The sequence below is a fragment of the Geobacter sp. genome, assembly GCA_009684525.1.
In the GTDB taxonomy this organism is placed as follows: Bacteria; Desulfobacterota; Desulfuromonadia; order Geobacterales; family DSM-12255; genus Geoanaerobacter.
In genome coordinates, this window is record WKKR01000003.1 from 1 (window position 1) to 57,671 (window position 57,671).

At 58.3% G+C, this 57,671-nt stretch carries 49 protein-coding genes and 2 tRNA genes (1 of these 51 running past the window's edge); 30 read left to right on the forward strand and 21 right to left on the reverse strand.

The features are described 5' to 3' along the window. Nucleotides 1-259 precede the first annotated feature (259 nt). Nucleotides 260-1,984, reverse strand: coding sequence for a hypothetical protein (locus GJT30_11000; GenBank protein ID MSM40135.1), 1,725 nt, complete (start codon nucleotides 1,982-1,984; stop codon nucleotides 260-262). Further along, complete coding sequence (locus GJT30_11005; protein ID MSM40136.1) at nucleotides 1,959-2,237, reverse strand: hypothetical protein; 279 nt, start codon at nucleotides 2,235-2,237, stop codon at nucleotides 1,959-1,961. Before GJT30_11005 ends, GJT30_11000 begins: the two co-directional genes overlap by 26 nt. A 374-nt stretch (nucleotides 2,238-2,611) precedes the next feature. Here GJT30_11005 and GJT30_11010 point away from each other — a divergent pair, with 374 nt between their 5' ends. Continuing rightward, nucleotides 2,612-3,532: a TIGR01212 family radical SAM protein gene (locus tag GJT30_11010; protein MSM40137.1), complete on the forward strand. Its 921-nt coding sequence runs from the start codon at nucleotides 2,612-2,614 to the stop codon at nucleotides 3,530-3,532. Here the strand turns inward: GJT30_11010 and GJT30_11015 are convergent. The 4 genes from GJT30_11015 to GJT30_11030 all read right to left on the reverse strand — a co-directional run bounded on the left by GJT30_11015 (nucleotide 3,515) and on the right by GJT30_11030 (nucleotide 10,377). After that, entirely contained in the window at nucleotides 3,515-4,756 is a 1,242-nt protein-coding gene (locus GJT30_11015) for a BamA/TamA family outer membrane protein (protein MSM40138.1), read from the reverse strand. The genes GJT30_11010 and GJT30_11015 overlap by 18 nt on opposite strands. A gap of 144 nt (nucleotides 4,757-4,900) precedes the next feature. After that, the gene (gene glgP, locus GJT30_11020) at nucleotides 4,901-7,465 is read right to left on the reverse strand and encodes an alpha-glucan family phosphorylase (protein MSM40139.1); all 2,565 of its coding nucleotides are present in this window, start codon (nucleotides 7,463-7,465) and stop codon (nucleotides 4,901-4,903) included. Between the two features lie 87 nt (nucleotides 7,466-7,552). Beyond that, a complete protein-coding gene (locus GJT30_11025) occupies nucleotides 7,553-8,923 on the reverse strand; it encodes a response regulator (protein ID MSM40140.1) in 1,371 nt (456 codons plus the stop codon). Next, nucleotides 8,920-10,377, reverse strand: coding sequence for a HAMP domain-containing protein (locus GJT30_11030; GenBank protein ID MSM40141.1), 1,458 nt, complete (start codon nucleotides 10,375-10,377; stop codon nucleotides 8,920-8,922). Before GJT30_11030 ends, GJT30_11025 begins: the two co-directional genes overlap by 4 nt. Nucleotides 10,378-10,566: 189 nt before the next feature. Here GJT30_11030 and hypA point away from each other — a divergent pair, with 189 nt between their 5' ends. From hypA to hypE, 6 genes are all read left to right on the forward strand, one after another. Continuing rightward, nucleotides 10,567-10,917, forward strand: a complete 351-nt coding sequence (gene hypA, locus GJT30_11035) for a hydrogenase maturation nickel metallochaperone HypA (GenBank protein MSM40142.1) — start codon at nucleotides 10,567-10,569, stop codon at nucleotides 10,915-10,917. 62 nt (nucleotides 10,918-10,979) lie between these two features. Next, the gene (hypB, locus tag GJT30_11040) at nucleotides 10,980-11,828 is read left to right on the forward strand and encodes a hydrogenase nickel incorporation protein HypB (protein ID MSM40143.1); all 849 of its coding nucleotides are present in this window, start codon (nucleotides 10,980-10,982) and stop codon (nucleotides 11,826-11,828) included. 7 nt (nucleotides 11,829-11,835) lie between these two features. Continuing rightward, nucleotides 11,836-14,127, forward strand: coding sequence for a carbamoyltransferase HypF (gene hypF / locus GJT30_11045; GenBank protein ID MSM40144.1), 2,292 nt, complete (start codon nucleotides 11,836-11,838; stop codon nucleotides 14,125-14,127). Further along, nucleotides 14,118-14,348: a HypC/HybG/HupF family hydrogenase formation chaperone gene (gene hypC / locus GJT30_11050; protein ID MSM40145.1), complete on the forward strand. Its 231-nt coding sequence runs from the start codon at nucleotides 14,118-14,120 to the stop codon at nucleotides 14,346-14,348. The genes hypF and hypC overlap by 10 nt, the downstream gene beginning before the upstream one ends. Further along, nucleotides 14,345-15,436, forward strand: a complete 1,092-nt coding sequence (gene hypD / locus GJT30_11055; protein ID MSM40146.1) for a hydrogenase formation protein HypD — start codon at nucleotides 14,345-14,347, stop codon at nucleotides 15,434-15,436. Before hypC ends, hypD begins: the two co-directional genes overlap by 4 nt. A 382-nt stretch (nucleotides 15,437-15,818) precedes the next feature. Then, nucleotides 15,819-16,832 (forward strand): hydrogenase expression/formation protein HypE, encoded by a 1,014-nt coding sequence (hypE, locus tag GJT30_11060; protein ID MSM40147.1) that lies wholly within the window; start codon nucleotides 15,819-15,821, stop codon nucleotides 16,830-16,832. 50 nt (nucleotides 16,833-16,882) lie between these two features. On the opposite strand, the gene GJT30_11065 is transcribed toward hypE, so the two are convergent. Beyond that, on the reverse strand, nucleotides 16,883-17,080 hold the full coding sequence (locus tag GJT30_11065) for a zinc ribbon domain-containing protein (GenBank protein MSM40148.1): 198 nt from the start codon (nucleotides 17,078-17,080) through the stop codon (nucleotides 16,883-16,885). Between the two features lie 135 nt (nucleotides 17,081-17,215). Beyond that, on the reverse strand, nucleotides 17,216-19,285 hold the full coding sequence (locus tag GJT30_11070; protein ID MSM40149.1) for a sodium-translocating pyrophosphatase: 2,070 nt from the start codon (nucleotides 19,283-19,285) through the stop codon (nucleotides 17,216-17,218). A gap of 350 nt (nucleotides 19,286-19,635) precedes the next feature. On the opposite strand from GJT30_11070, the gene GJT30_11075 reads away from it, so the two are divergent. From GJT30_11075 to GJT30_11095, 5 genes are all read left to right on the forward strand, one after another. Further along, a complete protein-coding gene (locus GJT30_11075; GenBank protein ID MSM40150.1) occupies nucleotides 19,636-21,027 on the forward strand; it encodes an FAD-binding protein in 1,392 nt (463 codons plus the stop codon). Between the two features lie 130 nt (nucleotides 21,028-21,157). Beyond that, nucleotides 21,158-22,423: a 4Fe-4S dicluster domain-containing protein gene (locus tag GJT30_11080; protein MSM40151.1), complete on the forward strand. Its 1,266-nt coding sequence runs from the start codon at nucleotides 21,158-21,160 to the stop codon at nucleotides 22,421-22,423. Between the two features lie 188 nt (nucleotides 22,424-22,611). Continuing rightward, complete coding sequence (locus tag GJT30_11085) at nucleotides 22,612-23,175, forward strand: helix-turn-helix domain-containing protein (GenBank protein MSM40152.1); 564 nt, start codon at nucleotides 22,612-22,614, stop codon at nucleotides 23,173-23,175. 120 nt (nucleotides 23,176-23,295) lie between these two features. Beyond that, a complete protein-coding gene (locus tag GJT30_11090) occupies nucleotides 23,296-25,020 on the forward strand; it encodes an acetyl-CoA carboxylase carboxyltransferase subunit (GenBank protein ID MSM40153.1) in 1,725 nt (574 codons plus the stop codon). Nucleotides 25,021-25,051: 31 nt separating this feature from the next. Beyond that, nucleotides 25,052-27,931, forward strand: coding sequence for a biotin carboxylase (locus GJT30_11095; GenBank protein ID MSM40154.1), 2,880 nt, complete (start codon nucleotides 25,052-25,054; stop codon nucleotides 27,929-27,931). A 112-nt stretch (nucleotides 27,932-28,043) separates the two neighbouring features. On the opposite strand, the gene GJT30_11100 is transcribed toward GJT30_11095, so the two are convergent. Further along, nucleotides 28,044-28,259 carry a hypothetical protein gene (locus tag GJT30_11100; GenBank protein MSM40155.1) on the reverse strand — a complete coding sequence of 72 codons (216 nt, stop codon included), beginning with the start codon at nucleotides 28,257-28,259 and terminating at the stop codon, nucleotides 28,044-28,046. A 185-nt stretch (nucleotides 28,260-28,444) separates the two neighbouring features. Between GJT30_11100 and GJT30_11105 the strand changes: the two genes are divergently transcribed. From GJT30_11105 to GJT30_11150, 10 genes are all read left to right on the forward strand, one after another. Next, nucleotides 28,445-30,100, forward strand: coding sequence for a methylmalonyl-CoA mutase (locus tag GJT30_11105; protein ID MSM40156.1), 1,656 nt, complete (start codon nucleotides 28,445-28,447; stop codon nucleotides 30,098-30,100). 68 nt (nucleotides 30,101-30,168) lie between these two features. Continuing rightward, nucleotides 30,169-30,573: a methylmalonyl-CoA epimerase gene (gene mce, locus GJT30_11110; protein ID MSM40157.1), complete on the forward strand. Its 405-nt coding sequence runs from the start codon at nucleotides 30,169-30,171 to the stop codon at nucleotides 30,571-30,573. Between the two features lie 509 nt (nucleotides 30,574-31,082). After that, nucleotides 31,083-32,453: a porin gene (locus tag GJT30_11115; GenBank protein ID MSM40158.1), complete on the forward strand. Its 1,371-nt coding sequence runs from the start codon at nucleotides 31,083-31,085 to the stop codon at nucleotides 32,451-32,453. Nucleotides 32,454-32,531: 78 nt separating this feature from the next. After that, nucleotides 32,532-32,804: a hypothetical protein gene (locus GJT30_11120; GenBank protein ID MSM40159.1), complete on the forward strand. Its 273-nt coding sequence runs from the start codon at nucleotides 32,532-32,534 to the stop codon at nucleotides 32,802-32,804. A 96-nt stretch (nucleotides 32,805-32,900) separates the two neighbouring features. After that, nucleotides 32,901-34,496: a VCBS repeat-containing protein gene (locus tag GJT30_11125; protein MSM40160.1), complete on the forward strand. Its 1,596-nt coding sequence runs from the start codon at nucleotides 32,901-32,903 to the stop codon at nucleotides 34,494-34,496. Between the two features lie 167 nt (nucleotides 34,497-34,663). Beyond that, nucleotides 34,664-35,989 carry an ATP phosphoribosyltransferase regulatory subunit gene (locus GJT30_11130; protein MSM40161.1) on the forward strand — a complete coding sequence of 442 codons (1,326 nt, stop codon included), beginning with the start codon at nucleotides 34,664-34,666 and terminating at the stop codon, nucleotides 35,987-35,989. 77 nt (nucleotides 35,990-36,066) lie between these two features. Beyond that, nucleotides 36,067-37,359, forward strand: a complete 1,293-nt coding sequence (locus GJT30_11135; GenBank protein ID MSM40162.1) for an adenylosuccinate synthase — start codon at nucleotides 36,067-36,069, stop codon at nucleotides 37,357-37,359. A gap of 84 nt (nucleotides 37,360-37,443) precedes the next feature. After that, nucleotides 37,444-37,519, forward strand: a tRNA-Lys gene (locus GJT30_11140). 1 nt (nucleotide 37,520) lies between these two features. Then, a tRNA-Glu gene (locus tag GJT30_11145) sits at nucleotides 37,521-37,598 on the forward strand. A 94-nt stretch (nucleotides 37,599-37,692) separates the two neighbouring features. Beyond that, nucleotides 37,693-38,310 (forward strand): arylesterase, encoded by a 618-nt coding sequence (locus GJT30_11150; protein ID MSM40163.1) that lies wholly within the window; start codon nucleotides 37,693-37,695, stop codon nucleotides 38,308-38,310. 207 nt (nucleotides 38,311-38,517) lie between these two features. Here GJT30_11150 and GJT30_11155 read toward each other — a convergent pair whose 3' ends face one another. Beyond that, nucleotides 38,518-38,832, reverse strand: coding sequence for a hypothetical protein (locus tag GJT30_11155; protein MSM40164.1), 315 nt, complete (start codon nucleotides 38,830-38,832; stop codon nucleotides 38,518-38,520). A gap of 421 nt (nucleotides 38,833-39,253) precedes the next feature. Next, the gene (locus tag GJT30_11160) at nucleotides 39,254-39,859 is read right to left on the reverse strand and encodes a hypothetical protein (protein MSM40165.1); all 606 of its coding nucleotides are present in this window, start codon (nucleotides 39,857-39,859) and stop codon (nucleotides 39,254-39,256) included. A 426-nt stretch (nucleotides 39,860-40,285) separates the two neighbouring features. On the opposite strand from GJT30_11160, the gene GJT30_11165 reads away from it, so the two are divergent. The 3 genes from GJT30_11165 (at nucleotide 40,286) to ylqF (ending at nucleotide 42,000) form a co-directional block, all read left to right on the forward strand. Beyond that, nucleotides 40,286-40,645 carry a hypothetical protein gene (locus GJT30_11165; GenBank protein ID MSM40166.1) on the forward strand — a complete coding sequence of 120 codons (360 nt, stop codon included), beginning with the start codon at nucleotides 40,286-40,288 and terminating at the stop codon, nucleotides 40,643-40,645. Nucleotides 40,646-40,817: 172 nt separating this feature from the next. Continuing rightward, nucleotides 40,818-41,132 (forward strand): GIY-YIG nuclease family protein, encoded by a 315-nt coding sequence (locus GJT30_11170; protein ID MSM40167.1) that lies wholly within the window; start codon nucleotides 40,818-40,820, stop codon nucleotides 41,130-41,132. Between the two features lie 13 nt (nucleotides 41,133-41,145). Further along, nucleotides 41,146-42,000 carry a ribosome biogenesis GTPase YlqF gene (gene ylqF, locus GJT30_11175; GenBank protein ID MSM40168.1) on the forward strand — a complete coding sequence of 285 codons (855 nt, stop codon included), beginning with the start codon at nucleotides 41,146-41,148 and terminating at the stop codon, nucleotides 41,998-42,000. A 472-nt stretch (nucleotides 42,001-42,472) separates the two neighbouring features. On the opposite strand, the gene GJT30_11180 is transcribed toward ylqF, so the two are convergent. Both GJT30_11180 and GJT30_11185 read right to left on the reverse strand, forming a co-directional pair. Next, nucleotides 42,473-42,694 (reverse strand): hypothetical protein, encoded by a 222-nt coding sequence (locus GJT30_11180; GenBank protein MSM40169.1) that lies wholly within the window; start codon nucleotides 42,692-42,694, stop codon nucleotides 42,473-42,475. 54 nt (nucleotides 42,695-42,748) lie between these two features. Next, a complete protein-coding gene (locus tag GJT30_11185) occupies nucleotides 42,749-44,311 on the reverse strand; it encodes an acetyl-CoA hydrolase (GenBank protein MSM40170.1) in 1,563 nt (520 codons plus the stop codon). 246 nt (nucleotides 44,312-44,557) lie between these two features. Here GJT30_11185 and GJT30_11190 point away from each other — a divergent pair, with 246 nt between their 5' ends. From GJT30_11190 to GJT30_11210, 5 genes are all read left to right on the forward strand, one after another. Further along, nucleotides 44,558-45,163: a TetR family transcriptional regulator gene (locus tag GJT30_11190; GenBank protein ID MSM40171.1), complete on the forward strand. Its 606-nt coding sequence runs from the start codon at nucleotides 44,558-44,560 to the stop codon at nucleotides 45,161-45,163. 38 nt (nucleotides 45,164-45,201) lie between these two features. Then, complete coding sequence (locus GJT30_11195) at nucleotides 45,202-45,489, forward strand: hypothetical protein (GenBank protein ID MSM40172.1); 288 nt, start codon at nucleotides 45,202-45,204, stop codon at nucleotides 45,487-45,489. A 67-nt stretch (nucleotides 45,490-45,556) separates the two neighbouring features. Beyond that, nucleotides 45,557-45,763 carry a hypothetical protein gene (locus tag GJT30_11200; protein ID MSM40173.1) on the forward strand — a complete coding sequence of 69 codons (207 nt, stop codon included), beginning with the start codon at nucleotides 45,557-45,559 and terminating at the stop codon, nucleotides 45,761-45,763. Nucleotides 45,764-45,905: 142 nt separating this feature from the next. Then, a complete protein-coding gene (locus tag GJT30_11205) occupies nucleotides 45,906-47,975 on the forward strand; it encodes a PBP1A family penicillin-binding protein (GenBank protein ID MSM40174.1) in 2,070 nt (689 codons plus the stop codon). Between the two features lie 135 nt (nucleotides 47,976-48,110). Then, nucleotides 48,111-48,773: a UPF0016 domain-containing protein gene (locus GJT30_11210; protein ID MSM40175.1), complete on the forward strand. Its 663-nt coding sequence runs from the start codon at nucleotides 48,111-48,113 to the stop codon at nucleotides 48,771-48,773. Between the two features lie 6 nt (nucleotides 48,774-48,779). Here the strand turns inward: GJT30_11210 and cheB are convergent, their stop codons facing one another. The 8 genes from cheB to GJT30_11250 form a co-directional block, all read right to left on the reverse strand. After that, a complete protein-coding gene (gene cheB, locus GJT30_11215; protein MSM40176.1) occupies nucleotides 48,780-49,868 on the reverse strand; it encodes a chemotaxis-specific protein-glutamate methyltransferase CheB in 1,089 nt (362 codons plus the stop codon). Beyond that, nucleotides 49,859-50,419 carry a chemoreceptor glutamine deamidase CheD gene (locus GJT30_11220; protein ID MSM40177.1) on the reverse strand — a complete coding sequence of 187 codons (561 nt, stop codon included), beginning with the start codon at nucleotides 50,417-50,419 and terminating at the stop codon, nucleotides 49,859-49,861. Before GJT30_11220 ends, cheB begins: the two co-directional genes overlap by 10 nt. Before the next feature lie 16 nt (nucleotides 50,420-50,435). Further along, a complete protein-coding gene (locus GJT30_11225) occupies nucleotides 50,436-51,257 on the reverse strand; it encodes a chemotaxis protein CheR (GenBank protein ID MSM40178.1) in 822 nt (273 codons plus the stop codon). A gap of 92 nt (nucleotides 51,258-51,349) precedes the next feature. Then, the gene (locus GJT30_11230; GenBank protein MSM40179.1) at nucleotides 51,350-53,110 is read right to left on the reverse strand and encodes a HAMP domain-containing protein; all 1,761 of its coding nucleotides are present in this window, start codon (nucleotides 53,108-53,110) and stop codon (nucleotides 51,350-51,352) included. Between the two features lie 34 nt (nucleotides 53,111-53,144). Beyond that, complete coding sequence (locus GJT30_11235; GenBank protein MSM40180.1) at nucleotides 53,145-53,639, reverse strand: chemotaxis protein CheW; 495 nt, start codon at nucleotides 53,637-53,639, stop codon at nucleotides 53,145-53,147. Between the two features lie 36 nt (nucleotides 53,640-53,675). Next, a complete protein-coding gene (locus GJT30_11240; GenBank protein MSM40181.1) occupies nucleotides 53,676-55,703 on the reverse strand; it encodes a chemotaxis protein CheA in 2,028 nt (675 codons plus the stop codon). 4 nt (nucleotides 55,704-55,707) lie between these two features. Next, the gene (locus tag GJT30_11245; GenBank protein ID MSM40182.1) at nucleotides 55,708-56,022 is read right to left on the reverse strand and encodes an STAS domain-containing protein; all 315 of its coding nucleotides are present in this window, start codon (nucleotides 56,020-56,022) and stop codon (nucleotides 55,708-55,710) included. A gap of 256 nt (nucleotides 56,023-56,278) precedes the next feature. After that, nucleotides 56,279-57,671, reverse strand: partial view of a response regulator gene (locus GJT30_11250; GenBank protein ID MSM40183.1) — the 3' portion only. It continues 23 nt past the right edge of the window; 1,393 of the gene's 1,416 nt are visible here — the last part of the coding sequence; its start codon lies off the right edge, out of view; the stop codon is at nucleotides 56,279-56,281.

The following is a 57,671-nucleotide window of genomic DNA, read 5'->3' on the forward strand; positions in this document are numbered from 1 at the left end:
GAAGTTATGGGAAATCTCCGTTTTCCCCTTGACTTTACTTATCATGGATGTCCCCGGAACTCCCCGGAACTCGGAACTCTCCCTGTCAATTAAATATACTGTCCCCGGAACTCCCCGGAACTCTCCCCGGAACTCTCCCCGGAACTCTCCCCGGAACTCTCCCCGGAACTCTGCCCCGGTTTGATGAGGGAGGGCAGGGTGTGATACCTGCTCTCTACTCTACCCTTTGGCGTGACCTGACCCCTTTGGCGTGACCCTTTTAGCCTCCCGATGGGAACAGAGGCAATGTTGCTTCGTACTCCACCTTAATCTCTTCTATGGCGGTATTGGTGAAGATTTTTTTGATAATTTCTTTTAGATCGACTGCTATCTGGTTGCTGTCAGGATTAAATTTATAAAGACCTGGCTTGGATCTAGTAATATGACCCTCGCTAACCCATTTTGATAATAGTCGGCTAGCATAAGATTTGGCAGAAGGATTGTCGCCTAGGTGAATAATTTTGCGCAATAATTTAGGCGTAATGTAACCATTCTCATATTTATGGCAATATCTACGAAGGAAAGAGAGTTCATTCCTCTCTTCAGCTGGAGTTAGTTGCTTTGCGTCCTTTCCTTCCTCCAACATTACTCGCACCCACCGGTGCAATACTATCTTGTCTTCATTCTCACTATAGAAAAATGGGCCATCTAGGTCTGATAAAACCTCTGCGAAAAGGTCGGAAAAAGTATCATCGACGTAATTTCTTATTTCGCTGACTTTTTTGCTGCACCATAGAACAAGAGCTTGTGCAATGAGAGCTTTTGGCGATGCGCCATAGTGATCTTTGATGCCTTTGAATACACGAAGTTGCCTTGCATCAGTCGTATTCCCATTCAATGTAAGTGCCCATCTGAAGTACCTTCCTGCTCCTTGAATATTCACATTTGGTGGTTTCTTGCCATGTGTTATAGATTCTGAAAAGATGAGATTCTTGCCCCGGCCGAGTTCATCAACATGCTTAGCAACACGCAAAATTTCCATCATATATGAGTTAACAGTCTTATGCGCACGGGAAAACCATCTGTTTGCAAAGTAGTTTGATTCTCTTATACAAAGGTTGCTAATTATTATAAAATTCGGATGAACCTCTATAATTATATCTCCGCCTTGTTCAAAATAAGCAGCGTGCGCAACTGCATTTGCAAGTGCTTCCTGAAGAGCTTTCTTGGGATATGGATGAGAAGATTTTCCCGGCCTCACTGATGGCCAATGTTGCAAAGATTCTTGGAACTCTTCAGTTAACAGCGTATATAATCCGGAAATGCTTTCATTGGATAGCGGATCTCCGCTTGTATCGTACTTTACGACTCTAAACCTACAGTCTCCAAATAATATTCTTGCTGCTTGGGTGCCTTTTAGTCCTAGGGTGTCTAGGATTGCCATTGAAAGTCCTTGCTCAAGGTAGTGGCCAGCAGTTCGTACTCTTTGTGTGAACAAGTCTACGAGTCGCGGGTTGTATATGCTGCTGACAGACTGTCTTGTAAAATCAGTCAAACCTGGCAATTTTAGCCTCAATTCAAGAATTTGTTCAGGAGCAAGCCTTGATACAGTTGTTCCTGCAGCACCATATGCATTTTCTCCCCAGTACACAACGTCCCCAGGATTTCTTAGCTCTAAAATAAGTATAAAGGCACCATTTATCTCGCATGCCTGAATTCCTTTACATGCTTGAATTGGATCGAGTTTATTGTTAATGTGTTGTGACACGGTTTCTTCAGTGGATTTTGCCCAAGAATCGTCTTTAGCGAGGAGATTTCCTTTATCATCTATTCCCAAAATGAGCCAAGCACATTCAATGTCGAGCTTATTCCCTAGCGAGCTTATCTTATGGCCATGCTCTTCTTTCCACGATGATTTTAGCTCTACATTTCTGTTTAGATGCTCTTGAATTTTCCCTCGTGTAATTAATTCGATCACATCACCAATCGTCCTTGGAATATTCAAAACTGATTCTCCTTTGAGTTTTATGATGTATAAGGGAGTAGTAGGGGACGCCCTTTAGATATTTATATTTAACCGCTTTGCACCGTTCAATGATTCTTCCTTCTTTGACCGCATCGGTCATCATCCGCCCTTCCAACTCGGTGCCGCGGGCCTCATCGTAGCGGTAGCGCACGTACAGCAGAGATTCGCCGTACCGCTCCACAAGTGCCTTGGTGCCCTTCTGCCCCGATTTCAGGTTCAGCCGAGATTTCACCCAAACCTCTTTCACATGCAGCAGCGGTACGTTATTGCAACCGTTACAGCACTTACATCACCTTCACGTGCCGCCCAGGAAAGCATTTTCCCATGCGCTTCAACTGACTGATATGAGCGCCTGGAGGATCAATGTCTGCCATGAATTTATCAATTTGATGTTCTGATAATTCGCTGATTCGTTGTGACAGCACCGATAAAGGTTTTCTTCATTCTTCATCTTTATGAGCAAGGCCTAAAGTATCGCCGGACGGCTGTTGTGTCAAGCGGGTAAGTAACGATACCTGCGAGATTTTTGTGCTTTGTGCATGGGTGGACAATGCGGCCGGGTGCGAAGGGGTTGTCATCGGCGGCGGGCTGGGATATGGTAGCGCTATGGCTGAAAAGCGATACAACACCTTCTCTGCCGAGCTGCGGCGGCTGTTCGGTTGCCGGGTGCAGCGGATCTCGGTGGATGCGGGCTTTACCTGCCCGAACCGCGACGGCAGCGTCGGCGTCGGCGGCTGCAGCTTCTGCGGCGGCAACGGCTCCGGCGCCAAGGGGATCGTGCGCGGGCTTTCGGTGACCGAACAGCTGGAGCACGGCAAGGGGGTGATGGTCAGGAAGTACGGGGCACGGAAGTTCCTCGCCTATTTCCAGGCGTTCTCCAATACCTATGCGCCGGTGGAGCGGCTGCGGGCGCTGTATGACGAGGCTCTGGCGGTGCCGGACGTGGTGGGGCTTATCATCGGCACCCGGCCCGACTGCCTGCCGCCCGAGGTGCTGGACCTCTTGGCCGAATATGCCCGAAAGACCTACCTGCTGCTGGAGCTGGGGCTGCAGTCGTCGGTGGACCGGACTCTGGCGGCGGTCAACCGCGGCCACGACGTCGCCTGCTTCGTGGAGGCGGCTCACCACTGCCGGGAGCGGGGGATTGCCGTCTGCGCCCACCTGATCTTCGGTCTGCCGGGGGAGACGCGGGAGGAGATGCTGCAGACGGCGGAGCTCTTGAACGGGCTCGGCATCGGCGGGGTGAAGCTGCACCACCTGCATGTGATGAAGGGAACTGTGCTGGAAGAGCGGTACCGGCAGGGGGAGCTGACCCTGATGGAGCGGGACGACTACGTGGGGATCGTCTGCGATTTCCTGGAACGGCTCGATCCCAAGGTGCTGGTGATGCGGCTGGTGGGGGACGGCGGCCTCAACCTGGTGGCGCCCCGCTGGGGCACGGCCAAGTTCGATATCCTCAATGCCATCGAGCGGGAACTGGAGCGCCGCGGCACCCGCCAGGGGTTTATGTTAAAAAGGATGTCCTAAGCCCACAAACACTGCCGGCCCATCCCTGCCGATGCCGATATCCACCCTGCCGACGATGTTCGGCCTGACCACCGCCCGGAAACCGATGCCGGGGTTGAACTCGAAGTTCCTGGAGCTTGCCATGTCGAGCCGCTCGAAGACCGCTCCCAGGTCGATGAACGGTGCCACTTCCCAGTCGGCCGTAACGTCGAAGACCTCCCAGCGGAACAGCCTGATCCTCTCCTCCAGGTTGCAAAGAAAATAGCTTGAGTCGATGAAGCGGTTGCGGCCATAGCCACGCAGGGTCGATTCACCCCCGAGGATACTCCGCTCCAGGAACGGCACACCATTGCCCAGGGTCTGGTTGTAGGCCAGGCGGAAGACCGAGACGTAGCGGGCGTGGTCCAGCGGGATGAACCCTTTTGCCTCAGCCTCGTAGTGCTGGTAGCTGGCGCTGCTCCCCATGGCCCGTGAGCTGAGTTCGACCGAGACCCGCGCATAGCCGCCGAAGGTCGGGGCGATGGCAGTATCCAGGGTGCTGTAGACAAAGCCGAACTTCTGGGCGTGGGCGGAGAAGCCGTCCAAGCCCGGAACCAGCGCGGGACTGAAGAGATCGCGGATGAACGGGACGCTGGTGACCGCTCCTCGCTCGATGTTGACGGACCTGAAGCGTTCCCCCACCAGCAGGCTGATGTGCCGCCAGAAATTGTAGCTGGCCGTCAGGGTAAAGCCGCTCTCCTGATCTGCATAGTTGGTTTCGTCCGCGGTACGGCTGTCCGACTGGAAGCCGAAGAAGCGGGCGGAGCCGTCGGTCAGGTGATAGGCAAAGGCGTTCAGTTCCAGCTTTCCCGCCAGGAGGGTCTTGTCGATGAGACGGGCCTCGTAATCGTTGTTCACCTTGGTGGATTGGGAGAGGTTGATCTCCCAACTGCTGGTGGTGGTCGGGTAGAAAGCGCCGTAGAGCGAGGTGGTCACCCCGAAGTTCTTGTTGAAGTTGACCTGGGGGGCGACCAGCGCGTTGATCTCGTCCTTGTTGTTGTGCAGGAGGAAGGCGGTGAGCGCGCCGCCGGTGATCCCCTCGTTGGGGCTCGATGCGATCACCGGAAGGGGGACGACGACGGTCTTCACTTCCTCCGGGGATTCGCTGGTGGCCAGAGGGTAGGGGAGCCGGTCACGCGGCACCATGGTGGTGCAGGCGGTGAGCATGGCGCAGAGCATGATGAGTAGATACGAGAGAGGGCGCATAGAACGAGTTCACGGATTGATAGCATAGTCCGGAAACGTTTAATAGCCTGATCGGTGGAGTTCTGTCAAAGCAATTTTTCCCGGGGCGCTGCCGGGTCTCCCCGGCGGCGCGATCCTTTTACGGGCCATGAGACCCTCTGCCCATCAGCCCCAGCGGAGCATTCCCGGTTCGTAGATCGGCCCGAGCTCAGGGTGCCGGGGTATAACGCGGATCAGAAAGCCGTGGCGCCCTGAAAAACGGCACTCCATGGTCCCCTCGAAGCGGTAGATCCCGTTCCCCTGTTCTTCTCCGGGCGTGAAGGGGATCAATTCCCCACCGACGATGTTCCCCCGCGAATCGAGGACCCCGAAGTAGGCCTCCACCGAGACCTCGTCCAGCGGGATCTCGCCCAGAAAGACCCGTGCCGCGGCGGTCAGGCGGGAGCCGCTGGCCACCTCGTCGGTGCCGTCGCATTCGACGCTGTCGATGCGGACCTTCCCCCAGAGGTTTCTCATCTGGCCTTTCCAGCGGGCCAGGTCGGTTGCCAGCCGGAGGTTATCCTGGGCGAGCCGTTGCCAGTGCTCGAAGGAATGGATGTAGAAGCGCTCCGAGTACTCCTGCAGCATCCGGTCGGTGCTGAAGAAGGGGCAGAGCGACTGCATGGAATTCTTCATCCAGCCGATCCAGCCGCGGGGGATCCCTTCGCCGACGCGGTCGTAGAAGAGCGGAACGATCTCCTTTTCCAGCAGGTCGTACATGGCGCGGCTCTCCACCTCGTTCTGGTGCTCGATGTCCTTGTAGACCTCACCCTTGCCGATGGCCCAGCCGTTGTTCCCCCGGTACCCCTCGCACCACCAGCCGTCCAGGACGCTCATGTTGAGGCCGCCGTTGAAGGCGACCTTCATGCCGCTGGTCCCGCTGGCCTCAAGCGGCCGCCGCGGGGTGTTGAGCCAGACGTCGACCCCCTGCACCAGGTGGCGCGCCACGGACATGTCGTAGTCCTCGATGAAGACGATCCGGTGGCGGAACGGTTCCTCCTTGGAGAACTGGACGATCTGGCGGATCAGCTCCTTGCCTTCGTGATCGTGGGGGTGGGCCTTGCCGGCAAAGATGATCTGCACCGGCCGGCCGGCGTTGTTGAGGATGCGGGCAAGCCGCTCCGGATCGCGCAAAAGCAGCGTGCCCCGCTTGTAGGTGGCGAAGCGGCGGGCAAAGCCGATGGTGAGGGTTTCCGGATCGAGTACCTCTTCGGAGGATTCTATCTCCTTGGGGGTTGCCCCCACCTGGGCGAGCTGAGCTTTCAGCCGTTCCCGGGCAAAGCCGACCAGCCGTTCGCGGCACCGCTCGTGCACCCGCCAGAATTCGGCGTCCGGGATGCGGGATACGCGCCGCCAGACCGCCTGGTTGGTCGGCTCGTCGAGCCAGCGGGTGCCGAGGTAGCGGGTCAGAAGGCTTGCCATGTCCAGGGAGAGCCAGGTCTTGGCATGGACCCCGTTGGTGATGGAGGAAAGGGGGAGGTGCTCTTCGGGGAGCTCGGGCCAGAGGTTCTTCCACATCTGCCGCGAAACCTCGCCGTGCAGCTCGCTGACGCCATTGGAGTGGGCCGCGAGCTTGAGGGCGAGCACTGCCATGCAGAACGATTCGTGGTGGTTGCTGGGGTTCTGGCGCCCCAGGCCGAGGAATTCGTCGCGGGAGATCCCCAGGCCGCGGTAGTATTTCCCGAGGTATTTTTCCAGGAGGTCGGGGGGGAAGTGGTCGATCCCCGCCTCCACCGGGGTGTGGGTGGTGAAGACCGTGCCCGCCCTGACTACTTCATGTGCTTCGCGGAAGGAGACCCCCTGTTCCGCCATCAGGAGCCTGATCCGCTCCAGTGCCAGGAACGCGGAGTGCCCTTCGTTCATGTGGCAGACGTTCGGTTCAATGCCCAGGAGCCTGAGCGCCCGGATGCCGCCGATGCCGAGCAGGATCTCCTGGCGGATCCGCATCTCCTGGTCGCCGCCGTAGAGCTGGGCCGTGATCTCCCGGTCCTCGGGCGAGTTTTCCTCCAGGTTGGTATCCAGCAGGTAGAGCGGCACCCGTCCCACCTGCAGCCGCCAGATATGTGCCTTGAGCTTGCGGCCGGGGAATTCCAGTTCCACCGAGAGCGGTACCCGCTTTTCGTCCCGTTCCAGGTGGAGCGGCAGATTGTAGAAGTCGTTTTCCGGGTAGTATTCCTGCTGCCAGCCTTCGATGTTCAGGTACTGGCGGAAGTACCCCTGGCGGTAGAGCAGCCCGATCCCGACCAGCGGGATACCCAGGTCGCTGGCCGATTTCAGGTGGTCGCCGGAGAGGATGCCCAGGCCGCCCGAGTAGATCGGGACCGACTCGTGAAAGCCGAATTCCATGGAGAAGTAGGCGGTCTTGAGCGGGTGGTCCTTGCCGTGGGTCTTTTCGAACCAGGTGGTGCTGGAGAGGTAGGTCTGCAGCATATCGTCCACCTGCTCCAGCGTCGACATGAACCCTTCATCGGCCGCCAGGCTGTCGAGGGTTGCCTGCTGCAGGCTGCCGAGCATCTCGATCGGGTTGTGCCGGACCGCGTGCCAGAGTTCGATGTCGATCCGTTTGAAGAGGCTGCGCGCTTCAGGTTCCCAGGTCCACCAGAGGTTGCGGGCGATCCGCTGCAGCCGGGAGAGTTCCGGGGTGAGTGACGGGACCACGGTGAAACGGTGGAGCATAGAGCTGAAATCCATAGTGCCCTCCGGGCGTTATTGGTCGTAATGGCTGTGCCGGTGCTTTCTTCGCTGCATGCCGGGTATCCTGCGCTGTAACGAGGTATGTCACGGCTTTTCGATGCCGAATTTTTCCAGGCGGTATTGCAACGTCTTGTAGCTCATGCCGAGGAGGGGCGCGGCCTTGGCGATCACCCATCCCGAACGGTCCATGGCCTTGACGATCAACTCCCGTTCGAGCTGCTCCATGGAGATCCCCTGCGGCGGAAGATCCAGTCGGAGATCCCCCGCCGGCGAGCCGTTGCCGTGGACCTCGGCGGGGAGGTCTTCGGGCTGGATCAATTCCCCTTCCGCCATCAGCACCCCGCGCTCGATGACCGACTCCAGCTGGCGGACGTTGCCGGGCCAGCTGTAGTTCATCAGCAGCTTCAAGGCGGGTTTGGCAATCCCCTTGACGGCCAGCCCCGAGCTGGCATTGTATTTCCCGATGAAGAAATCAGCCAGGGAGGCGATGTCGTTGCCCCGCTCCCGGAGCGGCGGCAGACCGATCCTGATCACGTTGAGCCGGTAATAGAGGTCTTCGCGGAAGGTCCCCTTGCGGATTTCCACCTCCAGATCCTTGTTGGTGGCCGATATGATCCGGACATCCACCGGAACGTTGATCTTGCCCCCCACCCGGCGGACCTCTTTCTCCTGAATTGCGCGCAAGAGCTTTGCCTGCATTGCCACGTTCATCTCGGCGATCTCGTCGAGGAAGACCGTTCCCCCGGTTGCCGCCTCGAAGATGCCGATCTCCCGTGCCGTGGCGCCAGTGAACGACCCCTTCTCGTGACCGAACAGCTCGCTTTCGATGAGCGTTTCGGGGATGGCGGCGCAGTTGATCGCCAGGAAGGGGTTGCTGCGGCGCGCCGAAAGGTCGTGAATGGCCCGGGCCACCAGCTCCTTGCCGGTCCCCGACTCGCCGTAGATGAGGACGGTGGATGTTGTCGGGGCGATCTTGTTGACGATCCGGTAGACCTCCTTGATCTTCGGATGCTCGCCGATGATGTCCGGGAGGATGATCGTATCCTGGAGTTTCTTGTGGAGCAGGGTGTTTTCCTGCAGCAGCTTGATGTGATCGAACGCCCTTCTCAGGGTCATCAGCAGGTTTTCCCGTTCCAGCGGCTTCTCCAGGTAGTCGAACGCCCCCTTTTTCATCGCTTCCACGGCAGAGTCCACCGTGCCGTGGGCGGTCATGATGATCAGGCACTGCTGGGGGTTCTGGGCAAGGACCGCTTCCAAAAGCTCCATGCCCGACATTCCCTGCATCTTCAGGTCGGTGAGGAGCAGGTCGTATTCCTCGCGCTCCAGGCGCTCCAGCGCCTCCCGGCCGCCCGGCACCGATACGGTCCGATAGCCTTCCCGCGTCAGGATCGCCTCGAGAATGTCCCGCTGCCCTTTTTCGTCGTCTACGATCAGTACCCTGCCGGATACGGTCATGCCTGTTCTCCAGAATGCGTCCCGGCTGCGCGTCCCGGCAGGGTCACCGTGAAGGTTGTCCCCTGTCCGACCACGCTTTCAACGCCGATGGAGCCGCCGTGCTCCCTGATGATCCGTTCGGTGATGGCCAGGCCGAGCCCGATGCCGGCTTCCTTGGTGGTGAAATAGGGCTGGAATATCTTGTCCAGGTCTTCCTGCCTGATGCCATTGCCCTGGTCGGCAAAGGTGAGGCGGAATGTGCCGCTGGCGGCGTCAAAAGATGCCCCGAGCGTGACTGTCCCGCCGTCCGGCATTGCCTGGCCCGCATTGGTGATGAAGTTGAAAAGACAATTGCGCAACAGCTCCGCGTCAACGTACATCGGGGGGAGATCCGGCGCCACGTCCAGCTTCAGTTCGATCTGCTGTTCGACCAGCTTGTCGCGCATGACCGGCAGCGCCTTAGCCAGGAGCTCTGAATATGATACTTCGCCTGGGCGGATTTTCAACGGCCTGCCATAGTTCATGAAATTGAGCACCATGTAGTTGGCCCGCCGCACCTCCTCCTTGATCTTCTCCAAAAGCTCTTCCGCTTCGGCGTGCCGCTCGCCGCAGGCGGGGAGGATCTCGCTTTTCAGATGGTCGGAAGCCAGGCTGATGTAGTTGAGCGGGTTCCGGATTTCATGGGCGATCCCCGAGGCGAGCTGGCCGACCCGGGAGAGGTGCTCTGCCTCGTAGAGTCTCTTTTCCAGCGATTCCCGCTCGCGGAGCTTTTCCACCATCTCGTTGAAATTCTCTGCCAGTTCGCCGATCTCGTCACTGGTTTCCACCGGGAAGTTGACTGACAGGTCGCCGCCGGAAACCTTCTTGACCCCCTCTGCCAGCCGATGGATCGGTTCCGTGTAGCGCCGGGCAAGAAAAATGATGAGGCAGATGCCGGTTGCAAAGATCGTGCAGGTTGCTGCCAGGCGGCGGGTAAAGTTCTCGTGCTGGATCTCGCGGATATTGTCGAGCAGGAGGTTGATCTCCACGAATCCGAGCTGCTCGTCGCCGATGATGACCGGCACCACCAGCTTGAACGGCTTCACCATGGTGCCGGTGATGCCGCGAGTTTCCTTGGCTCCCGGCACGGCCTTCAGCCCTTTTTCCTTGTTGAGTTTCTTCAGGTCACGCTGCTTGCCGATCTTCTTGGGATCGGTGGAATCGATGATCTCCCCTTCGGTGTTGATGATGTTGATTTCGTCGATACCTTTCTGGCGGGCTTCCTTGAGATAGTTTGCCAGGTTCGACGTATCCTCGTCGCTTTCCGAGGTCAGGTCCATGACGCTTTTCTGCAGGATGTCGGAGACGGCGGTGGAGCTGTCCTGGATCTCCTCCACCAGCTTGTGCTGGCTGTACTGGTTGAGGGTGAACAGGGTGACGACGGCGATCACCAGCAGGGTGAGCATGATGAGAACCAGCTTGGTGTTCAGTTTCACGTGTGGCCCCTTGTGGCGATGAATGAAGTGTCGGCCGGGATTATACACGAGCAGGGGGGGGGAAACAAGGATGGTACGACCGACGGCGGCGACGGTGCGCGGACGTTGAAACAGTGCTTCTGTATACGGGTGATTTCTGCTACCCTGTCTGGGAATATACTCCCATCGCCACCTGTTTGAGGACTCGGGATGCACGAACTTGCCATAACCCAGGGGATTGTCGATGTTTGTCAGGAACATGCCCGCGGGCGTCGCGTGCTGGAAGTGGTGCTGGAGATCGGCGAGCTTGCCGGCGTTGTGCCGGAATCGGTGGAGTTCTGTTTCTCGGCCGTTACCAGCGGCACCCTGCTGGAGGGAGCCCGGCTGGTCATCCAGCGGATTCCGGGGCGGGGGCGCTGCGTCGACTGCCGCGCGGAATTCGGCCGGAGTACCTATTTCGACCCCTGTCCCGAGTGCGGCGGCTACCAGGTGGAGGTCCTTGCCGGCGAGGAGTTGCGGGTGAAAGAGCTGGACCTGGACGAGGAAGAGGTCCGAAGCTGACGGATTACCCTCGGCAGGGCCGTTGCGGCCGACTGCGGGAGACCCTTGAGGAGGCTTGAAAGATGTGCATCACCTGCGGATGTGAGACAACAGGACACGAACACGGCCACCAGCATCGCCATGACGATGGCACGGTACACAGCCATGTGCATAGCCACGAACACGGTCACGTGCATGGGGATGAACATGGCCATGAGCACGGCCATGAGCACGAGCAAGGAGATGCCTCGGTTTCGCGCGCCCGGATGACCGTCGAGACCGACATCCTGGCTCGCAACGACCGCCTTGCCGCGGCCAACCGCGCCATCTTTGCGCAGCACGGGATCTTTGTCCTGAACCTGGTCAGCTCGCCCGGCTCCGGCAAGACGACCCTGCTTGAGCGGACGCTCAAAGACCTTGCCGGCAGGTTTCGTTGCGCGGTCATCGAAGGGGACCAGCAGACCGACAACGATGCGGTCCGGATCGCCGCCACCGGGGTGCCGGTGCGGCAGATCAACACCGGAACCGGCTGCCACCTGGATGCCCACATGGTCCGCCATGCGCTGGACCACTTTGATCTCCACCAGCTCGATATCCTCCTGATCGAAAACGTCGGCAACCTGGTCTGCCCTGCCTCGTTCGACCTGGGCGAACACCACAAGGCCGTGGTGCTGTCGGTCACCGAGGGGGAGGACAAGCCGCTCAAGTATCCCCAGATGTTCCATGCCGCCGATGTCATGCTTCTCAACAAGGTCGATCTCCTGCCCCACGTGGAGTTTTCCGTGGAGCGCTGCCTGGAGATGGCCCGCCGGGTCAGGCCGGATGCCACCATCTTCGAGGTTTCGGCCAGGAGCGGTGCCGGCATGGATGCCTGGTATGCCTGGTTGGCTGCCGGCGTGGCAGGCACACGGAATGCCGTAAAGAAGGGCTGAGGCTCGCATGGGGCCTGTTTCGACCAGTGGACGGATCAAGGTGGAGATCGACGGGATCGTCCAGGGGGTCGGGTTTCGCCCATTTATCTATCGTCTGGCGCAGCGCCATGGGCTGAGCGGCTGGGTCTGCAACACGCCGGCCGGGGTGCTGCTCGAAGCCGAGGGCGCGGAGGAGACGCTCAAAGGATTCCTGGAGGGAATCCGGCAGGAGGCGCCGCCACTGGCGGTTGTCGGGGCGCTACGGTCAACCGCTATCCCCTTGGCTGGGGGCACGGGGTTTGCCATCGTTGCCAGCGGCGCGGGGGAAGGGCGGGCGGAGCCTCCTCCGGACAGCGATGTCTGCACCGACTGTCTGCGCGAGCTTTTCGACCCAATGGACCGGCGCTACCGCTATCCGTTCATCACCTGTACCAACTGCGGTCCCCGCTATTCCATCATCAGTGGCATCCCCTACGACCGGCCCCTCACCACCATGGCCGGTTTCCCCCTCTGCCCCGACTGCCGCAGCGAATACGAAGACCCGGCAGACCGCCGTTTCCATGCGCAACCCCTGGCCTGCCCCGTCTGCGGGCCGCGCCTGCGACTGGTCGATGCCGGTGGCGCCGATCTGGCCGGCGATCCGATCGACCGGACGACACGCCTTCTTGCGGAGGGGCGGATCGTTGCCGTCAAGGGGGTGGGGGGCTATCACCTGGCCGTGGATGCCGCGAACAGCGCGGCGGTTGCCGAACTCCGGCGCCGCAAGCGGAGGAATGACAAGCCGTTGGCCATGATGGTGGCGGACGTTGCCGGGGCAGCGGCCATCGCTTTTGTGGACAGCATGGAGAGCCGCCTGCTGGAAGGGCCGGAGCGCCCCATCGTCCTTTTGCGCAAGCGTGCGGATGCCCCCATTGCCCCGGAGGTTGCGCCGCTTAGCGGCTATTTCGGGATCATGCTGCCGGCCAGCCCGGTGCATCACCTGCTCCTGGCTGACCATCGCTTCACGGCCCTGGTCATGACCAGCGGCAACCGCTCCAGCGAACCGATCGCCTACCGGGAGGAAGAGGCCCTGGCGCAACTGGCCGGGATTGCCGACGCCTTTCTCATCCACGACCGGGGGATCAGGACCAGGGTGGACGATTCGGTGATCCGCGTCTTTCGCGGCAACCCGCTCTTTCTCCGTCGTTCCCGCGGCTATGTCCCTCGGGCGGTGACCCTGCCCGCCGGGCAGCCGAGCGTCCTGGCGGTGGGGGCCGAGCTGAAGGGGGCCTGCTGCCTGACCCGCGGCGACCGGGCGTTCATGAGCCAGCACATCGGCGACCTGCAGAATGTGGCGACCCTGGAATCCCTGGCCGAATCCGGCGACCACCTGCAAAGGCTCCTGGAGATCGCGCCGGTGCTGGTCGCCCATGACCTGCACCCGGACTACCTCTCCACCCGTTTCGCCCTGGAGCGGACCGGCCTGCCGGCTGTCGGGGTCCAGCATCACCACGCCCATCTCGCCGCCTGCATGGCCGAGAACCGGCTGGAGGGGCCGACCATCGGGGTGATATTCGACGGCACCGGCTTCGGGCCTGACGGCACGGTCTGGGGGGGGGAATTCCTGGTTGGCGACTATGCCGGCTACCGGCGCTCGGGGCGCTTCCGCCAGGTCCCGCTCCCCGGCGGCGACGCGGCGATCCGCGAGCCCTACCGGATGGCGCTCTCCTGGTGCCATGCGGCACTCGGCGAGGCGGCATTCGCTCTCCCCCTGGAGGGGTGGAGCGGGCTTTCCGATCAGGAGCGGGCGCTGATGCGGCAGCTCCTGGAGCGGAGGATCAATGCGCCGCTCACCTCAAGCTGCGGCCGGCTGTTCGATGCGGTTGCCGCGCTGCTGGGGGTCAGGGGGATCATCTCCTACGAGGGGCAGGCAGCCATCGAGCTGGAGGCGCTGGCAGAGGAGGGGCGGCCGAGCCGTGGCTATCCGGTGCCGGTCGTTGCGCGGGACGGGCTCTGGGAGGTCGACTGGGCGCCGCTGATCGCGGCGCTGCTCGAAGACCTGGCCAGTGGCGTTGCAGCGGCGGATATGGCCGCGAGCTTCCATGCTGCCCTGGTTGAGACGGCTGTGGCGGTTTGCGGGCGGCTGCGCGATGAGACCGGCATCGGCCGGGTCGCGCTCTCCGGCGGGGTCTTCCAGAACCGGCTCTTGACCGAGGGGCTCTGCAGCCGGCTCGAAACAGCGGGATTCACGGTCCATACCCACCGGCTGGTCCCCCCCAACGACGGGGGGCTGGCCCTGGGGCAGGCGATCATTGCAGGAAGGAACGGAATATGTGTCTAGGTGTACCGATGAAACTGGTCAGTATCGACGGCACCGACGCGGTGGCGGAAATCGACGGCGTCCAGCGGGAGGCATCGCTCATGCTCCTGGACGAGGAGGTCGCGGTGGGGGATTTCGTCATCGTCCATGCCGGGTTCGCCATTACCCGTCTCGATGAGGCGGAGGCGCTGGAAACCCTCTCCATCATGCGGGAGGTGTTCGACCCCGAGGACATGGCATGAAGTACCAGGACGAATACCGCGATCGCGACCTGGTGCAGGGGCTTGCCGAGCGCCTGCGCGCATGCGCGGCCGGTGCCGGCCGGGCCATGACCTTCATGGAGGTCTGCGGCACCCATACCATGGCCATCTATCAGTACGGGCTGCGGGGGCTCCTGCCGCCGGAGGTGCGGCTGATCTCCGGTCCGGGCTGCCCGGTCTGCGTCACCCCCAACACCTACCTGGACAAGGCCATTGCCTGCTGCCGCCTGCCGGACACCATCGTCGCCACCTTCGGCGACATGCTCCGGGTCCCCGGTTCGACGTCGTCGCTGATGGAAGAGCGGGCCAGGGGAGCTGACATCAGGATCGTTTACTCGCCGCTGGATGCGGTGAAGATCGCCTCTGCCAACCCCGACCGCCGGGTGGTCTTTCTCGGCGTCGGTTTCGAGACCACGGCGCCGACCATTGCCGGCAGTATCCTGGCGGCCCGCACGGCCGGGCTGGCCAACTTCCTGGTGCTCTCGGCCCACAAGACCATGCCGACGCCGATGCAGGCGCTGGCCGCCGATCCGGAGCTGGCCATCGACGGCTTCATCTGCCCGGCCCATGTCAGCACCATCATCGGCGCCGATGCCTACCTGCCCCTGGCCGAGGAGTTCGGGCGCCCCTGCGTGATTACCGGTTTCGAGCCGGCCGACGTCCTCCAGGGGGTGCTGATGCTTGCCGGACAGGTGGCAAAGGGGGAGAGCCGGGTGGAGATCCAGTACCGGCGGGCCGTGAAGCCGGAAGGGAACCGGAAGGCGCGGGAGATCCTCGATCAGGTCTTCACCCCGTGCGATGCCGAGTGGCGTGGCCTGGGGACCATCCCCGGCAGTGGGCTCAGGATCAGGGAGGAGTTTGCCGCGTTCGACGTGGAGCAGTCCCTGGCGCTTACGGTCGAGCCGTCGTGCGAGCCTGCCGGGTGCCGCTGCGGCGATGTGCTGAAGGGGAAGATCACCCCGTTCGACTGCCCGCTGTTCGCCACGGTCTGCACTGCCGATGCCCCGGTGGGGGCGTGTATGGTGTCGACGGAGGGGACATGTGCCGCAGCCTACAAGTACGGGAGGTAGGGAACGCCGCTTTTCCGCTCCGGCTGCGTAAGTCTTCGGGACCGCTTGTGCGGCGTAGCGCTGCTACGCCTCCGCGCAATCCCTCGACAGCCTTGCCGGAACAAAAAATCGACGTTCCCATGTAGTGAAAAAACCAGTCGGCTTCGGATAACGCTTCAGATGCATCGCGCGACGAACCGCAACGCCGCAGATGGACGTTTGCCGGAGTCGCAGGTTGTTGAAAAACTCAGGTTGTTCAAAAACGGTCAGATCGTTGCACCCGCAGAAAGCCCCGCGGAGGCGTAGTACCCATAGGGCATAAACAGCGCTACGCCGCACAAGGTGGCTTTTCGAGGACGGCGGCGAGATGGCTGTTTTTCAACAACCTGTCAGAGGAGGAACAGTGGACAACGATTTAATTCTTCTCGGCCACGGCAGCGGCGGGGTGCTCTCGCACAAGCTGCTCTCCGATTTGGTCATCCCCGCGCTTTCCGGCACCCCCCTGGCGGGACAGGACGATGCGGCGGTGGTGGAACTGAACGGCCAGCGGCTTGCCTTTACCACCGATTCCTATGTGGTCGACCCGATCTTTTTCCCCGGCGGCCATATCGGTACCCTGGCGGTGAACGGCACGGTCAACGACCTGGCCATGGTCGGGGCGCGGCCGCTCTTTCTGAGCTGCGGCCTGATCATCGAGGAGGGGTTCAGCAGGGCGGACCTGGCGCGGATCGTCGACGGCATGCGGAGCGCCGCGGATGCCGCCGGCGTGCGGATCGTCACCGGCGATACCAAGGTGGTGCCGCGGGGGAAGGCGGACAAGATATTCATCAATACCGCCGGGGTCGGTGTCTGCGACCAAGGGGTGGTGCTGAGCGGCAGCAATGCCCGTCCCGGCGACAAGATCATCGTCAGCGGTACCATCGGCGATCACGGAATCGCCGTCATGGCCAGCCGGGAGGGGCTGCAGCTCTCCACCGAGATCCTGAGCGACTGTGCCGCTCTGAACGGCTTGGTGGCCGAGATTCTGGAGGTGGGGAAGGATGGAGTCCGCGTGCTGCGCGACCCGACCCGGGGCGGCGTGGCGACCACCCTCAAGGAGATCGCACTCCAGTCGGACGTCACCCTGACCCTCGACGAGGCAGCCCTGCCGCTGGACCAGGCGGTGAAGGGGGTCTGCGCCATTCTCGGGCTCGACCCGCTCTATGTGGCAAACGAAGGGAAGCTGTTGGCTCTGGTTGCACCGGAACTTGCCGAGGCGGTGCTGGCGCGGATGCGCAGGCATCCGCTGGGGCAGAGCGCCGCCGTTATCGGCGAGGTGACTGCCGGCGGCAGCGGCCGGGTGCAGATCCGGACGGCCGTGGGGGGTCTGCGGGGAGTGGAGATGCTGGCCGGGGAGCAGTTGCCGAGGATCTGCTGAAGAAAACTTCTGTTCGTGTGGACTGAACGCACGGTTCAGCGATGCGGGCCTCAGCCACCGCCCATGCTGCAGGAGGGACCTGCCGCAAATGAACTGCTGCCGCCGCCGATGGCGCAGGAGGATATCTGGCGCTTCACTTCTGCGGAGCCGCAGGCCGGGCAAACGACTCCTTCGTCGCCGGCCCCCATCCGTTGCAGTTTGGAAAAGGCCTCGCCGCAACTGCTGCAGAGATATTCATAGATAGGCATCTGTTGACCTCCTCGGTTGGGAATATATTCAACTTATCATATATATTTTCAGCAGTGCAAGATTGAAGATCGACCTGAGCATAAAAAAGGGCGATGCCGCATGGCACCGCCCTTTTCCGTTCCTGTGGAACGCTCCTAGCCCAACTTGCTGATCAGCGGCACGATGAGGAGGGAGACGATGTTGATGATCTTGATCATCGGGTTGACGGCCGGGCCGGCAGTGTCCTTGTAGGGGTCGCCGACGGTGTCGCCGGTAACGGCGGCCTTGTGGGCGTCGCCCCCCTTGCCGCCAAAGTGGCCGTCTTCGATGTATTTCTTGGCATTATCCCAGGCGCCACCGCCGGTGGTCATGGAGATGGCGACGAAGATGCCGGTGACGATGGTGCCGACAATGACCCCACCCAGGGCCTTGGGGCCGAGGGTGAAACCGACGATGACCGGAGCCAGGATCGGGATGAGTCCGGGAATGACCATCTCTTTCAGAGCGGTCTTGGTGACGATGTCGACGCAGGAGGCGTAATCCGGCTTGCCGGTTCCTTCCATGATGCCCTTGATCTCGCGGAACTGGCGGCGGACTTCGACGACGACGGCGCCGCCTGCCTTGCCGACCGCTTCCATGCACTGGGCGGCAAAGTAGTAGGGGAGCATGCCGCCGATGAACAGGCCGACGATGATGTACGGATCGGAGAGGTCGAACTTGATGATCTCTTTACCGGCAAGCTGCAGCGCGTGGTTCAGTTCGTCGACGTAGGAGGTGAAGAGGATCACGGCTGCCAGGCCGGCGGAACCGATGGCGTATCCCTTGGTGACCGCCTTGGTGGTGTTGCCGACCGCGTCCAGCGGGTCGGTGACGGCGCGGACCGAGTCGTCCAGTTCGGCCATCTCGGCGATACCGCCGGCGTTGTCGGTGATCGGACCGTAGGCGTCCATGGCAACGACGATGCCGGTGAGGGAGAGCATGGAGACGGCGGCGATGGCAATGCCATAGACGCCGGCGGCGTTGAAGGAAACGATGATGCCGGCGGCGATGACAATCACCGGCAGGGCGGTCGATTTCATCGAGATGCCGAGGCCGGCGATGACGTTGGTGCCGTGACCGGTGGTGGAGGCTTCGGCGATGTGGCGTACCGGCCCGTACTCAGTGGCGGTGTAATATTCAGTGATCCAGAAAATGGCCCCGGTAACCACCAGGCCGACAATGGCAGAGATGTAAATGTTCATGGCGCCGAAGGTCTGACCGGCAGCGTTGGTCAGCCCCTGCGGGAACATCTGCGCAGTGACGAAATAAAAGGCGATGCACGCCAGGACTGCCGAGGAGATGAGCCCCTTGTAGAGAGCCGGCATGATCTTGCCGCTGGCGCCCAGCTTGACAAAGTAGGTGCCGATGATGGAAGTGATGATGGAGATGCCGCCGAGGATCAGCGGGTAGCTGACGGCGCTGGTGCTGCCGGTGAAGGTGATAGCGCCGAGCAGCATGGCGGCAATCAGGGTAACGGCATAGGTCTCGAAGAGGTCGGCTGCCATGCCGGCGCAGTCGCCGACGTTGTCGCCCACGTTGTCGGCGATGACCGCCGGGTTGCGGGGGTCGTCCTCGGGAATGCCGGCTTCCACTTTTCCCACCAGGTCGGCGCCCACGTCGGCCCCTTTGGTGAAGATGCCGCCGCCGAGACGGGCGAAGATGGAGATCAGCGAACCGCCGAAGCCGAGACCGACCAGCTGGCTGACGACGTCTTTCACCGGGGCTTCGGGCATCAGCTTCTGCAGCACCAGGTAGTATCCGGCAACGCCCAGCAGGCCGAGGCCGACCACCAGCATGCCGGTGATGGCGCCACCCTTGAAGGCGACGTTCAGTGCCTTATGGATGCCGGATTTGGCGGCTTCGGTGGTCCTGACGTTGGCGCGGACCGACACGAACATGCCGATGAAGCCGGTGAGCCCCGAAAAGAGCGCGCCGATGGCGAAACCGATGGCGGTCTTGGCTCCGAGTGTGGCGAACAGGGCGATGAACATGATCACCCCGACAACGGCAATAATGGTATACTGGCGCTTCATGTAGGCGCCCGCCCCCTCCTGAATTGCGGCGGCGATCTGTTTCATCCGCTCGTTCCCCTGGGGAAGCCCCAGGATCCACTGGGCGGAGGCCAGGCCGTAAACCACCGCTGCGGCGGCACAGGCCAAGGCGAAGTAGACTGCGTACTGTTCCATTGTGTTTCATCCTCCTCTGTATTGTTTGCCCGTTCAAAGGCGCTGGTGTCTCGGCACAAAAACGAAAAATTGTTATAGAAAAAATGGTTGAATGTCAATGAAATAAATGGTCCGAACCGGCATGGCGACACTGTATCGCAGGCAGAAGACTGGATAAGGCCTGCTTGCGACTCAGAGGGATAATTCCTTGCCAACGGCGGCGCAACCCGCTATTATCCAACAATTATGCCGTCGAAACGGGGCGAAACGCCCTTTGATCCGGAAAACCGGCCTGAGCGGCTGAAAGCCCCCTGACGTTCCCGAGGGGGAACTCTCTTTTTCGGGATTACGGACATACCCCAGAGGTGTTCATGATTGACGCACGTATCATCGACAAGCTGAAAGAGATTGTCGGGCCGGACAATGTCGCGGCGGAGATCCAGGATCTGCTCTGCTACGGCTACGACGCGACGCAGATGGAATTTCTTCCCGATGCCGTGGTGCATCCTGCCGATACCGCAGAGGTTGCCGCCGTTATGAAGCTGGCCAACCAGGAGCGGTTCCCGGTTTTTCCGCGCGGCGCAGGCAGCGGCTTTTCCGGCGGCGCCCTCCCCAAGGGGGGCGGCATCGTCCTGGTGACCACCCGCCTGAACAGGATCCTGCGGATCGACACCGAAAACCTCATCGCCGAGGTGGAGCCGGGCGTGGTGACCGAACAGTTCCAGCAGGAGGTGGAGAAGCTGGGACTCTTTTATCCGCCCGATCCGGCATCGCTCAAGTTCTCCACCCTGGGGGGGAATGTGGCCGAGAACGCCGGCGGCCCCCGCTGCGTCAAGTACGGGGTGACCCGGGACTTCGTCATGGGGCTGGAGGTGGTGCTGCCGACGGGCGAGATCATCCGTACCGGCGGCGAGACCTACAAGGGGGTGGTCGGCTACGACCTGACCCGGCTCCTGTGCGGCAGCGAGGGAACCCTGGGGGTCATCACCAAGATCATCTTCAAGCTGCTTCCCTACCCGGAAGCGAAGAAGACCATGCTCACCATCTTCGATTCCATCGACGGGGCAGCCAAGGCGGTCTCCACCATCATCGGCAACAAGATCATCCCCACCACCCTGGAGTTCATGGACCATGCGACACTGCAGTGCGTGGACCGGCGCTTCAAGATGGGTCTGCCGGCGAGCGCCAGGGCGGTTCTCCTCATCGAGGTGGACGGAGACCGGGAGCTGATCGAACGGCAGGCGGCGCGGATTCAGGAGCTGGTCAAGCCGCTCGGCCTGGTGGAGTGCAAGGTGGCAAAGGATGCGGCGGAGTCGGACGCGCTCTGGAAGGTGCGGCGGCTGGTTTCGCCGTCGCTTCGCGACGTCAACCCGGACAAGTACAATGAGGATATCGTGGTGCCCCGCAGCAAGGTGCCGGATGTCATCCGTCGCATCGAGAAGATCCAGCAGAAATACGACATCCCCATCGTCAACTTCGGCCACGCCGGCGACGGCAACATCCATGTCAACGTGATGATCGACAAGGAGGTTGCGGGTCAGCAGGAGAAGGCCCACGAAGCGATCAGGGAGGTGTTCCAGGCGGCCCTCGATCTCGGTGGCACCATGTCGGGAGAGCATGGCGTCGGCCTTTCCAAGGCGCCCTACATCCCCCTGGAGCTTTCGCCGGTGCAGATTGCGACCATGCAGGCGGTCAAGCGGGCTCTGGATCCCAACAACATTCTCAACCCGGGAAAGATGTTCCCGGTGGGAAGTACGACATAATCCACCACGGAGACACGGGGTCACGGAGAAAAACAAAGCAAAAATGTGAACCACAGAGGTTAAGACGGAAATTTTCTTTTCGTTGTTCTCTGTGCCTCCGTGTCTCCGTGGTGGGTTGAAAAGGTGTTGAATGGACCCGTTGAAGAGAGTTGAACAAGAGTTGAAAAAGTGCGTCAAGTGCGGTGCCTGCCGGGCCAACTGCCCGGCCTTTTCCGCATTCCAGCGGGAGCCGGCGGTGGCGCGCGGCAAGGTGGCCCTGGCCCAGCATATCCTCAAGGGTGACATTGGCCTGGACGATCAGACCTACCTGAACATGTCCAAGTGTCTCCTCTGCGGCAGCTGTGTGGAAAAGTGCCCCAACGAGGTCCCGACGGACGAGATCGTCATCGCGGCCCGCGAGGCGTTGGCAGAGCAGCGGGGGCTCACTACCTTTCACCAGGCCGTGGGCCGCGTCATCAAGAACCGAAAGATGATGACCTTCGGTGCCCTTGCAGCAAGCATCCTCGGCCCGCTCTTTTTCCGCAAGGTCCCCCAGACCTCGGGGCTGCGCCTCCGCTTCCCCCTGCCGTTCATCGGCAACACGCGCCATATCCCCGGCATTGCGCGCAAGCCGTTCCTCGACCGCCATCCCGAGGTGATCCCCGGCGAACCGGGCAAGCCGAGGATCGTCTTCTTTGTCGGCTGCATGACCAATTTCGTCTATACCGAGATAGGAGAGGCTGCCCTGGCGCTCTTCCGTCACCTGGGGTGCACGGTCATCATCCCCAAGGACCAGCAGTGCTGCGGGCTGCCGGGGATGTCGGGCGGCGACCTGCAGACCGTCAGGGAACTTGCCGAGCGAAATCTGGCGGCCCTGGAGAGGCACCAGGCGGATTATGTCATGACCGCCTGCGCCACCTGCGGCGGCGCGCTGCACAAGTTTTACCCCGCCGTCGTCGGCCGCCGGAACCCGGAACTGGCAGCCAGGCTGAAGGCGATTGCGGAGAAAACCGTCGATGCTGCCCAACTCCTGCATCAGCTGGGGCTTCATCCCGAAGAGACCGGAGCCGGCGAAGCGCTCAGGGTCACGTACCATGACCCCTGCCACCTGCGGACCCGTGCCATTACCAGGCAGCCGCGGGAGCTGCTCACGGCGACCCCCGGAGTGGAGCTTGCAGAGATGGAAGGGGCTGACCGCTGCTGCGGCCTCGGCGGCACCTTCAATGTCTATCACTACGGTTCGTCCATGGCGATCAACGAGGCCAAGAGTCGCGCCATCATGGCAAGCGGCGCGTCCGTGGTCGCCACCGGCTGTCCCGGCTGCATGATGCAGCTTTCCGATGGCCTCAAGCAGCATGGCCAAAAGACCCGGGTGATGCACACCCTGGAGCTTCTGGCCCGCCGCCTGCGACGCTGATCGCCGAAAAACTGTTCGTATAGAAGTACCCCCGCCTTTGATCGTCAGGAGACCCATCCGGGAAGTTCCGTTTCTTGTGTCGGGTTTTCTGCGCCAGATTAAAAATTTATTGACACTTCTCCACGGTTTGAGTATTTTTTAGCCAAAATAAAAATTGGTTTTATTTTACTGTTTATGACGGGGCATGAATGTCTGACTATAATATCGGTGCGAAGATCAAAAAACTCCGCCTTGCCAAGAAGTTGACGTTGCAGGCGGTTGCCAAGGAGACCGGGTTTTCGCCTGCGCTGATCTCGCAGATCGAAAACAATAACGTCTCCCCTCCCATTGCCACTCTCTCCAAGATAGCCAATTTCTTCGACGTGAAGATCGGTCTGTTCTTCATCGAGGACGAGGAAGAGTGCCGCTACGAGGTGGTGCGCAAGGGCGAAGGGAAGATGATCCCGCGGGTCATCTCCCGATCCGGCACCAACCAGGGGTACTCCTACGAGTCGCTTTCCTTCCGGAAGCAGAACAAGAAGATGGAGCCGTTTCTCCTCACGGTGACGGAAAAGGCCCATGAAGAGAACACCTACAGCCACGATGGCGAGGAGTTCCTCTTTATCGTGCAGGGGAATGCCGAACTTCTCCTTGAGGGGGAGCGCATCCTTCTCAACGAGGGGGACTGCGTCTATTTTGATTCATCATTGAAACATCGGCTCCTCTCTCGTGATGGCGACGAGGTCAAGGTGCTGGCAGTGGTAACGAGATAAGATGGCAGACTGGTCGGGTGTGCGGGACTGATCGCCCGGTGCACGAGCTGCGAGCCATCATAATGATACTTCGAGGAGGAGTTGCAGTGAAAATTCTCAGAGACCGGAAGGATGGCGCAGATGTCAAATAAAGCGATTAGGCCGATACTGAAAAACCTGTTTGACCCCCCCGAGAAGGTAGAATTCAACATCCCCGGTGAGATTTCCCGCACGACCGGCGGTTATGAAGAGGCGATGAAGGAGGGTCATGACCTCACGCAGCGCCCCATCAAGTCGGTCAGCATCGATCAGATCGAAAAACAGCACTTCAAAAAACGGATGACCGTCTGGGAGCGGATCCGGGTCCTTACCGACAAGGAGCCCAACGTCCTCTACCAGAACTGGGGCAAGAACCTTGACGGTGCCTCCCTGGTCACGGCCATTCTCAATATCGGCGGCCGGGACGTTGCCCTGTACGGTCACGATTTCACGGTACGTGCCGGTTCCATTGACGCCACCAACGGCAACAAGCTGGCCAGGCTCTTCTACATGGCCGGCGAGAAGGGGATTCCACTCATCGGCATGAACGACTCGGCCGGTGCCTTCGTTCCCGCCGGCGTCGGCGGCCTGGACGGGTACGCCGAGGCCTTCACCGCCCTGCGCAGAATCAGCGGCGTTGTCCCCTCCATCATGTGCATGTTCGGCTTCAACGCCGGTGGCGGCAGCTACCTGCCGCGGCAGGGGAGCTTTGTCATCCAGCCCAACGACACCTTCTTCGGCCTTACCGGTCCGGGTGTCGTCAAGTCGGTGCTCGGCGAGGACATCACTCCCGAAGAACTGGGCGGACCCAAGGTACACGGCAAGTCGGGCGTCGCCGACCTGACGGTCACCGATGAGGTGGCTGCATTGCGGACCGTGGTCCGGCTCCTCTCCTACATCCCCGACAACAACAGCGTTGCGCCTCCGTACCAGGAGACCAGCGACCCGCTCGACCGGAAGACCTGGGAGATCAACACCCTCCTGAAGAAGGCCTTCAACTCGCCGACCGGGTTCAATACGCCGTTCGACGTCTCCATCGTCATCCAGCAGATCTGTGACCATGGTGACTACTTCGAGCTGCAGCCCGAGCGTGCCCGCGAGGTGGTCACCGCCTTTGGCCGCCTGGGGGGCAACGTGGTCGGCTTCTGTGCCAACAATTCGGCAGTTGCCTCCGGCCAGATCGACTGCGACTCGGCAGTGAAGATCGCGCGCTTTGTCCGCTTCTGCAATATCTACAATATCCCGATCATCTTCATGGAAGACACCACCGGCTTCCTCCCCGGCCGCGAGCAGGAATCGCGCGGGATTGTCCAGGCCGGCCGCTCCATGCTCGACTCCATTGTCGACGTGAGGACTCCGCGGATTCTGCTGATTCTGCGCAACGCCTTTGGCGGGGCCTATGCCTCCTACAACAACTATCCCACTGGCGCCGACCTGGTGCTGGCGCTCCCCACCACCCGCCTGGCGGTCATGGGGCCTGCCGGCAAGGAGTTCGTCTACAAGGACGAGCTGCGCAAGATCCGCGGTGCCGTTGCCGAGATGATGAAGAAGGGGACCGAAGAACGGATTGCTGCCGGGATGGAAGGTGCCGCCGCGAAGAAGGATGCGGAAAAAGAGGCGGCCGAATGGCTCAAGGCCCAGGAGGCGGCCCTCAACCAGCGCTACGAAAGAGAGTTGATGAACCCGAAAGAGGGCCTGGCCCTCGGCTCCATCTCATCCATCGTCATGCCCACCGATCTGCGCAAAGTGCTGGGCGAGAATCTTGCCTTCCTCCTCAGGCACTACAAGCCCGGCCCGATGATGGGGCCGCAGCGCGAATTCCACTAAACCATTTTCGATGGATTGGAGATAGAGACCAATGAACGACCTCTACATGAACAACCCCCTGATTCACCGCGACCGCCGGCTCGGGCAATCTCCCTCCGCGTGGGTGCGCTCCTTTGCCTGCGAAGATCTGAAGCCGCTGATCGTCTGCCGCGGCCCGATCCGCAAAGAGGCCATGGATGTATTCGAAGAGATGGGGATCGGCCATTACGGCATCCTCCTCTCGGAGAAGGACTCCATTGTCTACCCCAATGCCCTTGCCCCGGAACTGCGCCAGCTGACCGATTCCACCCGGGTGCACCGGGTTCCCGACTATACCGGCGCCAGCAAGGAGGAGCGGGTCGAGCGGATCGGCCAGATCATCCAGATTGCCAAGGACAACGGCTATGATTCCATCTTTGCCGGCTACGGGTTCATGGCCGAGGACGAGGAGTTCGTCGCTGCCATCGAGAACGCCGGGCTCAAGTTCATCGGCCCCAATTCCCGTACCCAGGCCGATGCCGGCAAGAAGGACGAAGCCAAGCGGACTGCCCTGCAGGTAGGGGTCAGCGTTACCCCCGGTATCAACAACGTGACCGCCCGGACCCTGGTGAAGAAGCACCCCACCCGCGACAATCTGCTGGCGCTGGTCAAAGCCGAAGGGCTGAAGGTCGATGCCAAGGTCCTGAAGGATACCAAGCTCTCCCTGGAGGACCTGGCCGACGAGATCCTTTACGCTTCGTACGAAAAGGGGATTGACCTCTATTCCATCGAGGAGCTCTGCGTGCAGGTGCAGGCCGAAGTAATCGCTATGTTCAAGGAGTATCCCGGCAGTCGCATTCGCCTCAAGGCTATCGGTGGCGGCGGCGGCAAGGGGCAGCGCATCCTGGGGGCCTCACTGCTCACGGCAAAGAATCCCACCGACAAGCAGATCAAGGAAGCGGCGGCCGAGGCCCCGACCCTGGTGCGTGAGGTTTTGAACGAGGTGAAGGCCAATGGCGTGGGTGACAACAAAAACGTCCTGATCGAGCTCAACATCGAGCAGACCCGCCACAATGAGATCCAGCTTCTGGGGAACGGCGAATGGTGTGTTTCCCTCGGCGGACGCGACTGCTCGCTGCAGATGCACGAACAGAAGCTGCTGGAGATCTCGGTGACCCAGGAAGGGCTGACCCTTGCCATCGAGAAGGCGAAGAAGGCGGGCAGGAAAGCGGAAGTCAAGGCCCTGGAGAGCGATCTCAACGTGCTGAAGCGGATGGAGGATGATGCGGCAAAGTTCGGTCAGGCAGTTGGCCTCGATTCCGCCTCCACCTTCGAGTGCATCGTCGACCGGGACCGCTATTACTTCATGGAAGTGAACACCCGCATCCAGGTGGAGCACCGGGTTTCCGAACTCTGCTACTCCCTCAAGTTCACCAATCCCAAGGACAAAAAGGACTTCTTCATCGTCGAATCCCTGGTTGAAGCAATGGCCCTCTTGACGCGGCACAAAGAGCGTCTTCCCAAGCCTGAGCGCATTACCCGCTTCACTGCAGCCGCCGAGGCCCGCCTCAATGCGACGGATTGCTCCCTTTCGCCCCATGCCGGCGGTATGATCCGCTACTGGTCGACGCCGATCGAGGGTGAGATTCGCGACGACCAGGGGATCTGTCTGGTGAACCCGGATACTGGCATGTTCATGCGTTACAAGGTCGCCGGCGCCTACGATTCCAACATTGCGCTGCTCCTGACCAAAGGGGAAGACCGTCTGGACAGCTACCTGCACCTCTCCCGGGTCCTCGGCAAGACAACCCTTCGCGGATCGGACCTGGCCACCAACCTGGAATTCCACTATGGCTTGGTCAACTGGTTCATCGGCCAGAATGTCATGGCGAAGCCCACAACGAGGTTCGTTGTCCCCTACCTGACCCTGGTGGGGCAGCTCAAGGAAGAGGCGAGCAAGCTCGATACGGTCTATGCTTTCCTGCAGATGAAGAAGGCGTATGCAAAGAAGATGGCCGAGCAGTTCCCGACTGAACCTGCCGTGGCCAAGACCATGTCGCAGATCCTCGACCGCAAGGGGACCCTGGTAACCCGGCCGATGGACAGGCTGCTGGATGACCCGCACCTCTTGTCGGGATGGCTTTCGCTCAACAAGAACAATTTCAAGCTTGAGCAGGGGAAGGTGGTCTGGCTCTACAACCCTCTGGATATCCTGAACGAGACCTACGAATACCTGAACATGTCCTTTGATCCAAAGGCTCCGGCCGCCGAGGTTATCTGGTGGCACGACAATGACCTGCTCCAGAAGGGGCTCCGCTTCTATGCCACCCTGAATGAAAAACTCTCTTTGGGCAAGGAGGATTACTTCAAACTCAATGATGCCTTGCAGAAGGAAAAGCCTCAGGGAGGCTTCTCGGCCGAGGAATGGGACGAAATACGTTCATCCCATATCGGTTTCGAGGCTGGTCTGGAGCTCTTGGGGATGTTGTTCCTGATTGCCGACAACGTCAAGTTCTGGGAATTCCGCGTTGAACAGGACCTGGAGGTGACCATCCCCGCCCATCTGCATGATGTGGATCTGCAGACTCGGCTGAAGAAGGTGCTGGTACCGCCTCCTTCCACCAAGGCCGACGAGATCGTTGCGATGTGCGGCGGGATGTATTATGGACAGGAGGCGCCGGGAATGCCGCCGTTCGTGCATGAAGGGATGCATTTCGAGAAGGGGCAGGCGCTCTACATCATCGAGGTCATGAAGATGTTCAATACCGTGAGGGCCACGTTCTCCGGCACCATCGACAAGATCGTCATCCAGAGCGGGGACGGTTCCATCGTCCAGAAGGGGCAGCCGCTCTTCAAGATCACCCCCGACGAAAAATTTGTGGAGGTGAACCCCGAGGATCTCGAACGCGAGAAACGCGAACGGACCACGACATACTTGAAGTGTGTGCTCTAAACTGATCGTTCGCGGATGAGGGTGACGCACAAAGGGCTCTGCAATCCGTTGCAGAGCCCTTGGGAAGCCGACTGACCCCGCCTGCAAAGACGGGGTTCGTTATTTGCGCAGGTCACTTGCCGTCGAAATTGTAATCGTCCCCCTCAACGCATTCGGACTGCGCCTCCAGGAAGGATTTTTCCTGGGTATCCCGGATGATTTCGATCAGTCCGTGGCTGACCGACCACATGGAGCCGCAGGTACGGCACTTGATGATATCTTCGGTAAATCCTTCCGCGTGGAGATCCGTATCCGTGCAATCATGGTTCTTACATACGGGGCATTTCATGGCATGTCTCCTTTCGTGCCATCATCTACATCTGTTTGCATAGGTTAATTTCTTATCATTATAATATCTGCGCGGTGAAATGCAAGCAGCAAATTATGAAAAGTCATATAAAGAAGCTACTTATCTGATGATCAGTATCTTGTCGTCGTGATGCTACCCCTACTACACAGATTCAGGAGAGTGCTATGAGTATTTCCGATCAGAAGCAGGCATGGGAGTCTGCAATCGTTGCCAGGAATATCGCCAAGGCTCCGGAACGGAAGGCCGCGTTTTGTACTACTTCGAATATTGAGATGGAACGATGTTTCACTCCCGAATTCGAGTACGCAGGATATGAAGAGGATCTCGGTTTCCCCGGGCAATATCCCTTTACCCGTGGTGTGCAACCGACCATGTACCGCGGACGATTCTGGACAATGCGCCAGTATGCCGGTTTCGGTACGGCCAAGGAATCGAATGAACGGTACAAGTATCTTCTCTCTGCCGGACAGACCGGGCTTTCGGTGGCCTTCGACCTGCCGACCCAGATGGGATATGATTCGGATGCAGCCATGGCTGCCGGCGAGGTAGGGAAGGTCGGCGTGGCCATAGATTCGCTGGCAGATATGGAGATCCTCTTTGACGGTATCCCCCTGGACCAGGTTTCTACCTCCATGACCATCAATTCCACAGCTGCCATCCTGCTGGCCATGTATATCGCCGTGGCGGAAAAGCAGGGGGTTTCCGCAGACAAGATTTCGGGTACGATCCAGAACGATATCCTCAAGGAGTACATGGCCCGCGGTACTTACATCTACCCGCCGCGCGAGTCGATGCGGATCATCACCGACATCTTTGCCTATTGCAAGGATCATGTGCCCAAGTGGAACACCATCTCCATCTCCGGCTATCATATCCGCGAGGCCGGTTCAAGTGCAGTGCAGGAGGTGGCGTTTACCCTTGCGGACGGGATCGCCTACGTGGATGCGGCAATAAAGGCTGGCCTGGACGTGGATGAATTTGCCCCGCGTCTGGCGTTCTTCTTCAATGCCCACAACAACCTCCTGGAGGAGGTTGCCAAATTCCGCGCTGCACGCCGCATGTGGGCTAAGATCATGAAGGAGCGCTTCAAGGCAAAAGACCCCCGCTCCATGATGCTCCGTTTTCATACCCAGACGGCAGGCTGTACTCTCACGGCGCAACAGCCGGACAACAATATCATGCGTGTAACCATCCAGGCCCTTGCTGCGGTGCTCGGCGGGACCCAGTCGCTCCATACCAATTCCCGTGACGAGGCTTTAGCACTCCCCACGGAAGATTCGGTTCGCATTGCCCTGCGGACGCAGCAGGTCATTGCCTACGAGTCGGGCGTGGCTGACTCCATCGACCCTCTCGCCGGGAGTTTTCTGGTCGAATCCCTTACCGACCGGATCGAAGAGGCAGCCTTCGATTACATCGACAAGATCGATAAGCTGGGCGGAGCTGTGGAGGCGATTTCACGCGGGTTCCAGCAAAAGGAGATACAGGATTCCGCATATGCGTACCAGAAGGCCATTGAGTCCGGAGACCAGGTAATCGTCGGGGTCAACAAGTTTGCCATCCAGGAACCGCCCCCGACTGATCTCCTGAAAATCAAGGAGGCGGTGGAGATCTCCCAGAAACAGGCCCTGGCCGGCATGAAGGGCAGACGAGACGCAAATGCCGTGCAGGCGCGCTTGCAGGCCCTGGAAACAGCAGCTCGGGGAACGGACAACCTGATGCCGTTCATTGTCGAGGCAGTCAAGTCATACGCAACCCTTGGGGAGATTGCCAATGTCCTGCGCAGTGTCTTCGGCATTCATCGCGAGACAGTGGTGCTTTGATTGTTGCGAACGTGCAGCATCCCTGTAACCGTGTTGCAATAAAACCCTTGTAATATAGGAGCGATGTGATGCTTTCAAAGATCAACCACGTCGGGATCGCGGTCAGATCCCTTGAAGATGCGCTGCCACTGTATCGCGACCAACTCGGCATGGCATGCAAGGGGATCGAAGAGGTTGCCGAGCAGAAGGTGCGCGTCGCAATGCTGCAGATCGGCGAATCAAAGATCGAACTCCTGGAGCCGACGTCCCTGGAGAGCCCGCTGGCAAAGTTCCTGGAGAAAAATGGACCAGGAATACATCATCTTGCCTACGAGGTTGCGGACATCGAGGCTGCCATTGCCAAGCTCGTGGCCGACGGTGTCAAGATGATCGATGTTGTACCGCGCAACGGCGCACATAAAACGCGAATCGCTTTTCTACACCCGAAGAGTACGCATGGTGTCCTGACCGAGCTCTGCGCACCGGGTCATTAATGGGAAAGTGTAACGCTGTTTGAAAATTTCCTTGACTTACGTTCTATAAATTGTATATTGGCTCCATTCTCCTAGAATGCCTAAACAGTTGGGTGAATGGTTCTGGGTGTCTCTGGTAGCCCATGCATGCTGTATCCGGGATTGTGGGGCGGCGAAAAAAGACCTGTGTCGCTTGACAGTCGTTTTTGTGGGGTATAAACTTACGCAAAATTAATGGTCCATGATGATGCTACGTTCAAAACAGACCACATGCCTTGATCCGGAAAGCCGTTTGCAGGAAGATGTCTGCAAATCGGGCTTCCGTAGACGTATTGATGGGAAGACACCCATTTCATACGGGAGCAGCAGTCTCCCGAGTGAGATGGGTTTTTTTGTGGATATACCTGCCCATATGCCACTGCGGTCTCATGTTCATGAATGAAAGGTGGTGATCTCAACAAAAACATTGCCTGTAATGTAACGAACCTGTTGAAACTGTGAGTTTATATCAACCATGAAGGAGGTATGAAATGAAGAAAAAGCTTGTTGTTGCAGCCGCTGCCGGCGCCATGTGCGTCGCCGCGACCACGGCCTTTGCACTGGAGAACGAGTTCCACGGGATGTACAAGGCAATGGGGTATTCCTCCAACTTCTTTAACGGCTACACTTTGGCTCCTGCGCAGACGAGTACGCTCCTGAGGAAGGACGCCGGGGTGAGCAACTTCTTCGAGCAGCGTGCCCGCCTCATGTACATAGCCAAGGCCAACGACAACCTGAAGCTGGTAACACATTTCGAACTCGATTCCCGTTTCGGCGGGGTTGCTGGCGGCTACAAAGGGATTACAACCGGAAACGACAGCGGTAACCTTGATGCTGACCAGTTGACCCTTGAGACCAAGAACGTTTATCTCGACACCAACTGCCCCATTACCGGCGCCAACATCAAGATCGGTATCCAGCCTTGGGCTGACTCCTACCAGAGCCTGTTCCTCCTGGCAGACATGACCGGTCTCTACGTCACCAAGAAGTTCGATCCGCTGACCGCTTCGTTCGGCTGGTTCCGTTATGCCGATCTCGATACCAACACAAACTGGGCTGGTGATGCCAGCAACGACCTCTTCGTCGTCGACGCGAAATATGCCATCAACAAGGACATGACAGTTGGCGCCAGCCTCTATGCCATCGACAACGGAACCAACACACTTCCTTCCAACGTGAAGGACATGTATATGCCGGGCGTGAACGCCAGCCTGACTTTTGGCCCTGCTACGATCAATCCGTTCGTTGCAGTGCAGTTCGGCAGGACCACCGGCAACCAGAACCTGAACGGTTTCCTGGGTGGTGCCACTGCCAAGGTGAAAAATGTTGGTCCGGGTAACATCAATGCCGCTTTCGTGTACATGTCAGGTGATGACCGCGCGACCTCTTCTACCTCTTATGGTAAGGCCTTCAAGCCCGTCTCCGCCAATACCAGCTACTTCAATGCCGCCAATATGTGGCTCCTCGTTCGGAGCGGCCAGGCGGTCAACAGCTCTACTTCTGTGACCGGCAACGACCTTACTGTTGGTGGCCGCGGTCTGGTGGGCATCTTTGCCGGTTATGAAGGGACCAGGGACAAGGCATTCTACAATGCCAACGTTGGCTATGCCATGACTGCAGAGCAGCGTAAGAACGGCACCACCGAGGAGAGCAGCTCCCTCGGCACCGAACTCAATGCAACCGTTGGCTACAAGCTTTACGACAACCTGGCCGTCAGCCTCACCGGCGCCTATGCCATCCTGGGCGATGCTCTCAAGAAGTCGGCAGCTTCCAACGGCAAGGGTATCAGCGGTTTCGCAACTACGGTTGCTGATGCCGACAACCCCTGGTTGGCCAACCTGCAGCTCAGCTACACGTTCTAAGCCGATTGCCTGTATTGCCGCACGGGCTTGAGGCCCGTGCGGTTCTCTTAACACACCGCACACAAGGGAGGAAAACCCATGAAAAAAGCAGCTGTGATGGTACTCGCCGCGTTCATGATGTCCGCAGCGGTTCCGGCGTTTGCCGCCGAAATGACCAAAGAAGAGAAGGACCAGTGCCTGCTTGCTTCCAAGGGATGCAAGGGTGAGGTCGACAGCATCCAGAAGAAGATCAAGAAGCTGCAGACCGAAATCAAAAAAGGGACCAAGGTCTATTCGGCTGATGAGATCAAAAAACTGAAGGACAAGCTGGACGAAGCAGACAAGATGCTTGATACCCTGCTTGAGCCCTAGTCGGTTCATTAGTTGAAGATGATGAAAAGGCGGACCGACAAGGTTCGCCTTTTTTTCTCCAATCCTGATGTGTGAAAAAAGAACACGGGAGAAGTTATGAAACGATTCATTCTGCAACTGGTGACCCTGCTGCTGGTCTTCTGCTCATCCGTTGCAGCTGTTCTGGCGGGCCCTATTAAGGTCCATGTGGCTGAATGTACTGTAACGGGTGCAGCGAACAGGGACGAGCTGAAAAGCGCCTTGCAAGGGCTGCTTGCCTCCAGGATTGCCGGTGACAAGGTTCTGAGTATTGACAGCCCCAATGGTGTCGATGCTCTGATCGCCTGCAGCTATATTTCTCTGGGCAAGGTCTTCAGCATTGATGCCGTGGTGAGCAGTGCCAAAGGGGAGCCCCTTGGGCGGAGCTACGTTCAAGGGGAGGGGCAAGACGATCTGATCCCGGCAATCGGCAAGCTCGCTCAGCAATTGCAGCCGATTCTCCTCAAAGCCGCTTCTGCTGCTGCAAGTGAGCCGGCTGCAAAGGGCGCTGTTCCTCTTGCTGTTCCTTCTGCCTCAGGAAGAGCCGGTGAAGGCGCAGGTACGGCAGCAGTTGTCGCTGGGGCGTCTCAGTCTGTGGCAAAGGGGGTCGTGGTCGCCGCGTCGTCGGATGTTATCCAGTCGCAGGCAGGGGTCATTGTCACGCCGCCGGGCGACATCATCCGTGCTGACCAGGCAACCACGAAACCGCTCATCCCCCAGACGAGGATCGAGGGTGCCATGATCGGCATTGCGCCGGGTCGCGACCTGCCCGGTGGTGAGCGCGAATTCGTTATTGCCGGACAACAGGTTGTCCGGCTCTATCGTCAGGGAAAAGAGTTGAAGAAAACAGCCGATTATTCGATTTCGGGTGATGCGAAAATCCTGGGGATCGACACGGCTGATCTGGATAACGATGGTGTTCTGGAAATTTATGTCACTATCATGGAAGAGGAGACCCTCTCGTCCCGGGTGCTTTCCATAGGAGACAAGGGTTTTACGGTTATTGCGGAACGGCTCCCGTACTATTTCCGCGCCATTGCTTTGGAAGGGAAGACCCGCAAGGTCTACGCCCAGCAAATCGGGAAAGATGATGAGGATTTCTACGGCGACGTGCGGGAGATCGTGAAGAAGGGCAATGCATTCACCATGGGGGCAGTGATCAAGGTGCCGCAATATGCCAACGTATTCACTTTCAATCGTTTTGCCGATGCAGATGGCAAGAAATATCAGGTCATTCTTGATGAGGACGGCTACCTGCGGGTCCTGGACGACTCCGGCGAACTCCTCTGGAAGAGCGGTGATCGGTACGGCGGCAGTGAAGTCTATTTCAAGCGTGACGAGCAGCAGATGCAGCCGATTTCTGTTGATCGCTATCGCTGGCGCTTCCTGGAGCAGCGTGTGGTAGTTACCGATAATGGACTGGTCATCGTGCCGCGTAACAGCGGGTTGTTCGTAGTGGGGAACAACCGTTCCTTTACCAAGAATACCGTCTACGCTTATGCCTGGACCGGGGTCTCCCTGGACGAACGTTGGCGGACCAAGGAAAGCCAGAACTACCTGGCTGACTATTTCTACGATGGTCAACGCAAAGAACTGGTCATGCTTGAAGTGGTGAAAAAAGAGGGGCTCTTTGACAAGGGTGCCAGCACCATCACGGTAAAAAAGGTCGAATGACCTGAAGTCATCCATGAAGGGGCAGGGGGCGGACAAAGGTCCGCCCTTTGTCGTTTCAGTCTGCAGCAGGGATTTAAGGATTGACTTTCACTGGTCATGTTGTTAGGATTTCGAGCGTTTTCGCGCTTAACGCGGTCGCTGATACCGATGCCGGGAGCCTGGTGCTGGTGCTTAACCCTCCACGAATAGATGCCCCCATCCCCAAGGGGGTTGCCGATTTTCTGCCTGATACGGCGGACAAGATCGGGTATATCCAGGAACAGATCCGGCGGGTCTTCGAGTTGTGGGGGTTCAGGCGGATCATCACGCCCTTGCTCGAATTCGAGGATGTTCTGGCTCTTGGGATCGGTGACGAACTACGCAGCAGGACCTTTCGTTTTGACGACCGGCAATCCGGCCGGCTTCTTGCCATTCCCTCCGACATCACTCCGCAGGTGGCGCGTATCGTAGCTACGCGGATGTGCCAGCAGCCTTTTCCCTACAGAATCTGTTATCACGGCAGGGTTCTCCGCCATGCCGAAATTCAGAGCGGCCGGAGCCGCGAGATCTTCCAGGCCGGGGTTGAACTGATCGGGCTCGACTCGCCCGAAGCCGATGCCGAGATGGTGGCGATGGCCGTTGAAGTGCTGCAGGGGCTCGGAATCCGGGATTTCAAGATGGACATCGGACAGGTCGAATTTTTCCGTGGCATCATGGCGGCTGCCGGGCTGGATGGGGCGACAGCCAGGCAGTTGAAGATAGCCATTGGTAAAAAGGACGCCTCTGCCGTTCGAGAGTTGTTGGAAAGCATCCCTGCACCGGATCGGGTCAAGGAGGCGATTGCTTCCCTCCCGCGCCTGTTCGGCGGTCGAAAGGTTCTCGACGAGGCGGCAGGTGTAGCTGTCCATGACCGCTGCAAGCGTGCCCTGGAAAATATCGAGCAGGTGCTGCAGGTGCTCGATGTCTATGGCGTGACAGAATACCTTACCATCGATCTTGGCGAGATCCGTGGCCTCGATTACCACACTGGGCTCACCTTCGAGGGATTTGTCAGTGGACTGGGAGAGCCTGTGTGCAGTGGTGGGCGTTACGATGACCTCACGGCCCGCTATGGTTTTCCGGCGCCGGCCACGGGGTTTGCCTTCAACATACTGGCTTTGCTGGCGGCACTGGAGCGACAGCCGGACGTGGAGGCAAGTACTGCGAGGGACTTTCTTCTGTTTAATGCAGCGGACGACCGTCGAGAGGCCCTTCGGATCGCCAAATGCCTCCGCACCATGGGATATTCGGTTGCACGGGACATCATCCGCCGGGAATACGACGATTCACTCGAATACGCTCGACGGATGAACATCCGCCGTATGTTGATCATAGGTGGCAGTTACTGTACAGATGACGAGGTCTCCATTGTCCGGGTTGCCGATGGATCGACCATGCGACTGAAAAAGAATCTGCTGTTCCAGGTGGGAGGCCGGCTCGATCTGGATGCCCTGTGGGAGCGGCAGGCCGGCTGACCGGGCTGTAAGTAGGAACCACGTTTTCGAAGTATGCAATTGTGCATGAATACGACGTCGTACGAGGAGACAGATCCATGGCGAACGTAGTTGTGGTTGGGGCCCAATGGGGCGATGAAGGAAAAGGCAAGGTCGTCGACATCTATACAGAATTCGCCGACGATGTGGTCCGCTACCAGGGGGGCAACAATGCCGGTCATACGCTGGTGGTCGAAGGCGAAAAGGTGGTTTTGCACCTGATCCCGTCCGGGGTCCTGCATCAGGGGAAGCGGTGCGTCATTGGCAATGGCGTGGTCCTTGATCCCGAGGTGTTCATCCGCGAGGTCAACAACCTGAAGGCAAAAGGGAAGATGCAGGACGACAGCCAGCTTCGGCTCAGCGAGTCGCTGCATATCATCATGCCCTACCATAAGCGGATCGATATTGCCCGCGAAGCCCAAAGCGGTGCCAAGAAGATCGGTACCACCGGCCGTGGCATTGGTCCGGCCTATGAAGACAAGATCGGGCGCCGCGGTATCCGCCTGATGGACCTGCTGAACCGGGACGTCTTCTCCCGCAAACTCAAGGAGAATCTGGCTGAGAAGAACTTTATCCTGGAAAAACAGCTCGGCGAGGAGCCCTTCGATTTCGAGCAGGTCTTTGCCGAGTACTGTGGCTATGCCGACATCCTCCGGAAGTACATGGACGACACGGCGCTGCTTCTCCATCGCGACATCAAGGCAGGCAAGAAGCTCCTGTTTGAAGGTGCCCAGGGAACCTTGCTGGATGTTGATCACGGAACCTACCCCTTTGTCACCTCTTCATCCACTTGTGCGGGAGGCGCATGCACCGGCACCGGCGTCAGTCCACGCGACATCCACCAGATCATCGGTATATCCAAGGCCTATGTCACCAGGGTTGGCGGCGGGCCGTTTCCCACGGAACTGCATGAAGCCGATGGTGAGAGGCTTCGTCAGGTAGGGAGCGAGTTCGGTGCAACTACCGGCCGTCCCCGCCGATGCGGCTGGTTCGATGCCCTTGTGCTCCGCTATGCCGTACGGATGAACGGCCTCACCGGCGTCGCACTCACCAAGCTGGATGTTCTCGACGGTTTTGAGACCATCAAGGTCTGTACCGGCTACGCTTACCAGGGGAAGGTCCTCGACGAGCTGCCGGCAAATCTGGAGACGTTCGCCCAGTGTACGCCGATTTATGAGGAGATCCCGGGGTGGCAGGCAGACATTTCCGCTGCCCGTCGTTTCGAAGATCTGCCAGCTAAGGCCCAGTCCTATGTCAAGCGCCTGGAAGAGCTTATAGGGTGCCCGATTGTCCTGGTTTCAGTTGGGCCGGGGCGCGAAGCAACGATCATGCTGCGCAATCCGTTTGCATGAGCAATGTGCGGAAAAAATAGAAATATGTAAAAAATATATTGACTGACACGTACTCATGAGGTATAAGACTCTCCTTGTCTTAACGAGCCGCTAGCTCAGTCGGTAGAGCACCTGACTTTTAATCAGGTGGTCGTTGGTTCGACCCCAACGCGGCTCACCATGTCCCCTTCGTCTAGCCCGGCCCAGGACACCGCCCTTTCACGGCGGCGACGCCGGTTCAAATCCGGCAGGGGACGCCACATGCAAGAAGGCCCCGGAGAAATCCTCCGGGGCCTTTTTTTGTCTGCTGCCGGGCTGCTAGCGGGTAGCTGCTTTCAGGGATAGACTCTTATCATGAACATGACAGACATCAGATTATTCCTGATCCTCGGGCTGCTCGTCCTCTGCTCCTGCAGCAAGGCGCCACAGTTGGCGGCATTGCCGCCAGACGCGGTGGTGCTGGCATTTGGCGACAGTATCACCTTCGGTAGTGGCGCCGCTCCTGGCGAGAGCTATCCGGCAGTTCTTGAGGGCCTCATCGGCCGGCGCGTGGTGAATGCCGGAGTGCCGGGGGAGACAACTGCACAGGGGAGGGCGAGGCTTGCCGCAGCACTCGACGAGCAGAGACCGGCACTGCTGCTCCTCTGCCTCGGAGGCAACGATTTCCTGCAGCATCAGGACGAGAGCCGGACTGACGACAATCTACGGGCCATGGTGGCACTTGCTCAGGAGCGGGGTGTCGCGGTGGTGCTCATTGCTGTCCCCAGGCTCGGTTTCGGGCTGGAAGTGCCGAAACTGTACGAAAAGATAGCCAAGGATTCTTCCATCCCCCTGGAAAGAAAAGTTTTGAAGAAGATCCTCTCAACCGGCAGTCTCAAATCAGACTTGATACATCCCAATGCCGCAGGGTATCGCATCCTTGCCGAGTCAGTGGCCCGTTTGATTGGTGCTGCCGGAGCTCTGAACGGGTAATTCGGCGAATTTAATCTGAACTCGAGCCGGGTATGTACTACGAGAAAAGGGGCACTCCGAATATATCCGGTGTGCCCCCCTCTGTTTGTCTCTCCACTGTTTTGGTATTGTGTTGATGAGCATCCTCCCCCAAACAGAGTCACCCTGGTGACAGATGCAAAGAAATGGGAGTCTGCGGGAAATTTTACAGCGTATCGTCGCTAGGGGTTATTTGATATCAGGTGCAGGGCCGTTCGGTTGTGCCTTGTCGTCAGAGGTTTTTTCACTTGATCTCAAGGTGTTGCCGATAATGACTACCTTGTCGCCGACCTTGAATTCGGCAGCATTGCTGAACGGGGCGGTAATGGTCCTGTCCTTGTCTCCGACCGCTTGGAGGGTGACATCGTTATGATCTATACGAACAACGATTGCCTCCTCCTGCTTCTGTGCAGCATTCGGAGTTTCGGTTGCCAAACACGTCATGGATAATCCGAGCAATGAGATACAACACAGGACTGTTTGCATTAGAATTCCGAGTTTCATGTGTATTCCTCCCGAGGTTAGATTGAATAGCGTTGATGACCAGATACAAAACAGTTTGCGGAGAGAGATGTTATTGCGCCTTTGTCGAATTGTGGTTTGCCCGGAAATCGGCAACTGTCTGCTGGCGCAACATCTGTCTGATGCTTGGCAGTTGTAGCAGATGACGATCGAAGCAACAATCGGTCAACAAGGCATATTTTCCAGAATTGGATGTACAACCTATGGGTGGCAGTCAAGCAGGGTGGTCGGTGGGTAGGGGGAGGCGGAAAACGGACGAAGCGTCATAACACGTCGATTGCTGGCTGGATTTTGTCGTCATATGGTTGGGACATCGGGCCGAAGCAGAACTAATGGGGTAGTCCGTTTGGTAGTCTGCATGAAAACATGCTGGATCGAAGAGTGAAATAATGTGAGCGGGCGATCAGGAAATGAGATCGCCCCTCAGCTTTATGCCAAGGGGGACCAACTGGGTACGGCGCGTTACGTTCAATTTCTTGAAAATGCTGTTGATGTGCGTCTTGACTGTTTGTTCGCTGATAAAGAGTTGTGACGCGATCTCCTTGTTTGTGAGTCCCTGGGATATGTTTATGACTATTTCCCGCTCCTTGTTGCTCAAGCTCCCTGCAATAACTGAATCCTTCGAGTTGTCCGCAAAGTTGACCAATGCCTTGATTTTGCAGTTATCAATCCACATCTGCCCTTTCTTCATCGCATGAAATGCCTTTAAAAGCAGCTGGATATCGGTATCAGGGGTCATGATCCCGTCGATTTTATTCGTTATGATCAGGCACGCAATACTATCTTCGCTGAGGCCGTAATCAAGAAAGACCATCTTTGCCCCGGAGAGGCAGGCCGGTCTTTTCTGCTTTATGGTATAGACATCGGTGATAAGGAAATCGGGATCGAATGTTTCAGGAGTGCTGGTGGAGTTTAACAGAACAACGTCAGTGACTTCTGGCACTTCCTGCAGTTGATCCTGTAAGGCCTTTTCCAATAGGAAACTTCCCAGGCTGATGACTATTTTCATGAGTACTCCGTTCAGGCTTGACTGGAACAGATTTCCTGTTGATGCTTCTCCATGGCTGTTCGCATGAATTTAAAGTGAATATTAATTCAAAAGATCTAAAAATAGACTGTGCATTATCTAACAGATTTCCTGTCTGAACGCAATACCGGCAACTGTCGCGAGCGTCTGGCCGCCTGGAGCGGTACCGCCAGAATGCTGGGTCGGGTGCTTTTCCGTGTCGACAACAAAGGGAATGTTCTCTTCTGTTTCCGACCTGCAGTATCTCCCGAATTGTGTTATCATCACCTCGCAACGCAATGTTGCCCCCAGCCTGTCCCGATGCAATGGGAGGAGCATATCCCATAGTGCACGCCTATGGGGAATCGATGATCGCCTCCTCATCCATCGGAAATGGTTGCGGAAAACTATGGCACAAGAGAGAGATCCATGGGAATTACGGCAATCCTGGCAACGGCCATGAAACAGATTTCCTGGGGGCAGGTCGCAGATATCGCCGTAAAGTACGGCCCTGATTTCATCAGGAAACTCAAGGATCGTTTGCAGCAGCTCCCTGCCGGGGAAAATGAAGAGGCTGTGGTGGTTACGGCGCAGTTGAGCGAGCGGATCAGTGAGCTGGAAAGCGTGCTCATCAAGCAGGAGGCGCTGATCGAACAGCAGAACAAAAACATTGCCCTGCTGGAAGAGATCGGCAAGACGCTGCAGGCGCGGTTAAATATCTGCATGGCGCTGGCAGTGCTGTCCGCATTGTTGTCGCTCGTCCTCTGTCTTCTCCTGCTCAGACGCTGAACTGCTGATCGGGATCCCGCCATAATGTTTGCATTCAGCTGCCGCTGGCGATACCGCGAAGATTGTTGTGACCAGCCTGCATCGTGCCTGTTGACAAGACATGCAGAGCCAGCGAGGCTCGCCGGGGTGTCAAACCGGGACGACGCAGAAGCGTCCGAACAGGAGACTACGCATGACGGGGAACTGGCAGGTTTACATCATCCTCTGTTCGGATAACTCCTTCTATACGGGGATTACCACCGATATGGACAGACGGTTCCGTCAGCACGCCGAGGGACGAGGCGCCAGGTATTTCAGGGGGCGTCGACCGATACGGGTGGTCTATCTCGAAACGGGCCACTACCATTCTTCTGCAGCAAGGAGAGAGGTCCTGATCAAGTCAATGACCAGGGCTGACAAGGCACTCCTGGTGTTCGACAACCTTGACCCACAGCATGACCGCCTGTGCCTGTCCGCTGACCGGCAGGAACAGCTTTTACCACCATAGAGGACGACAATTCATGACGATTCAATGGTTTCCCGGACATATGGGCAAGGCCCTGGAGCAGATCGAAGACCTGATAAAACGGATAGACGTGGTGATTGAGGTGCTGGATGCCCGGCTTCCCGTTTCCAGCTCCAATCACAAGCTGGCGGCACTGCGGCGGAACAAGCCCTGGATCAAGGTGCTGAACAAGCATGACCTGGCCGACCCTGTCGTGACAAAGGCGTGGGTGCGCGACTTCGAGCAGCAGACCGGGGTACGTGCGCTCCCCCTGTCGGCAAAGAAGCATGCCGACACCAAGCAGTTGATCAGGCTCTGTCAGGGATTGGCGCCGAAACGGGGCAAGCCTGGCTTTCCTGTTCGTACCATGGTGGTGGGGATCCCCAATGTGGGCAAATCCACGCTGATCAATACCCTGGCGGGAAAGAGCATGGCCAGGGTCGGGGATCGGCCGGCGGTGACCACCACTACCCAGCAGATCGATCTGCGCAACGGCATAGTCCTGTCCGATACGCCAGGGGTGCTCTGGCCGGATATGAGCGACCAGAATGGGGCGTACCGGCTTGCGGCCAGCGGCGCCATCGGAGATAACGCCATGGACAGCGCCACGGTTGGTCTCTTTGCAGGCGAATACCTGCTGCGCAGGTATCCGGAACTGTTGAAGGCGCGTTATGGGCTGCAGGCTCTCCCCGGCTCCTCCCACGACCTGATAGAAGCCATTGGCCGTCGCCTGGGGTGTCTGACCGGGGGCGGAGAAGTGGACTTGAACCGGGCTTCCGAGGCGTTCCTGCGGGAGCTGCGGGCGGGGAAAATCGGCCGGATCAGTTTGGAAGAGCCTGCATTGACGCCAGCTGTTGCCGTTGTTGAGTGACGGATGCGAGGCAGAGCTGTGGCTGACACACTATCCAGGGGGAGGATATCCGGATGAAGAAACTGCTGCTGTGGGGGGCAGTGAGTTTGCTGACCACCGCCATCCTCGATCCGATTATCTATGCGATGCTGGAAAAACCGATACCCTGGATGCGTGACCTGCTGATGGGGGCTGGTGGTGTCGGGTGCTATTACCTGCTGGTCAGGTATCGGCACGAACTCTAACTGGTTTCCGTCCGGAAAGGGTTCTTTCCCGCCCTGGTGTCGTCAATCTGCGGGATTGCTTGTGCGGCGTACCGATGTATGCCTCCGCGCAATCCCTTGATTCCCTTGCCAGGACGAAAAATCCCTTCTTTCCGATCCGGAACCCATTAGTTTCTCAAGGAAGCTAATGGGACCTGACCAGGCCAGGCAAAAGAGCGCAATGTTGTGACCTTTTGCCCGGCCTGATGAGTGGTTCTTGTGGCCGTGTCTCAAATGGCTGAATTGAAATCGTTTATCTCATGGGGATCGTACTGTGGCTGCTCATGGGCGGAGCGCGAAGTCGCCACCTCGCCCTTCAGTTCATGCAGTGCAGCAATGACCCGTGAAATCTGCGCCCCCACCCGGACATCCTGATTGTGGGCATAGGCCTGTTCCATGGCCTGCAAGGCTGCGTTGATGTAATACCTGGGCTGCAGATCTGAATCACGCATGATTCCCTCCATTCCCCTTGTGGCAGTCCGCGTTGTTTACGAAGAATCCCCTGATCAGATGTCCCAGTTGTCGATTTTCATGGTGCCGTTTTTCGCCAGGTTGACCTGCATCTTGAAGACCCGGTCCAGCAGTTGCGGCTCATGACCGGCTTTACGTGAGAGGCAGTCTTTCGTCGCCCTGTCGAGATATTCCTGCAGCAGCGGCTTGTAGTCCGGGTGGGCGCATTTGTCGATAATGAGCTGGGCGCGGCTCTTCGGGTCGAGACCGCGCAGATCGGCCAGTCCCTGCTCCGTAACGAGTACATCCAGGTCATGCTCGGTGTGGTCGACGTGCGGTACATGCGGCACGACACAGGTGATGCCGGTCGGGTCGGTTTTGGTCGGCCGGGCCGACGGGGTGTGCATGATCGAGAGGTAGGCGTTGCGCAGGAAGTCGCCGGAACCGCCGATGCCGTTGATCATCCGCGTGCCGCCTACCAGGGTGGAGTTAGCATGGGCGTATATGTCGAACTCGATGGGGGTGTTCATGGCAATGCATCCCAGTCGGCGGATCGGCTCCGGGTGGTTGGCGATGGAGAGCGGTCGCATCAGGACCTTGTCGCTGTATTTGTCCCAGTTGTCGTAAAAACGTTTGAAGCCTTCGACCGAGAAAGAGAGGGAGACGGTTGAGGCGAAATCGAGTTTCCCGGAATCGAAGAAGTCGAGCATGGTGTCCTGCAGCACTTCGGTCCAGACCTTGAGACCGGTGAACGGGCCTTTTGCCAGGCCGCCGATAACCGCGTTGGCAATGGACCCGACGCCGGACTGGAGCGGCAGCAGGTTCTTCGGCAGCCGACCGGCCTTCACTTCCTGGGAGAAAAAGTCGACGATGTTGTTGGCAATGGCTTCGGAGGTGTCGTCCTGTTCACTGAAAGCCCGGCCGTTATCGGGCAGATTCGATTCGATGATTGCCACGATCCGGTCCGTATCGACCCGGACATAGGGGCTGCCGGAACGGTCGTCAACCCGGCTGATGAGATAGGGGAGGCGGTTGGGCGGGTTGACCGGGTCGATGATGTCGTGCAGGCCTTCGAAACTCGGGATCGAGGTGTTGATTTCTATGATGATCTGGTCGGCAATCTGCAGGATCTCCGGCACTGCACCGCAGGAGGCCGTCAGGACCAGGCCGCCGTTCTCGGTAATGGCAGAACATTCGATGATGGCGATGTCGAGGCGACCACCGTTTTCCTTGGTGAAAAAGCCATATCCCAGATCCTGGGAGAACATGGAAAGATGTTTGTCTCCCATGCGGATGCGCCCTTCATTGATCCCCGCCTGGATGTTCTTGCCGGTCTGGTAGGGCCAGCGCCGGTCGATCATGTCCAGAGAGGCCCAGCGGTCTTCGGTTTCGACGCCAACGGATGCACCGATGAAAAGGTTGAACTTCATTTTTCCCTGCAGCTGGTTTTTTTCCACGTGGTCTGCCAGGGCAATGGGAACCATCTTGGGGTAGCCGGCCGGGGTAAATCCGGACCAGCCGATGTTCATCCCGTTTTTGAACAGGGGAATGACCTCTGCAACCTGCTTAATCTTGGCGTGGAGACTGGATTTTCTGATTCTGTTGTGCAATTCCGACATCTGATTGTATCCTCCTTCGGTTGGAAAGTGGGTGCGCGCAGCACCGTGAGAGTGGGCATGGCCTGCCCGACCCGGGCTTCTTGACATTGCAACGAATTAGTGAAAAAAATCGAACGTTCGTTCGAAAACATCATAACAGCACCACGTTTGATTCGCAATAATTATCCCGGCAGTGCCAAGAAATTTGGCTTTAGCGCGAGACTTTGCTACTCTGTGCGACACACATTCAATCGGCTCGGGAACAATATGGCAAAAACGGACTGCCGTAACAAACTGATGGAGGTGGGAACGCAGTTATTCGCCGAACGCGGACTGAACGGCGTCAGCATCAGGGAACTGTCCCAGACCGCCGGCGTGAGCATCTCGATGATCTCCTATTATTTCGGCGGCAAGGAAGGGCTGTATGATGCGGTGCTGCGGGAACAGTTCGCCTGTTTTGACCAGATTGAGGAGATCAAGCGGCAAGGAGCTGACCCCCTGGCCGTGATCGAGGCCTACATCCGCTGGACCATCCAGCGGCACCGCAATAATCCTTACCTGTTGCGGTTCTATACCAGCGAACTCACTAACCCAACCCCTTTTTTTGCCGCGATCGTTTCCCCGGCTATCGGCAAAGTCATCAATATCCTGGTGGAGGTCATTGCTGACGGCGTGGCACGCAAGCAGTTCCGGGAGGATATCCATGCCGTGAACGCGGTGCTGGCCCTTGCCGGGATGGTCAATTATTTTTTCCTCAGCACGATGGCCACCGAAAACCTGATCAGCCATTCGCCCGAGAAAGACGAAGAATTGATCCAACAGTATGTTGCGATCTTCACCAGGGGGATCCTGGGTAAGCCGGCTGGGGTATAGGAGCACCGTACACAAAGACCTGATCAAGGGAGACTGCCGTGTCAAATCTGCTGGAGAGGCTGAAAGCAAGCATGGAGAGCGGGGACATCGACTCGTTACTCCTGAACGACGTGGTGAAAGGGTACAGTGAACTCACCGACCGGGTGAACCAGCTCGAAGAGCTTTTGATCATGATCGTGAGGACCGGTTGGCCTTGGGATGAGGAGGGTGAGCCCAATGCCATATTTCATGCAAGCAGGGACGGCTTTGCCGCGGCAATGGCCGAGGCGAGGGACCTGCTCGGCCTTCGGCGGAGCATGATCACCAGGACGGAGCCGAAGACCTGAGCAGATGGGGGAATTGTCTCGTCTGTACGGGTCTTCAAGCTGTGGTGATGAATGAAGGAGGAGGTTCATGATGATCCGTTTCGCAGTGTCGCTTCTTTTCGTGCTGTGGCTGCAACTCCTCTCGGGGTGCTCGGTCAAACATGTAACGACTGGCATCTATGAAGGGTTCCGGGTGCAGAACGATCTACAGAGCTCACCTGCCGAGCGTGTGGGCAGGCCGGAGTCGCCGGATTACGGGCAGTATGAACAGATGAAAAAGGAACAGAACTACTGACGTGACCTCCGGGTGGTACAGCACCTCCGTCGTCAGGTTTGGCTTGCCGCCATCTGTCAGGCGTGACATAATCCCTCTCACTGCATGACCCCTTACTGCCAGCATCCGCGCAGGAGCGTGTAATACCTTGGTTTCCTTATCCATGCGTCTCGTACAATTACTGATTTCCGTCGTCGCCGGCCTTTTCCTGGTCTTGGCCATTGTTGTACCGGTCCGAGCCCAGGAGGCGTTTGCCACCTATCCCCCCCTGCCGTCCGGATATTCCTCCATCAAGGTCTTCGACAACCAGGGGCGGTTTGTTGGCCGGATACTCCCTGAAAAAAGGTACTGGGTCTCCATCGACCGTATTCCCGCTTTCCTGCAAAAGGCGGTGGTGGCAGTTGAAGACTCCCGGTTCTATGAGCATGGGGGCATAGATATCCGGGGGATCGCCCGCGCCCTGGTAAAGGATGTGGTCAAAGGGAAACTTGCCGAAGGTGGGTCGACCATCACCCAGCAACTGATCAAGAACAAGTTCCTGTCCGGCGAGAAAACCATCGAGCGCAAACTCGAAGAAGCCCGTCTGGCCATGGAGTTTGAAAAGAAATATAGCAAGAGACAGATCCTGGAGATGTACTTCAACGAGATCTATTACGGCAATGGCGCCTGGGGGATTGCCCAGGCGGCCCGTCTCTATTTCGACAAGAATCCGGAAGAATTGACCGACGCCGAATGCTCCCTCTTGGCCGGGGTGCAAAAAAACCCGGGACGCTACAATCCTTTGGGGGTACCGGCGAAGGTCACGGGGCGGAGGGACGTGGTTCTCAAGCGGATGGTGGAGCTCGGCATGATCAACGCCCGGCAGAAGCAGGCGTTGCGAGCTAATCCTCCCTCGGTCATTCCAGTCGGTCAGGCCCCCCAGTACATGGCCCATATCCGGAATCGGCTTGTCGAACGGTATGGGCCGGAGATTGTGGAACAGGGTGGCCTGGATGTCATCACGGCCATGGACCTCAATCTGCAGAAGCTGGCGGAAAAAACCCTGAGCGAAGGGGTGAAACGGGTTTCTCCGAAGTTGCAGGGAGCATTGCTCTGCCTGGACCCGGCCACGGGCGATGTTCTGGCTGCGGTTGGCGGGGTTGATGCTATCCAGAGCTCATATAACCGGGCCTTCGTAGCCAGGCGGCAGCCCGGTTCCGCCATCAAGCCGCTGATCTATGCTGCGGCCCTGGAAAAGGGAATCACTGCCGGCAGCATTTGGGACGATACCCCGGCAGCCTACAATCGCGGCAACAATGACGTCTGGAAACCGTTGAACTATGGCAGGGAACAGTATGGGTCTTTGAGCCTCAGGGAAGCCCTGGCATACTCGAACAATGTCATTACGGTAAAGCTGCTGGATACGATCGGCGTTCCCTATTTCGTCGACTTTGCCGGGAAAGTCGGTCTTCCGTTACGCGCACAGCATGATCTCTCCCTGGCCCTTGGAACCGAGGAGGTGACCCTGCACGACCTGGTACAGGCATACACCCCGCTGGCCAACGCTGGGGTACGGGCGGAACCGAGGACCATCATTCGTGTATTTGATCGCCGGCGAAAGTCCTGGACCGAGAATCCCCCGGCAGTTTCCCCGGTCATGTCCCCGGCAACAGCTTTCATAACGACCTCCATGCTTCGGGATGTCATGGTGTATGGCACGGCCAAATCTCTCAATAAATTCAGCCAAGGGCGTCCAGCAGCCGGCAAGACCGGCACCACCGACGATTACCGGGATGCCTGGTTCATCGGTTATACGCCCCAGCTGATAACCGGCATCTGGGTGGGATATGACAAGCCCAGGCCGGGAGGCAAAGGCTTTACCGGAGGCGTGGTTGCCGCACCTGTCTGGGAACGGTTCATGCGGACGGCTTTGGCCTCCAAGCCGGTTGTTGATTTCCCGGCACCGGATACGGTCGTTTCCGTTTCGATCGATCCGACGACCGGCTTTCTGGCCAGATCCGGCTGCCCGGAAAAACGGGATGAGTTCTATGTCGTGGGAACCGAGCCGACCGAGCCCTGTCCCGAACATGAAGGTGATCCTCTCACCCCGGCAGTCCCGCTCGCTCCAGCGCCGGATGCCGACCAGCCGCAGTTGAACGACAGCCCTGAAGAAGGCTCTCTGCCGTTGGGGAAAACAGTTGCATTCCCCAGGCCGCATCGTGTATTAATAAAAAATCTGAAAGGGAGTAGCTAGCGAGACAAGGTCAACATACTGGTGCGCATGCACCTGGCCTTGTCATTGGTTTTTCACCAATAAGCGAGACTTTCAGCATCACCCTCCGGTGTGCTGCATGTCTCGTTTTTTTATTGTCCACCTGGGGAGGCTGCCGTGACGGCATTTTGGGCATCATTGATTTTCGTGGTTCTGGCCGAGATGGGAGACAAGACTCAGCTTCTGGCCATGGCTTTTGCCACCCGCTACAAGGCGTCGGTGGTCATGTGGGGGGTGTTCGTTGCCACGGCGTTGAACCATGCACTGGCCGTGGCGGTGGGCAATTACCTGACGGTGTTCGTCCCGCTCCAGTACATCCAGATTGCCGCAGCGGTCTCCTTCATCCTGTTCGGCCTCTGGACCATTCGGGGCGACCATCTGGAGGGTGAGGACAAGCGATTTTCCTTCAGCCCTTTCTGGACTGTTGCTGTCGCCTTCTTCATTGCCGAGATGGGGGACAAGACCCAACTGGCCACGGTTGCCCTTGCCGCAAAGTACCAGGCTCCGGTTGCCACCTGGCTCGGGACCAATGCCGGCATGCTGATCGCCGATGCCATCGGTATCGTCATCGGTATCGTCATGCATCGGCATATCCCCGAGCAGGCTGTCAAATGGGGCGCTGCGCTGGTTTTCATCGTCTTTGGGATCTACGGCATTCACGAAACCGTTCCCGACCGAATACTGACCCCTTTGGTCGAAACCGTCGGTCTTGCCGTCATTGCCGTGGCAGGATATCTGCTGGCGCGTGGGGGGGAGAAGGCGCCGGAGGCTGAAAGCTGACTGCTACTACATCCTGAATGCTTTCCCTCCATGGGAAGAAAGCCACGAAACAATCCTCTTGCCAATATTCTGCAATGGCAGCACCTCTTCAACGCCACCGTGTGCTATGGCCTCCTTCGGCATTCCGAACACCACGCAGCTCTCTTCGTCCTGGGCGATAGTGAACGCGCCCGCCGTGCGCATTTCCATCATTCCTGCGGCACCATCGTTCCCCATACCGGTGAGGATGACGCCAATGGCGTTTTTGCCGCCAGCATTGGATGCGGAGCGGAACAGCACGTCAACGGAGGGCCGGTGCCGATTTACCGGAGGACCGTCGGCAAGTTCGGTAATATAATTCGCTCCGCTCCGCCCGAGGAGCAGATGCCGGTTTCCCGGCGCCACATAGGCGTGTCCGGGGAGCACCCGCTCGCCATGCTCTGCTTCTTTGACGCTGATCCGGCATATTCCGTCCAGCCGCTTGGCAAAGGCCCTGGTAAAGGCCTCGGGCATGTGCTGGGTTACCAGGATGCCGGGTGAGTCCGCGGGCATGGCGCTGAGCAGTTCGCGCAATGCCTCGGTGCCACCGGTTGATGCTCCCACGGCAATCACCTTTTCAGTGCCGCTCAATGACCGGTGATTGACCGGTAGAACAGCATCGGCGCTCTGCTTCGGTTCGATGGAACGACCGTAGGATTTGGCTGTTGCGGGCTTGATGTGTGCCTTGGCGGCCACCCTTATCTTATCGGTTATTTCATGGGCGTATTCCGTTATGCCGGAGCGGATGTCGAGTTTCGGTTTGGTGACATAGTCCACCGCACCGAGTTCGAGAGCATGGAGGGTGATGAAGGAACTCTTTTCCGTCAGGGACGAGATCATGAGGACCGGCATGGGCCGCAGCTTCATGAGTTTGTCGAGAAAAACCAGGCCATCCATGCGCGGCATTTCCACATCAAGGGTGAGCACGTCCGGATTGAGAGCCTTGATCTTTTCCCGGGCGATGAGCGGGTCCTGCGCACAGCCTATGACCTCCATGTCATGCTGAGAGTTTATGATCTCCGTGAGAAGACTACGGATGAGTGCGGAATCGTCAATGACGAGAACCTTTATTGACATGGCAGCTCCCGGTGCAACTGCGTGGGTGTGGGTGTCAGACCATCGTCCGGCGAGGCTTGCAGCAGGCGTTTCACGAATACCTGCCCGGTTGCCGGATTGAAATAGACCTTGCGGGGAAAAATATCGCCCGTATCGACGGCTGCAACGTGAATGGCATGTTCAGAGAGGAACGCAAGGGCGAATTCCACATTCTTTCTGCCGATATCGGACATATCCGGGATCACCCTGCCTGCACCGAATATCTTTGCCCAGCAGCGGGACAGCACACCCCCCTGTCGAATCAGGTCGTCCAGCAGCATTTCCATGGCAGGCTGGCCATAGCGGCCGGTGCTATCCGGCTGCCTGCTCGTGCCCGGCATCATGAAATGGTTCATCCCGCCTATCCCGGTAACAGGGTCCTGAATGCAGACAGCCACGCACGACCCGAGCACGGTCATGAGCATCATACCGCTGGCGGAGACAAGATGTCCCCCCGGAAGGATCCTCATCGCATTGCGGCTGAAAGTCCGATCGAAATAGGGGGTAGGGGGTATTTCTTGCTGATGGTTCATGGTGCTTCCTCCACGATCAGCATCCGACGACCGGTCGATAGACGGTTTTCCCACACAGGCGGAGCAGTTCTGTTGCCTGGTGAAAGTTTTCCGAATGCCCGGCAAAAAACCTGCCGTCCGGCTGCAGGCGCGGAACGAATTTTTTTAGAATTCGGTACTGGGTCTCTTTGTCGAAATAGATCATGACATTGCGACAGAAGATGCTGTCAAACCGCTCGGAAAATCCCCAGTCGTCGTCGAGAAGATTCTTTCGACAGAAGGTGATGAGTTTCTTCAACTCCGGTTTGACACGGACAAAACCGGAATTCCTCCCCTCGCCCCGGAGAAAAAACCGTTTCATCCGTTCCGGCGACAACGAATTGATCCTTTCAATGGGGTAGACTCCCTGGCTAGCCAGTTCGAGGGCATTCGTATCAATATCGCTGGCAAAGATGCGAACGGGAGGAGCGAAGCTGTTGAACAGCTCGACCACGGTCATGGCGATGGAATAGGGTTCCTCTCCCGAGGAGGCTGCACAGCTCCAGATGCTGAGTGTTGACCTGCGACGAGCCTGTTCTTCCAGGTGTCTGGCCAGGATCGAAAAATGGTGCGGTTCCCGGAAGAACGAGGTGAGATTGGTGGTGAGGGCATTGATAAACGCCTCAAGTTCCTGGTGGTCGCCGTCTTCAATCAGGTCGAGATAGTCACTGAAGGAACAGATCTCCCGCACTCTCAGGCGTCGAGCAAGACGGCTGTAGACCATATGCTGCTTGTGCGGGTTCAGCGAGATGCCGGCGGTCTGGTAGATAAGCGTGCGAATCCGTTCAAAATCTTCATCCGTATACCTGAACTGATGCATGCCGGAGGTCTCGCCGTGAGGGGCATCCCTCACGGCGGACAGGACTGCTGCTGCATGATGTGTGGAAATGGGGGCCATGGCCGGGCGCCTGCCTAAAATTCCTTCCAATCGTCGTCTTCATAGCCAACTGCCTTCTTGAGACGGGGCGCCTGCTCCTCGTGCTTGGCTTCAGGCCGCGGGCTGGTAATCGATGTCTTTGCCGCGGGAGCCTGTCTGGATGAGCATGCCGTCTTTTTGGATGGGGTCATCGCCGGAATTGCCTGTTTTGCCACTTGTCTTGGCGCCGAGCGGAACGATTCGTCGAGTCTGAATTTGCTGACCAGTTCCACCATGGTCTTGGCCTGATCGGCGAGTGATTCGGCTGCTGCTGCCGCCTCTTCCACGAGTGAGGCGTTCTGTTGCGTCACATCATCCATTTGGGTGATGGCGGTATTGACCTGCTCAATACCACTTGACTGCTCAAGGGAGGCCGCGGAGATTTCGGCCATGATGTCGGTGACCCGCTTGATGCTGGTAACGATCTCGTTCATGGTCGTGCCCGCTTCGGTGACGAGCTTGCTGCCGTCTTCAACCTTGCTCACGGAATCTTCTATCAGCGACTTGATTTCCTTGGCGGCAGCGGCACTGCGCTGGGCAAGACTTCTCACCTCGCCGGCCACCACGGCGAATCCGCGGCCCTGTTCGCCGGCACGGGCTGCTTCCACGGCAGCGTTCAGGGCAAGGATATTGGTCTGAAAGGCAATGCCGTCGATCACGCTGATGATATCGGCGATCTTGCGTGAACTGCTGGTGATCCCTTCCATGGTGACCACGACCTTGTTGATCACGTCGCCGCCGCGAACCGCAACGTCGCTTGCAGTAACGGCAAGCTGGTTTGCCTGCTGGGCATTGTCGGCGTTCTGTCTCACGGTAGAGGTGAGTTCCTCCATGCTGGAGGCGGTCTCTTCCAATGCCGACGCCTGCTCTTCGGTCCTTTGCGACAGGTTCAGGTTGCCAGCGGATATCTGCTCGGTCGCGGTGGCGATGGAGTCGGCACCGGAACGGACCTCACCAACGATCTGGGCCAACCCCGTATTCATCATCTTCAGGGCGGTAAGCAGCTTGCCGGTCTCATCGCTGCTATTTACCTCGATGGTCCTGGTCAGGTCCCCCTCTGCGATGAGTTCGGAGACGACGATGGCTTCCGTAAGCGGTTGGCGGATGCGCTTGGCGACAAACCAGGCAAAGAGGAATATGAACGCCGCCAGGGCCAGCGTTCCGCCGACGATTTTCAGGCGCAGGGCCGCGAGCTCTTTTTTCACATCATCGACATAGATCCCGCTGCCGATCACCCAGCCCCAATCCTTGATCAGTTTGACCTGGGAGATCTTGGGCGAAGGGACGGTTGCGCCCGGTTTGGGCCACTGGTAGTTTACCTCTCCTTCACCCTTTTCTTTGGCAATCCGGGCAAATTCCACAAAGATCTGCTTGCCGTCAGGGTCTTTGATATCGTCAACCTTTTTCCCTTCGAGTTCGGGCTTCATCGGGTGCAGGACCATGGCAGGTTCAAGGGTGTTGATCCAGAAATATTCATTCCCCTGATACCGGAGTTTGCGGATGTTGTCGATAGATCGCTTCTGGGCTTCGGCTAAGGTCAGTTCGCCGCTCTTCACCTTGGCCTCGTACCCTTCGATGAGGGTAAAGACCGTATCGACGGCACTTGTCACCGTCAGCTGCTTTTCAGCCATGAGCTTCTTCTCCACCAGGGGAAGAAGGTAGAAGAGAATTCCTGCCAACAGGAGCGCGATGGTTACCATCGAAATGCTGAGAATCTTTGTCAGAATCGACCAGTCTTTGAACTGTTTTGTTTTCATCGGGATTACCTCGTTTGGGAATATGTGCAGCGGTTCAGGCCGCCAGGTCCATCAACTGCATGTCGGTACTGCTCAACAGTTTCTCGATATCGACCAGGATGAGCAGGCGTTCATCGCTGTTGGCCAGACCGGCGATATAGCTGGTGTCCATTGACGATGAAAGTTCCGGAGCCGGCCTGATCTGTTCGGGTAAAAGTGCCACGACGTCGGAGACCCCATCGACCACGATGCCGACCACCCGGTTCAGGATATTCAGGATGATCACCACGGTGAATTCTCCGTACTCTACCGTGCCGAGGTTGAATTTGATGCGCATGTCCACAATCGGGACAATAACCCCCCGGAGGTTGATCACTCCTTTCATGAATTCGGGAGTATTGGCGATCCTGGTGACGGCATCGTAGCCGCGGATCTCTTGTACCTTGAGGATATCCAGTCCGTACTCCTCCCCGCCGAGATTGAATGTCAGGTATTCTTTCGTTCCTGACGGCGCTGAAGCCCCGTTTATGATCTGCGATGCCTGTTCCATTACGCTGCTCCTTTTATTTCCCAATAAATTCATTCGCTATGCGGCCAGGTCCTTGAGCCGTCCGTGCCACTGACAGGCAATCTCTCCGACGTCGAGGATGAGAGCAACCCGACCATCACCCATGATGGTGGCTCCGGCCGTCCCCGGCACTTTTCGATAGTTTTCCTCCAGGCTCTTGATGACGACCTGCTGCTCATCCACCAGTGCGTCAACTTGCAACGCAACCCGCTCTCCTTCCGCATCGACCACCACCAGTACCCCTTCTTCCGGACGGCTCGCTGCGTCCCTGATGGTGAAGAGTTGGTGGAGCGGAATGAGCGGTATGAAGTCGCCGCGCATCTTCAATACCCTGCCGCTCTCCTGAATGCTCTGGATGTCGCCTGCAGAGGGTTGCAGCGATTCGACGATGGCGTTGATCGGGATGATGAATTTTTCGTTGCCGACCGCTACCGCAAGGCCGTCCAGGATCGCCAGGGTGAGGGGGAGGCTGAGAGTGATCCTCGTTCCCTGACCGCTTTTGCTGAAGATCTGGACCCTTCCCCCCAGCGCCTGCACATTTCTGGAGACCACGTCCATGCCGACGCCACGACCTGAAATGTCGGTAACGGCTTCCGCAGTCGAAAATCCGGGGGTGAAGATCAGTTGCCAGACTTCATCGTCGCTCATGCCATCGCTCACATCGATCCCCCGTTCAGCCGCTTTGCGCAGGATCCGCTCCCGGTCGAGTCCTGCACCGTCATCGACGACGTCGACAACTATTTTGCCGCCAATCTGCGATGCACGTAGCGTTACCGTTCCGACTGCTGGTTTGCCGGCCGCGATGCGTACGTCAGGGGTCTCGATCGCGTGGTCGAGAGCGTTCCGGACCAGGTGGGTAAGCGGGTCACTCATCTTCTCCACGAGGCCCTTGTCCAATTCGGTGCTCTCGCCAAAAATCCTCAATTCCACCTGCTTGCCGAGTTTTGCTGCAAGGTCGCGGATGAGCCTCGGGAAGCGGCTGAACACCAGATTGATCGGTACCAGTCGCATGGACATGACACTTTCCTGGAGATCGCGGGTGTTGCGGGCTAGTTGTTGCAGGCCGCGATAAAGGTCTGCGTGCAGAACCGGATCGAGGCTCCCTCCGATCTGGCTGAGCATTGCCTGGGTTATCACCAACTCGCCCACTTGGTTGATGATCTGGTCGACCTTTCTGACTCCGACCCGAATGGAGCCATCTGCAGGTTCTCTGGCATTTTTTGCTGAGACGGTTTCATGGGCAACGGGGTTGGTGCCCGGCTCGGGGGATGCTGCCGCCAGGACAGGCTGAGCCTTTGGGCCTTCTACCTTGATGATGATATCGCTGTCGTCGGCAACGAATTCGAAGATATCCCGGATTTCCCTTTCCGTTGTTTCCGCCTCAAGTGAAAGATGCCAGTGTGCATGGGCGAGTTCGGGATCGAACTCGTGAAGCTCTGGTACATCGGGGAATTCGGCAAAAGAGGACAAGGTCCCGAGGGAGGCGAGTTCGCCGAACAGATTTTCGATGCGAATGCCACGTTTGAAGATATCCGGCGAAGGGATGAAATCGATGGCGAACTTTTGCAGTCCCGCAACTGGGGTGGCCACGTGCACGACAGGAGTGGAGGTCTCTTCTCTGGGTGCGGTCCTGAAGTCCGCCATAATAGCGCGCAGGCCGGCGCAGGCCGAGTCATTGGCCTGTTGGTCAACCGCTGCTCCATGCCGGTGCCCGGCGAGCTGCATGGAGATGACATCGGTCGACTGGAGGAACAGGTTGACCATTTCGGGCGTCAGAACCAGTTGGTGGTTGCGGATCAGGTCAAGAACCGATTCGAGTTCATGAGTGATCGTCGTCATGTCGATAAAATCGAAGATGCCGCCACTCCCCTTGATGGAATGTGCTGCGCGAAACAGTGCATGCAGCGCTTCCTGATCGGGCCGGGCCGGGTCTATCTCCAGGAGGAGACGCTCCATTTCGGCGAGATGTTCGGTACATTCTTCGAAAAAGACTTCGGCGAGCTTGCCGAGGTCGATCATGTCAAATCCGGAATCTGTTTCTTCCATGGCCTCAGGCCCCTTCACTGTCGAATACCGGGGTAAACCCGAGTGTCTCCAGGCTTCCGCGAAGGGTTGGCGATGGATTCAAGAGCTTAGGCTCATGTCCGTTCCTGCGGATGGCGTGAAAGAAGATGGCGAGAAGCTGACAGCCGCTGGCATCGATCGATTCGATCCCCTGGGTACAGATTTCAGCCTGTTGCCGGGGTGCGCCTGTCGTGAAACTGCTCATGGATGAATTGAGAAACGGGAGTTGTGCAGCTACCCCGTTGATTGACCAGTTGCCACAGAGATTGATGCGGGTCGTATCGTGTGTTGATGCGGACATGGGGTTTCTCCTTTCTGTCGCTTCGGGCTGTGGTCGGCACTTCCGACGGTTCAGTAAGTGCAGATGCAGTGCCAAAGGCACAAAGGAGAAAATGCCGCAATATCGGTATGTTAATGGGTAGGTTGCGTCGAAGGGGTGCGACGGAGGTTGCGGGCAGAAATGCTGATGGAAAAAGCAACATGCTGATTTTCAAGGACTTTAAGTCATGCAATCAATGTCCTTGTTGCTCGTTTTGTCGTAAGGGGTGAAAGGGATGTCAGGCAACTGCCTTGCGGCTCAGCCGCTTATTGAGTGCCTGGCGGCTGATGCCGAGGTAGGTGGCGGCAATCCCCTGATTGCCGCCTGCCCGTTCCAGGGCATGAGTAATCAGGGACTCTTCTGCTTCCTGCAGAGTTGGCATTCTGCCGATATGGGGTGTGCACGGGTCCTGGTCGCCGAGGAACGCAAGGGGGGTAGACTGCTGCAGGGTCCTGACATGCTGTATCGCCTGTCTGAAGCTGTCGAGAGAGAGCATTTTGCTTTCATGCTGGGCAACGGCATCATAGACCATTGCGCGCAGCTCCCGGATATTGCCAGGGAAATCGTAGGTCGCAAGGTATGAGCAGAGTTCCGGCGGCGGGGTCGGCTTCCGTTTGCCGAGCGAGATTGCTGCCTCTTCAAGGAAAAAATCGAGGAGTAGCGGCAGATCCTCGCGTCGGTCGCGCAGGGGGGGGATGGTCACGGAATGGGTTCCGATACGATAGAAGAGATCCCGGCGAAAGGTGTTGTCCGTTACCATTTGCTGCAGGTTCCTGTTCGAGGCTGCCACGATCCTGACATCTGCCCGGCGAGGCGAGTCGGAACCGAGAGGGTAGTATTCCTGCTCCTGGAGGAGCCGCAGCAGTTTTACCTGCGAGGCGAGTTCCATGTCTCCGATCTCATCGAGAAAGAGCGTACCCCCTGCTGCCTGTGCGACAAGACCTTCCCGATCACGGTCGGCTCCGGTGTATGCACCGCGGCGATGGCCGAAGAGTGTGTCGGAAACGACCATGTCGTCCAGGCCCGCAATATTGATGGCAATGAACTTGCCCTTTCGGCCGCTCAGTTCGTGGACAGCACGGGCAGCCAGTTCTTTGCCGACACCCGTTTCTCCGGATATCAGGACCGGCTGGGGTGACGCCGCCACCGCCTCCAGGTATTGAAAGGCGCCATACATCCGCGGATTACGGGTGATCATCTGCGCGAACGCCCCGGCATTCTTCAATTTGCCGCTCAGCATTTGCTCGCGCAGGGAAGTGATCTCAGAACGGAGCATAAGGAGTTCCTGGGCCTTGGCTACGCTTGCTATGAGCCTCGTCGTTTCTGCGGGTTTGACCAGGTAGTCGAAAGCGCCGGCCTTCATGCATTCGACTGCCAGCTCCACTTCGTTGGCAGCGGTCATGATGATGACGGGAATCTGTGGAAACTGGTCGACGATCTCTTTGAGCAGTTCGTATCCGGGAAGGTGCGGCATGTAGAGGTCGAGGACCACCAGAGCGATCTCTCTCCTGGAGAGGATTCCCATGACCTGCCGGCTGTCGCTCTCGGTGAGCACGCTGCCGAATCCGGCGCTCCGCAAAGTGATGCTGGTGGAGAAAAGGATCTGTTCTTCGTCGTCGACGAGGAGTATG

Excerpts from the sequence above, each read along its gene's own strand:
- GJT30_11070 (MSM40149.1), bottom strand. The coding sequence starts at position 19,285 with ATGGAACAGTACGCAGTCTACTTCGCCTTGGCCTGTGCCGCCGCAGCG.
- GJT30_11185 (MSM40170.1), bottom strand. The coding sequence starts at position 44,311 with ATGTCGGAATTGCACAACAGAATCAGAAAATCCAGTCTCCACGCCAAG.
- GJT30_11125 (MSM40160.1), top strand. The coding sequence starts at position 32,901 with ATGAAACGATTCATTCTGCAACTGGTGACCCTGCTGCTGGTCTTCTGC.
- GJT30_11205 (MSM40174.1), top strand. The coding sequence starts at position 45,906 with ATGCGTCTCGTACAATTACTGATTTCCGTCGTCGCCGGCCTTTTCCTG.
- GJT30_11095 (MSM40154.1), top strand. The coding sequence starts at position 25,052 with ATGAACGACCTCTACATGAACAACCCCCTGATTCACCGCGACCGCCGG.
- hypF (MSM40144.1), top strand. The coding sequence starts at position 11,836 with ATGGGGCCTGTTTCGACCAGTGGACGGATCAAGGTGGAGATCGACGGG.
- GJT30_11235 (MSM40180.1), bottom strand. The coding sequence starts at position 53,639 with ATGGAACAGGCATCGCAGATCATAAACGGGGCTTCAGCGCCGTCAGGA.
- GJT30_11025 (MSM40140.1), bottom strand. The coding sequence starts at position 8,923 with ATGACCGTATCCGGCAGGGTACTGATCGTAGACGACGAAAAAGGGCAG.
- GJT30_11155 (MSM40164.1), bottom strand. The coding sequence starts at position 38,832 with ATGAAACTCGGAATTCTAATGCAAACAGTCCTGTGTTGTATCTCATTG.
- GJT30_11135 (MSM40162.1), top strand. The coding sequence starts at position 36,067 with ATGGCGAACGTAGTTGTGGTTGGGGCCCAATGGGGCGATGAAGGAAAA.
- cheB (MSM40176.1), bottom strand. The coding sequence starts at position 49,868 with ATGTCAATAAAGGTTCTCGTCATTGACGATTCCGCACTCATCCGTAGT.
- GJT30_11090 (MSM40153.1), top strand. The coding sequence starts at position 23,296 with ATGTCAAATAAAGCGATTAGGCCGATACTGAAAAACCTGTTTGACCCC.
- hypD (MSM40146.1), top strand. The coding sequence starts at position 14,345 with ATGAAGTACCAGGACGAATACCGCGATCGCGACCTGGTGCAGGGGCTT.
- hypA (MSM40142.1), top strand. The coding sequence starts at position 10,567 with ATGCACGAACTTGCCATAACCCAGGGGATTGTCGATGTTTGTCAGGAA.
- GJT30_11225 (MSM40178.1), bottom strand. The coding sequence starts at position 51,257 with ATGCATCAGTTCAGGTATACGGATGAAGATTTTGAACGGATTCGCACG.
- GJT30_11065 (MSM40148.1), bottom strand. The coding sequence starts at position 17,080 with ATGCCTATCTATGAATATCTCTGCAGCAGTTGCGGCGAGGCCTTTTCC.
- GJT30_11230 (MSM40179.1), bottom strand. The coding sequence starts at position 53,110 with ATGAAAACAAAACAGTTCAAAGACTGGTCGATTCTGACAAAGATTCTC.
- GJT30_11120 (MSM40159.1), top strand. The coding sequence starts at position 32,532 with ATGAAAAAAGCAGCTGTGATGGTACTCGCCGCGTTCATGATGTCCGCA.
- GJT30_11220 (MSM40177.1), bottom strand. The coding sequence starts at position 50,419 with ATGAACCATCAGCAAGAAATACCCCCTACCCCCTATTTCGATCGGACT.
- GJT30_11165 (MSM40166.1), top strand. The coding sequence starts at position 40,286 with ATGGGAATTACGGCAATCCTGGCAACGGCCATGAAACAGATTTCCTGG.
- GJT30_11150 (MSM40163.1), top strand. The coding sequence starts at position 37,693 with ATGAACATGACAGACATCAGATTATTCCTGATCCTCGGGCTGCTCGTC.
- GJT30_11010 (MSM40137.1), top strand. The coding sequence starts at position 2,612 with ATGGCTGAAAAGCGATACAACACCTTCTCTGCCGAGCTGCGGCGGCTG.
- GJT30_11180 (MSM40169.1), bottom strand. The coding sequence starts at position 42,694 with ATGCGTGATTCAGATCTGCAGCCCAGGTATTACATCAACGCAGCCTTG.
- GJT30_11200 (MSM40173.1), top strand. The coding sequence starts at position 45,557 with ATGATGATCCGTTTCGCAGTGTCGCTTCTTTTCGTGCTGTGGCTGCAA.
- GJT30_11080 (MSM40151.1), top strand. The coding sequence starts at position 21,158 with ATGGACCCGTTGAAGAGAGTTGAACAAGAGTTGAAAAAGTGCGTCAAG.
- GJT30_11115 (MSM40158.1), top strand. The coding sequence starts at position 31,083 with ATGAAGAAAAAGCTTGTTGTTGCAGCCGCTGCCGGCGCCATGTGCGTC.
- GJT30_11190 (MSM40171.1), top strand. The coding sequence starts at position 44,558 with ATGGCAAAAACGGACTGCCGTAACAAACTGATGGAGGTGGGAACGCAG.
- GJT30_11015 (MSM40138.1), bottom strand. The coding sequence starts at position 4,756 with ATGCGCCCTCTCTCGTATCTACTCATCATGCTCTGCGCCATGCTCACC.
- GJT30_11100 (MSM40155.1), bottom strand. The coding sequence starts at position 28,259 with ATGAAATGCCCCGTATGTAAGAACCATGATTGCACGGATACGGATCTC.
- GJT30_11075 (MSM40150.1), top strand. The coding sequence starts at position 19,636 with ATGATTGACGCACGTATCATCGACAAGCTGAAAGAGATTGTCGGGCCG.
- hypC (MSM40145.1), top strand. The coding sequence starts at position 14,118 with ATGTGTCTAGGTGTACCGATGAAACTGGTCAGTATCGACGGCACCGAC.
- GJT30_11105 (MSM40156.1), top strand. The coding sequence starts at position 28,445 with ATGAGTATTTCCGATCAGAAGCAGGCATGGGAGTCTGCAATCGTTGCC.
- GJT30_11170 (MSM40167.1), top strand. The coding sequence starts at position 40,818 with ATGACGGGGAACTGGCAGGTTTACATCATCCTCTGTTCGGATAACTCC.
- GJT30_11245 (MSM40182.1), bottom strand. The coding sequence starts at position 56,022 with ATGTCCGCATCAACACACGATACGACCCGCATCAATCTCTGTGGCAAC.
- glgP (MSM40139.1), bottom strand. The coding sequence starts at position 7,465 with ATGGATTTCAGCTCTATGCTCCACCGTTTCACCGTGGTCCCGTCACTC.
- GJT30_11160 (MSM40165.1), bottom strand. The coding sequence starts at position 39,859 with ATGAAAATAGTCATCAGCCTGGGAAGTTTCCTATTGGAAAAGGCCTTA.
- ylqF (MSM40168.1), top strand. The coding sequence starts at position 41,146 with ATGACGATTCAATGGTTTCCCGGACATATGGGCAAGGCCCTGGAGCAG.
- GJT30_11240 (MSM40181.1), bottom strand. The coding sequence starts at position 55,703 with ATGGAAGAAACAGATTCCGGATTTGACATGATCGACCTCGGCAAGCTC.
- hypB (MSM40143.1), top strand. The coding sequence starts at position 10,980 with ATGTGCATCACCTGCGGATGTGAGACAACAGGACACGAACACGGCCAC.
- mce (MSM40157.1), top strand. The coding sequence starts at position 30,169 with ATGCTTTCAAAGATCAACCACGTCGGGATCGCGGTCAGATCCCTTGAA.
- GJT30_11085 (MSM40152.1), top strand. The coding sequence starts at position 22,612 with ATGTCTGACTATAATATCGGTGCGAAGATCAAAAAACTCCGCCTTGCC.